The organism is Echinicola shivajiensis (assembly GCF_018642165.1).
GTDB classification, from domain to species: domain Bacteria; phylum Bacteroidota; class Bacteroidia; order Cytophagales; family Cyclobacteriaceae; genus Echinicola; species Echinicola shivajiensis.
On record NZ_JAHHZM010000002.1, the window covers coordinates 288,358 to 346,028 of the forward strand.

At 37.9% G+C, this 57,671-nt stretch carries 51 protein-coding genes (2 of these 51 only partly in view); 23 read left to right on the forward strand and 28 right to left on the reverse strand.

Features of this window, described 5'->3' with window-relative positions; all coding sequences use genetic code 11:
• The 4 genes from KMW37_RS05690 to ppk1 all read left to right on the forward strand — a co-directional run.
• Positions 1 to 698 carry the 3' portion of an NAD(P)/FAD-dependent oxidoreductase gene (locus KMW37_RS05690; protein WP_215223646.1) on the forward strand. It extends 883 nt beyond the left edge of the window, so the window shows 698 of its 1,581 coding nt (coding positions 884-1,581); the start codon falls outside the window, past its left edge; it ends in the stop codon at positions 696 to 698.
• The gene (locus tag KMW37_RS05695; RefSeq protein WP_215223647.1) at positions 691 to 1,062 is read left to right on the forward strand and encodes a CoA-binding protein; all 372 of its coding nucleotides are present in this window, start codon (positions 691 to 693) and stop codon (positions 1,060 to 1,062) included. Before KMW37_RS05690 ends, KMW37_RS05695 begins: the two co-directional genes overlap by 8 nt.
• A 137-nt stretch (positions 1,063 to 1,199) precedes the next feature.
• Complete coding sequence (gene gyrB, locus KMW37_RS05700; RefSeq protein WP_215223648.1) at positions 1,200 to 3,158, forward strand: DNA topoisomerase (ATP-hydrolyzing) subunit B; 1,959 nt, start codon at positions 1,200 to 1,202, stop codon at positions 3,156 to 3,158.
• Positions 3,159 to 3,275: 117 nt separating this feature from the next.
• Positions 3,276 to 5,399, forward strand: coding sequence for a polyphosphate kinase 1 (gene ppk1, locus KMW37_RS05705; RefSeq protein WP_215223883.1), 2,124 nt, complete (start codon positions 3,276 to 3,278; stop codon positions 5,397 to 5,399).
• A 58-nt stretch (positions 5,400 to 5,457) separates the two neighbouring features.
• Here the strand turns inward: ppk1 and KMW37_RS05710 are convergent, their stop codons facing one another.
• The 5 genes from KMW37_RS05710 to KMW37_RS05730 form a co-directional block, all read right to left on the reverse strand.
• On the reverse strand, positions 5,458 to 6,354 hold the full coding sequence (locus KMW37_RS05710) for a Ppx/GppA phosphatase family protein (protein ID WP_215223649.1): 897 nt from the start codon (positions 6,352 to 6,354) through the stop codon (positions 5,458 to 5,460).
• 105 nt (positions 6,355 to 6,459) lie between these two features.
• Positions 6,460 to 6,669: a hypothetical protein gene (locus KMW37_RS05715; protein ID WP_215223650.1), complete on the reverse strand. Its 210-nt coding sequence runs from the start codon at positions 6,667 to 6,669 to the stop codon at positions 6,460 to 6,462.
• A 109-nt stretch (positions 6,670 to 6,778) separates the two neighbouring features.
• On the reverse strand, positions 6,779 to 7,756 hold the full coding sequence (locus KMW37_RS05720) for a TerC/Alx family metal homeostasis membrane protein (RefSeq protein WP_215223651.1): 978 nt from the start codon (positions 7,754 to 7,756) through the stop codon (positions 6,779 to 6,781).
• 63 nt (positions 7,757 to 7,819) lie between these two features.
• The gene (locus KMW37_RS05725) at positions 7,820 to 9,601 is read right to left on the reverse strand and encodes an SLC13 family permease (RefSeq protein WP_215223652.1); all 1,782 of its coding nucleotides are present in this window, start codon (positions 9,599 to 9,601) and stop codon (positions 7,820 to 7,822) included.
• Positions 9,602 to 9,604: 3 nt separating this feature from the next.
• The gene (locus KMW37_RS05730) at positions 9,605 to 9,880 is read right to left on the reverse strand and encodes a DUF202 domain-containing protein (RefSeq protein ID WP_215223653.1); all 276 of its coding nucleotides are present in this window, start codon (positions 9,878 to 9,880) and stop codon (positions 9,605 to 9,607) included.
• Between the two features lie 48 nt (positions 9,881 to 9,928).
• Between KMW37_RS05730 and KMW37_RS05735 the strand changes: the two genes are divergently transcribed.
• Entirely contained in the window at positions 9,929 to 10,840 is a 912-nt protein-coding gene (locus KMW37_RS05735; RefSeq protein ID WP_215223654.1) for a DUF3078 domain-containing protein, read from the forward strand.
• Positions 10,841 to 11,232: 392 nt separating this feature from the next.
• Here the strand turns inward: KMW37_RS05735 and KMW37_RS05740 are convergent, their stop codons facing one another.
• From KMW37_RS05740 to KMW37_RS05785, 10 genes are all read right to left on the reverse strand, one after another.
• Positions 11,233 to 12,768 (reverse strand): DUF4301 family protein, encoded by a 1,536-nt coding sequence (locus KMW37_RS05740; RefSeq protein WP_246581355.1) that lies wholly within the window; start codon positions 12,766 to 12,768, stop codon positions 11,233 to 11,235.
• Between the two features lie 173 nt (positions 12,769 to 12,941).
• Positions 12,942 to 13,805 carry an alpha/beta hydrolase gene (locus tag KMW37_RS05745; RefSeq protein WP_215223655.1) on the reverse strand — a complete coding sequence of 288 codons (864 nt, stop codon included), beginning with the start codon at positions 13,803 to 13,805 and terminating at the stop codon, positions 12,942 to 12,944.
• An 81-nt stretch (positions 13,806 to 13,886) separates the two neighbouring features.
• Positions 13,887 to 14,639 (reverse strand): GH25 family lysozyme, encoded by a 753-nt coding sequence (locus KMW37_RS05750; protein ID WP_215223656.1) that lies wholly within the window; start codon positions 14,637 to 14,639, stop codon positions 13,887 to 13,889.
• A 7-nt stretch (positions 14,640 to 14,646) separates the two neighbouring features.
• Positions 14,647 to 15,534 (reverse strand): hypothetical protein, encoded by an 888-nt coding sequence (locus KMW37_RS05755; RefSeq protein WP_215223657.1) that lies wholly within the window; start codon positions 15,532 to 15,534, stop codon positions 14,647 to 14,649.
• A gap of 484 nt (positions 15,535 to 16,018) precedes the next feature.
• Complete coding sequence (locus KMW37_RS05760) at positions 16,019 to 16,951, reverse strand: polysaccharide deacetylase family protein (protein WP_215223658.1); 933 nt, start codon at positions 16,949 to 16,951, stop codon at positions 16,019 to 16,021.
• A gap of 57 nt (positions 16,952 to 17,008) precedes the next feature.
• Positions 17,009 to 17,878: a TlpA family protein disulfide reductase gene (locus tag KMW37_RS05765; RefSeq protein WP_215223659.1), complete on the reverse strand. Its 870-nt coding sequence runs from the start codon at positions 17,876 to 17,878 to the stop codon at positions 17,009 to 17,011.
• Between the two features lie 95 nt (positions 17,879 to 17,973).
• The gene (locus KMW37_RS05770; protein WP_215223660.1) at positions 17,974 to 18,852 is read right to left on the reverse strand and encodes a 5-oxoprolinase subunit C family protein; all 879 of its coding nucleotides are present in this window, start codon (positions 18,850 to 18,852) and stop codon (positions 17,974 to 17,976) included.
• Positions 18,839 to 19,552, reverse strand: a complete 714-nt coding sequence (locus tag KMW37_RS05775) for a 5-oxoprolinase subunit B family protein (RefSeq protein WP_215223661.1) — start codon at positions 19,550 to 19,552, stop codon at positions 18,839 to 18,841. The genes KMW37_RS05770 and KMW37_RS05775 overlap by 14 nt, the downstream gene beginning before the upstream one ends.
• 4 nt (positions 19,553 to 19,556) lie before the next feature.
• Positions 19,557 to 20,276, reverse strand: a complete 720-nt coding sequence (gene pxpA, locus KMW37_RS05780; protein ID WP_215223662.1) for a 5-oxoprolinase subunit PxpA — start codon at positions 20,274 to 20,276, stop codon at positions 19,557 to 19,559.
• Positions 20,267 to 21,490, reverse strand: coding sequence for an Nramp family divalent metal transporter (locus KMW37_RS05785; protein WP_215223663.1), 1,224 nt, complete (start codon positions 21,488 to 21,490; stop codon positions 20,267 to 20,269). The genes pxpA and KMW37_RS05785 overlap by 10 nt, the downstream gene beginning before the upstream one ends.
• A gap of 246 nt (positions 21,491 to 21,736) precedes the next feature.
• On the opposite strand from KMW37_RS05785, the gene KMW37_RS05790 reads away from it, so the two are divergent.
• The 6 genes from KMW37_RS05790 (at position 21,737) to KMW37_RS05815 (ending at position 27,958) form a co-directional block, all read left to right on the forward strand.
• Positions 21,737 to 22,984 carry a DNA recombination protein RmuC gene (locus tag KMW37_RS05790; RefSeq protein ID WP_215223664.1) on the forward strand — a complete coding sequence of 416 codons (1,248 nt, stop codon included), beginning with the start codon at positions 21,737 to 21,739 and terminating at the stop codon, positions 22,982 to 22,984.
• Positions 22,985 to 23,077: 93 nt separating this feature from the next.
• Complete coding sequence (locus tag KMW37_RS05795; RefSeq protein ID WP_215223665.1) at positions 23,078 to 23,656, forward strand: DUF4136 domain-containing protein; 579 nt, start codon at positions 23,078 to 23,080, stop codon at positions 23,654 to 23,656.
• 124 nt (positions 23,657 to 23,780) lie between these two features.
• Positions 23,781 to 24,119: a n-acetylglutamate synthase gene (locus tag KMW37_RS05800; RefSeq protein WP_215223666.1), complete on the forward strand. Its 339-nt coding sequence runs from the start codon at positions 23,781 to 23,783 to the stop codon at positions 24,117 to 24,119.
• A 150-nt stretch (positions 24,120 to 24,269) separates the two neighbouring features.
• A complete protein-coding gene (trkA, locus tag KMW37_RS05805) occupies positions 24,270 to 25,616 on the forward strand; it encodes a Trk system potassium transporter TrkA (RefSeq protein WP_215223667.1) in 1,347 nt (448 codons plus the stop codon).
• Positions 25,617 to 25,620: 4 nt separating this feature from the next.
• Positions 25,621 to 27,072 carry a TrkH family potassium uptake protein gene (locus KMW37_RS05810; RefSeq protein WP_215223668.1) on the forward strand — a complete coding sequence of 484 codons (1,452 nt, stop codon included), beginning with the start codon at positions 25,621 to 25,623 and terminating at the stop codon, positions 27,070 to 27,072.
• An 85-nt stretch (positions 27,073 to 27,157) separates the two neighbouring features.
• Positions 27,158 to 27,958, forward strand: a complete 801-nt coding sequence (locus KMW37_RS05815) for a PhzF family phenazine biosynthesis protein (RefSeq protein WP_215223669.1) — start codon at positions 27,158 to 27,160, stop codon at positions 27,956 to 27,958.
• Between the two features lie 96 nt (positions 27,959 to 28,054).
• Here the strand turns inward: KMW37_RS05815 and KMW37_RS05820 are convergent, their stop codons facing one another.
• The gene (locus KMW37_RS05820; protein WP_215223670.1) at positions 28,055 to 28,471 is read right to left on the reverse strand and encodes a c-type cytochrome; all 417 of its coding nucleotides are present in this window, start codon (positions 28,469 to 28,471) and stop codon (positions 28,055 to 28,057) included.
• Between the two features lie 6 nt (positions 28,472 to 28,477).
• Positions 28,478 to 29,644 carry a PQQ-dependent sugar dehydrogenase gene (locus KMW37_RS05825; RefSeq protein ID WP_215223671.1) on the reverse strand — a complete coding sequence of 389 codons (1,167 nt, stop codon included), beginning with the start codon at positions 29,642 to 29,644 and terminating at the stop codon, positions 28,478 to 28,480.
• A gap of 267 nt (positions 29,645 to 29,911) precedes the next feature.
• On the opposite strand from KMW37_RS05825, the gene KMW37_RS05830 reads away from it, so the two are divergent.
• Positions 29,912 to 30,385 carry a hypothetical protein gene (locus KMW37_RS05830; RefSeq protein ID WP_215223672.1) on the forward strand — a complete coding sequence of 158 codons (474 nt, stop codon included), beginning with the start codon at positions 29,912 to 29,914 and terminating at the stop codon, positions 30,383 to 30,385.
• Positions 30,386 to 30,479: 94 nt separating this feature from the next.
• On the opposite strand, the gene KMW37_RS05835 is transcribed toward KMW37_RS05830, so the two are convergent.
• From KMW37_RS05835 to KMW37_RS05845, 3 genes are all read right to left on the reverse strand, one after another.
• Positions 30,480 to 31,091, reverse strand: a complete 612-nt coding sequence (locus KMW37_RS05835; RefSeq protein ID WP_215223673.1) for a hypothetical protein — start codon at positions 31,089 to 31,091, stop codon at positions 30,480 to 30,482.
• Positions 31,092 to 31,111: 20 nt separating this feature from the next.
• Positions 31,112 to 33,424 carry a TonB-dependent receptor gene (locus tag KMW37_RS05840; RefSeq protein WP_215223674.1) on the reverse strand — a complete coding sequence of 771 codons (2,313 nt, stop codon included), beginning with the start codon at positions 33,422 to 33,424 and terminating at the stop codon, positions 31,112 to 31,114.
• Positions 33,425 to 33,608: 184 nt separating this feature from the next.
• A complete protein-coding gene (locus KMW37_RS05845; RefSeq protein ID WP_215223675.1) occupies positions 33,609 to 36,377 on the reverse strand; it encodes a TonB-dependent receptor in 2,769 nt (922 codons plus the stop codon).
• A 329-nt stretch (positions 36,378 to 36,706) separates the two neighbouring features.
• Here KMW37_RS05845 and KMW37_RS05850 point away from each other — a divergent pair, with 329 nt between their 5' ends.
• Positions 36,707 to 37,939: a S8 family peptidase gene (locus tag KMW37_RS05850; RefSeq protein WP_246581356.1), complete on the forward strand. Its 1,233-nt coding sequence runs from the start codon at positions 36,707 to 36,709 to the stop codon at positions 37,937 to 37,939.
• 55 nt (positions 37,940 to 37,994) lie between these two features.
• Here KMW37_RS05850 and KMW37_RS05855 read toward each other — a convergent pair whose 3' ends face one another.
• Positions 37,995 to 38,225 (reverse strand): DUF3820 family protein, encoded by a 231-nt coding sequence (locus KMW37_RS05855; RefSeq protein WP_215223676.1) that lies wholly within the window; start codon positions 38,223 to 38,225, stop codon positions 37,995 to 37,997.
• A gap of 100 nt (positions 38,226 to 38,325) precedes the next feature.
• On the opposite strand from KMW37_RS05855, the gene KMW37_RS05860 reads away from it, so the two are divergent.
• Together KMW37_RS05860 and gap are read left to right on the forward strand one after the other, a co-directional pair.
• On the forward strand, positions 38,326 to 39,732 hold the full coding sequence (locus KMW37_RS05860; RefSeq protein ID WP_215223677.1) for an alpha/beta hydrolase family protein: 1,407 nt from the start codon (positions 38,326 to 38,328) through the stop codon (positions 39,730 to 39,732).
• A 320-nt stretch (positions 39,733 to 40,052) separates the two neighbouring features.
• A complete protein-coding gene (gene gap / locus KMW37_RS05865) occupies positions 40,053 to 41,057 on the forward strand; it encodes a type I glyceraldehyde-3-phosphate dehydrogenase (RefSeq protein WP_186756731.1) in 1,005 nt (334 codons plus the stop codon).
• A 54-nt stretch (positions 41,058 to 41,111) separates the two neighbouring features.
• On the opposite strand, the gene KMW37_RS05870 is transcribed toward gap, so the two are convergent.
• The 3 genes from KMW37_RS05870 to KMW37_RS05880 all read right to left on the reverse strand — a co-directional run bounded on the left by KMW37_RS05870 (position 41,112) and on the right by KMW37_RS05880 (position 43,694).
• Complete coding sequence (locus KMW37_RS05870; protein WP_215223678.1) at positions 41,112 to 41,492, reverse strand: nuclear transport factor 2-like protein; 381 nt, start codon at positions 41,490 to 41,492, stop codon at positions 41,112 to 41,114.
• 34 nt (positions 41,493 to 41,526) lie between these two features.
• Positions 41,527 to 41,946, reverse strand: a complete 420-nt coding sequence (locus tag KMW37_RS05875; protein WP_215223679.1) for a hypothetical protein — start codon at positions 41,944 to 41,946, stop codon at positions 41,527 to 41,529.
• Positions 41,947 to 42,155: 209 nt separating this feature from the next.
• A complete protein-coding gene (locus tag KMW37_RS05880) occupies positions 42,156 to 43,694 on the reverse strand; it encodes a SulP family inorganic anion transporter (RefSeq protein ID WP_215223680.1) in 1,539 nt (512 codons plus the stop codon).
• Positions 43,695 to 44,261: 567 nt separating this feature from the next.
• Between KMW37_RS05880 and cfa the strand changes: the two genes are divergently transcribed.
• The gene (gene cfa / locus KMW37_RS05885) at positions 44,262 to 45,398 is read left to right on the forward strand and encodes a cyclopropane fatty acyl phospholipid synthase (protein WP_215223681.1); all 1,137 of its coding nucleotides are present in this window, start codon (positions 44,262 to 44,264) and stop codon (positions 45,396 to 45,398) included.
• A 132-nt stretch (positions 45,399 to 45,530) separates the two neighbouring features.
• Positions 45,531 to 45,734: a YwbE family protein gene (locus tag KMW37_RS05890; RefSeq protein ID WP_215223682.1), complete on the forward strand. Its 204-nt coding sequence runs from the start codon at positions 45,531 to 45,533 to the stop codon at positions 45,732 to 45,734.
• Between the two features lie 156 nt (positions 45,735 to 45,890).
• On the opposite strand, the gene KMW37_RS05895 is transcribed toward KMW37_RS05890, so the two are convergent.
• The 3 genes from KMW37_RS05895 to KMW37_RS05905 form a co-directional block, all read right to left on the reverse strand.
• Positions 45,891 to 46,325: a hypothetical protein gene (locus tag KMW37_RS05895; RefSeq protein WP_215223683.1), complete on the reverse strand. Its 435-nt coding sequence runs from the start codon at positions 46,323 to 46,325 to the stop codon at positions 45,891 to 45,893.
• Positions 46,326 to 46,475: 150 nt separating this feature from the next.
• The gene (locus KMW37_RS05900; protein ID WP_215223684.1) at positions 46,476 to 47,162 is read right to left on the reverse strand and encodes a LytR/AlgR family response regulator transcription factor; all 687 of its coding nucleotides are present in this window, start codon (positions 47,160 to 47,162) and stop codon (positions 46,476 to 46,478) included.
• Positions 47,162 to 48,589: a sensor histidine kinase gene (locus KMW37_RS05905; protein WP_215223685.1), complete on the reverse strand. Its 1,428-nt coding sequence runs from the start codon at positions 48,587 to 48,589 to the stop codon at positions 47,162 to 47,164. The genes KMW37_RS05900 and KMW37_RS05905 overlap by 1 nt, the downstream gene beginning before the upstream one ends.
• 508 nt (positions 48,590 to 49,097) lie before the next feature.
• Between KMW37_RS05905 and KMW37_RS05910 the strand changes: the two genes are divergently transcribed.
• Positions 49,098 to 50,135: a LacI family DNA-binding transcriptional regulator gene (locus tag KMW37_RS05910; RefSeq protein ID WP_215223686.1), complete on the forward strand. Its 1,038-nt coding sequence runs from the start codon at positions 49,098 to 49,100 to the stop codon at positions 50,133 to 50,135.
• Positions 50,136 to 50,527: 392 nt separating this feature from the next.
• On the opposite strand, the gene KMW37_RS05915 is transcribed toward KMW37_RS05910, so the two are convergent.
• Positions 50,528 to 51,505 (reverse strand): M23 family metallopeptidase, encoded by a 978-nt coding sequence (locus KMW37_RS05915; RefSeq protein WP_215223687.1) that lies wholly within the window; start codon positions 51,503 to 51,505, stop codon positions 50,528 to 50,530.
• Positions 51,506 to 51,639: 134 nt separating this feature from the next.
• Between KMW37_RS05915 and alaS the strand changes: the two genes are divergently transcribed.
• The 5 genes from alaS to KMW37_RS05940 all read left to right on the forward strand — a co-directional run.
• The gene (gene alaS / locus KMW37_RS05920) at positions 51,640 to 54,270 is read left to right on the forward strand and encodes an alanine--tRNA ligase (RefSeq protein ID WP_215223688.1); all 2,631 of its coding nucleotides are present in this window, start codon (positions 51,640 to 51,642) and stop codon (positions 54,268 to 54,270) included.
• 91 nt (positions 54,271 to 54,361) lie between these two features.
• Positions 54,362 to 55,825, forward strand: a complete 1,464-nt coding sequence (gene gatB / locus KMW37_RS05925) for an Asp-tRNA(Asn)/Glu-tRNA(Gln) amidotransferase subunit GatB (protein WP_215223886.1) — start codon at positions 54,362 to 54,364, stop codon at positions 55,823 to 55,825.
• Between the two features lie 4 nt (positions 55,826 to 55,829).
• Positions 55,830 to 56,948, forward strand: coding sequence for a TlpA disulfide reductase family protein (locus KMW37_RS05930; protein WP_215223689.1), 1,119 nt, complete (start codon positions 55,830 to 55,832; stop codon positions 56,946 to 56,948).
• 226 nt (positions 56,949 to 57,174) lie between these two features.
• Positions 57,175 to 57,639, forward strand: a complete 465-nt coding sequence (locus KMW37_RS05935) for a nucleoid-structuring protein H-NS (protein ID WP_215223690.1) — start codon at positions 57,175 to 57,177, stop codon at positions 57,637 to 57,639.
• 25 nt (positions 57,640 to 57,664) lie between these two features.
• Positions 57,665 to 57,671 carry the 5' portion of a hypothetical protein gene (locus tag KMW37_RS05940; protein WP_215223691.1) on the forward strand. 572 nt of this gene lie beyond the right edge of the window, so 7 of the gene's 579 nt are visible here — the first part of the coding sequence; it begins with the start codon at positions 57,665 to 57,667; its stop codon lies beyond the right edge, outside the window.

Here is a 57,671-nt window from a genome sequence, read left to right on the forward strand (position 1 = left end):
ATAGAGGGGCTTATTTGCCCGCTTCTTCCTATGCCCTGGTACAACAAACGATGTATGATGGAAAACAAAGGGGAGTCTTTTCCTTTTGCATGTGCCCTGGTGGGTTTATCGTCCCGGCAGCTACAGCTCCAGGGGAGCTTGTAGTCAATGGGATGAGCCCGAGTCGAAGAGATAGTAAATTTGCCAATTCGGGTATTGTGGCAGCTGTAGAGTTGGAAGATATTCCCCATTATCAGAAATACGGGGAGCTTGCAGCAATGATGTTTCAAGCTGATGTAGAAAAAGCGGCATGGGAGTCTGGAGGTAAGACCCAGGTAGCCCCAGCGCAGCGTTTGGTTGATTTTGTCAATGGTAGGTCAAGTATGGATTTATTGGAAACTTCCTATCAGCCCGGTCTAAAATCCGTAGATATGGGGAAAGAGGTATTACCTGATTTTGTCGCAGATAGACTCAGGAATGCATTCAAGGGATTTGGTAAGAAAATGAGAGGTTATCTTACAAATGATGCGCAAATTATCGGGGTGGAAAGCAGGACTTCTTCTCCTGTCAGGGTTCCCAGAGAAAAGGAAAGTTTCGAACATCCAATTATAGCAGGTTTATATCCTTGTGGTGAAGGCGCTGGTTATGCTGGTGGTATTGTTTCGGCGGCTATGGATGGAGAGCGTTGTGCAGAAAAACTATTAGAGAAGTATGGTTAAAAAGAAAACAGTTATTATCGGTGCAACAGATAAGCCCGGTCGATATGCGTATTTGGCTGCAAGGATGTTGAAAGAATATGGACAGCCCATTGTACCCATGAGCATTCATGGAGTGGAGGTCAATGGTGAAAAAATCATTGACCTAAATGGAAAGCCTAAAATTGAAGAGGTCGATACTGTTACAATGTATATTAATCCATCCCATCAGGGAGAATGGGCAGATTATATCATTTCTTTAGCGCCAAAAAGAGTGATATTTAATCCTGGTTCTGAAAATCAAGGCTTTAAACAACGTTTAAATGCTGCAGGAATTGAAACCGTTGAAGGTTGTACTTTGGTGATGTTGAGATCAAATCAATTCTAAATTTTTGCATTGGTTTTTAAGCTGCAATTTTTAGGTTTATATAGCTGTTATGTGCCAAAAATGTCGTATTATTAAAGGTTGAAAGTGAAATTGAAAATAGAGGAATTTTTCCTCTTTATTCTTTTATAAATCTTATTATGAGTAAAGAAGAAGCGTCGAATTTAGGGGAATATTCCGCAGGGAATATTCAGATTTTAGAAGGTTTAGAAGCAGTTAGGAAAAGACCAGCCATGTATATTGGTGATGTTGGGATCAAAGGTCTTCATCACTTGATATGGGAAGTTGTCGATAATTCAATAGATGAGGCTTTAGCTGGGCATTGTGATACCATCCATGTGACAGTGATGGAAGACAATTCCGTTATGGTGCAGGATAATGGTAGGGGTATTCCTACCGATATGCACGAAAAGGAAAAACGATCTGCCCTAGAAGTGGTTATGACAGTGCTCCATGCTGGTGGTAAATTTGACAAGGATACTTATAAAGTTTCTGGAGGTCTTCACGGTGTAGGTGTTTCCTGTGTGAATGCACTTTCTACCATGCTAAAAGCAACAGTTCACAGGAATGGGAAGATTTTTGAACAAGAATATTCCAGAGGCGTTCCCCAAGCAGATGTAAAGGAAATCGGAGAAACTGATAAAAGAGGTACTACTATACACTTTAAGCCCGATGGCGAAATATTTGCCATTCTGGAATATAAGTATGATACCATTGCCACCCGTTTAAGGGAAATGGCTTTCCTTAATGCCGGAATTAGGATCCACCTTAAGGATATGAGGGAATTGGATGAGGATGGAACCCCACGTTCTGATGAGTTTTATTCTGAAGGCGGCCTTGTGGAATTCGTAGAATATTTGGATGAAACCAGGGAAAAGGTAATTTCGGAACCAATTTATATTGAATCAGAAAAGAACGGTGTACCTGTACAGGTTGCCATGAGTTATAATTCTTCTTTCTCAGAAAATGTGGTTTCCTATGTGAATACCATTAACACTTACGAGGGAGGAACCCATGTTTCTGGTTTTAGAAGGGCATTGACCAGGACCTTGAAAAGCTACGCGGATAAGTCTGGTATGCTGGACAAAGTGAAAATAGATATCTCCGGGGATGATTTTAGGGAAGGCCTTACAGCGGTAATTTCTGTTAAGGTTGCAGAACCTCAGTTTGAGGGTCAGACCAAGACAAAATTGGGTAACTCAGAGGTGATCAGTGCAGTGGATAGTTCTGTATCAGAAGTATTGCAGTATTGGTTGGAAGAGCATCCGAAGGAAGCCAAGATTATTGTTGGAAAAGTAGTCCTTGCAGCTCAGGCCAGACACGCGGCTCGAAAAGCCCGTGAAATGGTACAGCGTAAAAATGTACTTGGAGGTGGAGGCTTACCAGGTAAATTAGCTGACTGTGCTAATACCAATCCAGAAATCTGTGAATTGTACCTTGTCGAAGGGGACTCTGCAGGAGGGTCTGCTAAGCAAGGTAGAGATAGGGATTTTCAAGCTATTTTACCGCTAAAAGGAAAGATCCTAAATGTGGAAAAAGCCCATGAGCATAAGATTTATGATAATGATGAGATCAAGAATATTCTTACTGCACTTGGAGTGAAATTCGGTACAGCGGAAGATGAGAAGGAACTTGATCTTACCAATTTGAGATATCACAAGATCGTGATCATGACGGATGCAGATATTGATGGGTCTCACATCCGTACTTTGATCTTAACCCTTTTCTTCAGATATATGAAGTCTCTTATCGAAAATGGTTATGTATACATTGCACTACCTCCTTTATATTTATTGAAAAAAGGGAAGGATGAGCGTTACTGCTGGACCGAGGAAGAAAGGGTAGCCTTGACTAAGGAAATGGCAGGTGATGGTAAAACGGAAAGTGTGGGTATCCAGCGTTATAAAGGTCTTGGTGAAATGAACCCAGATCAGTTGTGGACCACTACAATGGATCCGAGTACGCGTACAATGAAGCAGGTGACTATTGAATCCGCTGCTGAAGCTGACCACCTTTTCAGTATGTTGATGGGGGATGAAGTAGCTCCTAGGCGAGAGTTTATCGAAAGAAATGCTAAGTATGCAAAAATCGATACCTGATAAAACTTAAATTTAGGTTGAAAAAGGGGCGAGAAGCCCCTTTTTTACTTATCTTGAATTATCGTCGATAACCATTCTTTTTTAAATTATTTATATACAGAAGTTTGTAATATGGAGATGGATGTCATTCAGAAAGATAAATATATAAGTAAGATAGACAGCAGTGACCTGGTGAGCAGGGATTTGAGTTGGCTTAAATTCAATGATAGGGTTTTGGATCAATCCAAAAAGGAGTCCAGAACGATTTTTGAGAAGCTTAAGTTTATGGCCATTACTGCTTCGAATCTCGATGAGTTTTTTATGATTCGGGTCGGGTCATTGTACAATTACTTGGATTATGATAAGGAACGAATAGATTATTCTGGCCTGCGCGAAGAGCCTTTCAAAGAAAAGCTGATGATGGACTCACAGTCTTTTCACAGACGCCAGCATGAGCACTTTATCAATGAAATACTACCAAATACTGAAGCTTCTGGTTTTGTTCTGAGCAATGTTAAAAAACTCAGTAATGAAGAGCAGGACCTAATTAAAGAGTATTTTTTCAAGGCGGTCTATCCAATGCTTACTCCAATGGTGTTTGATGGTTATCATACCTTTCCCATATTAATGAACAAACTATTGATTTTTGGAGTAGTTACCATTAATCCAGGAGAGAAAAAGGATAATCGAAAGCTTTCATTTGTACAGATTCCATCCAATATTCCAAGGTTTTTTGAGATTGAACGTGGCGAAGGAGTGGCTTATATACCTATTGAGGAGGTTATTAGAGAGCACATTGTTTCCCTTTTCAGAAATGTAGTGATTGAATCCATTAATCTTTTCAGGATTACAAGAAACGGAGATTTTACTTTGGAAGAAACCGAGGACATGGATTCTAATTTTCTTGAAGAAGTTAAGCGTAAGCTTAATGAAAGAAAGACTGGTCGTGTAGTTCGGGTTGAAATAGAAGAGGGGCATAGCAAATGGATGATGAATTTGCTGAAAGACCGGTGGAAAATCCAAAATGACAGTATTTTCAAGGTCAAAAAGGAAAGTATGCTAGACTTTACCAGCTTCTGGCAGATTATTGGGAATAGGCGTTTTAAGGATAGAATGTGGCACCCACCGGGCCAAGTGCCTCCATTAAGTTATCCATTGGCTGGCAGATCAGATATATTCCAGACCCTGAAGCAAAAGGATGTATTATTGCATCATCCATATAATAATATTGAACCCATTTTTGATTTGCTTTATCAAGCTGCGGAAGATCCGAATGTAATGGCAATAAAAATGACCATTTATAGGTTGGCAAAGCATTCAAGGATTACTTCAGCCTTATTGAAAGCAGTTGAGAATGGGAAGCACGTTTCTGTTCTTTTCGAGGTCAAAGCACGTTTTGACGAAGAGAATAATATTCAAGAAGCTAAAAAACTACAAAAGGCCGGTTGCTTTGTGATTTATGGAGTGAGTAATTTTAAAACGCACACCAAGCTGTTGCTAATTGTGAAGAAGGATGAAAATAAAGTAACTCGGTATGTGCATTTAGGTTCAGGGAATTATAATGAGGATACTTCCAAGTTATATACTGATCTGGGACTACTTACTACCAATGAGATCTTGGCGAATGATGTTTCAGAATTCTTTAATGTAATAACGGGGCATTCTATGCCTAGTAGTTATAAAAATTTGATTACAGCCCCACAAGGAATGAGAAGCCAATTGATCAGCTTTATAGAAAATGAGGCTGAAAATGCCAAAAAGGGTTTACCTTGTGGGATTTTTATCAAGGTAAACAGCTTGGAGGACAGTGAGTCCATTTATGCTTTGTACAAGGCCTCCCAATGTGGGGTTCCTGTGAAGTTAATAGTAAGAGGGATTTGTTGTTTGCGTCCAGGACGTAAAGGACTGAGTGAGAATATCGAGGTTTATTCTATTGTAGGGGACTTTCTTGAACATTCCAGGATTTACCATTTTCATAATAATGGAGATACCAGAACTTATGCAGGTAGTGCTGATATGATGGTGAGGAGCTTTGAGAAAAGATTAGAATCCTTGTTTAGGGTTCAGGATCCGTTTTTGGAAAAGCAATTGATGAATATTATAGCCTATAACCTGAAGGATAATGTTAATGCTTATATCATGCAGGAGGATGGAACTTATAAAGCCAAAACACCAGGTGAAAACGAGGAGGTATTCAATATTCATGAAGAGTTTTTCAAATTGACTCCTGAGATAGTGGAAAATGTCAACTTACAGGAGTGAAAAATATTTCATGAAATCATAATAAAGGCTGTCATTTTTAGAATGGCAGCCTATTCTTTCATAATATTGAATCTGCTAACTTAGATTTGTTTTTTTCAAAGAGCACGTTCATAACACCATCTTTTAATCCAACATCAGGAACAATCATTTTACTCGAACCGGCTGCTTCCATTGCTTCCAAGTAAATACTTGAAGCAGGTATAATTACATCAGCACGGTCAGGGTTTAAGTTCAGATGATTTACCCTTTCTTCATAACTGAAGCCTTCTAAATAGGCCTTGATTTCTTTTATTTTATTGATGTCAAGGTATCTTTTGTTCTTCCTAGGATTGGAAAGTTCAAATATCTTATTGATGTTCCCTCCCGTACCTATACAAGTGATTTTGTGCTTTTTGTCTATGTTTTCAGCTATGAAATTCCGCATGGAATTCCAGACTTTAGGAGATCTGCCACTGTCTAGCGTCCTTACAGAACCTATTTTAAAGGATTTACTGGCGACTTTTTGTTTATTTTGGTAAATATTGAGCTCAGTGCTTCCTCCTCCAACATCGATATGAAGATAGGATTTGTGGTCAATGTAGTTCCATAAGGCAATATTGATCAGGTCAGCTTCTTTGTTTCCATCAATAATTTGAATTTTTAAACCCAAATCTTGCTTCACTTCTTCTGCGATATCCTTTCCATTTTCAGATTCGCGCATGGCAGAAGTAGCACAGACCATGTAATCATCCACTTCGTATAGATCAATAAGCAATTTGTATGCTTTCATCAGCTTGACAAATTTTCTGCGGTTTTGGTCGCTTATTCGTTTGTCATGGAATACATCTTTTCCCAATCTTAATGGAAATCTAACATATTCTAGTTTTTTGAAATTGATATTGTCTTGATAATGGGTAATGTGGGTAATCTGCAATCTGATGGCGTTTGACCCAATGTCTACTGCTGCTAGCTTCAAGGCTGATGTGGTTTATACTGTCTTTAGACCTAAATAAATTCCCTTTGAGAGGGTATTAATAGCTTAAAATTAAAATAAAAGAGGGGATTATTTTTCCCCTCAAATTTATTTTTTTTTGGATACCCCCAAAAGGATAAGTCCAGCAATGATAGAAGCCCCACCTGCGTAAGGGGGCCAGTTCACATTTTTTTCTTTTTCAGCACTAAGTTCAATTGGTCCAGCATCAATAACGGTTTCTTCCGTAGTAAAAGAAAAACCAGTCACGAAAAACATAGCTATCCCGGCTATGATTAAAATAATTCCTATGGTTTTCATATGTTTTTATGTTGTTTCAACAAATGTCTTTCAAAAAACCTACCAAAGATCATTTTTTAAACATAAAAGTTAATGGAGAGTAAAGTGGGGGAGTCAATTAAATCACTTATTATGCTCCTTGCAGCTTATATTTCCTTACAGATAAAATTAAACACAATGTTAAAATAGCCCCGACAATTCCCAGAGATATGGCCGAAGGGATATGATAGAATGATGAAATGATCATTTTTATTCCAATGAAAGCCAGTATAAATGCCAATCCATATTTTAAATAATCAAAAAGGTCAAACACCGAAGCCAATAAAAAATAAAGCGCTCTTAGACCCAAAATGGCAAAAATATTAGAAGTATAAAGAATAATTGGATCATTGGAGACTGCAAAGATTGCAGGAATAGAGTCTACAGCAAATAGCAAATCTGTTATTTCTATTACCGCTAAGACCACCAATAGTTGGGTAGCTAGCCTTTTTCCATTAATTTTTACAAAGAATTTGTCGTTATGAAAATGTGGGTCCACTGGAAATAATTTATAAATGACCTTGGTGCCAAGGGAATTGTTGAAATTTTCTTGGTCATTTTCATTTTCTGGAAGCAAGGATTTCCATCCAGCATAGATCAAGAAAAACCCAAAAAGCGTAAGAATAAGGTTGATTTTTATCGTTGTTCCCAACAATGCGAAGGAGGGAAGGTAACTTAATTCTATAAGTGTAATGCCAAAGAAAATAAAGATAGCCCTCATGATGATGGCACCAACTATTCCATAAAACAGAACTTTATGCTGGTATTTGTCAGGTACTTTAAAGAATTTAAATACCATGATAAATACAAATAAATTGTCCACGCTTAGGGCTTTTTCTATTAGAAAAGCGGTGTAATATTGAGCAGCTTTTTCAGTTCCTAAATCAAAATAGAGATACAGACCAAAAAGCAATCCCAAGCCTATCCAAACCACAGACCATAAAAGGGCTTCCTTGATGTTTATTTTTCGTGCATTTCTGTTAAAAACAAACAAGTCGATGGCCAACATGCTTAAAATAATCAAACTAAAACCAACTAGTGTATAGCCTTCTTCCTTGAAATAATCCATTCTAATTTTTTTAGAACTGCAAAAGTATAAAATACTCTTGTAGCTCAAAACTTTACAAGTGGGTTAAAAGGGAAAAAACATGGGGATGCATAAAGTGGCTATGATCCAATAGATAATATTTAGTGGGGTTCCAACTTTCAGGTAATCAATAAATTTATAATTACCGGGAGTGTAGATCATAGTGTTAGTTTGATACCCCATAGGGGTCATGAAGCTCAGTGATGCTCCAAAGGTAACCGCCATGAGAAAAGGTCTGTCGCTGACTTCTAAAGCTGAAGATATGGATAAGGCGATAGGGGCTAGAAGGGCTGCTGTGGCATTGTTGGACATGAAGTTGGTAATCATAAAGGTCAATGCAAAAACCACGCTTAAAATAATTCTGGGGCCATAATTGCCCAATTGGTCCACTAAAACTTTTGCCAATAATGTTGAAGCTCCTGTTTTTTCCAATGCAGTACCCATAGATAAAATCCCTGCAAGCATAAACAGCACTTTCCAGTCTATGGCCCTATATGCTTCATCTGTTGTAATGGATTTTAGAATGACCAATAATACTACTCCGACGATTGCAGCAATGGTTATGGGCAGAATGTTTAAACCTGCTATTGTAATGACAGAAATTACAATGAACAGTGTTTGTACTATCTTTTTCCAGTTAATTCTAGGTGTTGTATCCTCAGAAATGATCAATAAATTTTCTCCACCTTTTACTTGACCTACGACTTCCTCATCGCCGCGCACCAACAGAACATCTCCAGCTGAAATTTTTGTATGCTTAAGTTTTTTGTAGAGAATATCGTTTCTGTGCCTGATGGCGAGGACTGTAAGGCCAGGGAAGGTTGCCCTGAAGTTTACGGATTTTACGGTGTTGTTGATCAGGTTTGAGTTGGGAGGAACGACCATCTCATATAATTTGTGCCCTTGAAATTTAAAGTCCTCGTCTTTGAGTTTTAGATCAATTTTTAATTCTATTCCAGGTACATTTCTGATTTGGGTTAATGTTTCTTTATCGCAAGTTATCCTTATGGTGTCATTTAGACGGATAGAAGTATATTTATAGGCATTGATTTTATCACCATTATCACGGATTATTTGTACGGCTTCGACATTATAGTCATTAAAAAACTTTGCGGACCTTATGGACTTGCCAATGTCTTCGAATTTTTGGGTTACAAATATTTCAGTGATATAATCTCCCAAGTCAAAAGTTTCAGATAATTCTCTAGCGGGTTGTCTGCTTGGTACTAGCCACCGTCCTATGGTCATCATATAGGTGATTCCTACAAGTAAAAAAATAATTCCCATTCCACTCATCTCAAATATTCCGAAGGGTTTAACCCCGTTACTTTCAGCAATACCGCTTACTAGAATATTGGTACTTGTTCCCAAGAGAGTACATACTCCTCCCATTAAGGCGCCAAAAGATAGTGGCATTAAAAGTTTGGATGGGGATATATTGGTGTCTTTTGAGATTTTGAGCACAGTTGGCATCATTAAGGCCACGATTGCTGTGTCATTGATGAAGGCAGAAAGAGTCCCTGAAACGACCATAAGCGTCAGAAGGAACATGAATTCATTTTTTCTGCTCATTCGCAGAAAAAGTATGTTAATGGAATTTAGCGAACCTGTTTTGAAAACCGCTGCACTGATTACGAACATCGCCCCAACAGTAATAGTGGCTGGATTGCTAAAACCTGCCACCCCCTCCTCAAAACTCAAAATCCCTGTAACCATAAAGCTGATCATCACCATGATAGAGACAGTGTCTATTGAGAACTTTTCCGTGAGAAAAAGTATCATGGCAAGGCCTATTATTATGAGTACAAGTAAGATTTCTAATGTCATAATTTACATTTTAGCATAATGGCCTTTTTTGATTTTTCTTTTAATGGAGAAGAAGTTGGTGAATCCCATTATTAAGAAGATTAAGCTGATACCAAATGATAAATATCCAAATTCTTTGATATTGGCCAGGCCTTCAACTTTTACCAGTGCAGTACCACTAACCAAAAAATATAGACTTGTTCTAATATACGAAAGAAGTGTCCTATCATTAGCCATTTTGGTCCTTTGTCTTGCCAAATAATCTCTTACAATTAATTCATTTTCAGATTCTTTTTCCATAGTTTTGTTAAGTTCAGGTAGTTCAATTTCATAATAAATCCAAAAAAAATGCTTTTTTCTACGAAGAAATTTTTTCTAACCTTCACATTCCTTGGTATTTGTCTTGCGACCTACGCTCAAACAGCACTTAATGAGGCTGAAAAAGTGGTCAGTGATACTTCCTATTGGGTGAAGGAATTTTCAGCTGGATTAAATTTTAATCAAGGTGCATTTAGCAGTAACTGGAAATCCGGAGGTGTAAATTCTATTTCATTTGGGAGTATCTTGGCTGGAAAGGCGAATTACGCCAAAGAAAAGTGGACATGGGATAACCAAATGGAGTTGTTATATGGGATTGTGAAAAATGAAGGGGAGCAGTCTAAAAAATCCAATGATCGTATATTTCTAGATTCTAAGGTAGGGTACAAACTGTCGGAAAAATGGGGTACTTATTTTTCTGCCAATTTCCTTTCTCAGTTTACCAAAGGTTATGAATTTGGTGATGATGATGAGAGAACTTTGATATCTGACTTCATGGCACCTGGCTATTTGACGACATCCTTGGGTTTCGAGTATAAGCCAAATGATGAATTTAATCTTCGTATTGGCCCTTTTTCGCCTAGGTGGACGTTTGTGACCAATTTAGATATTGCCGATAATGTGGAAGATAACTATGGAGTGCCTATTGGCGATAAGGTAAGGACAGAATGGTTGGCTATGCAGATATTCGCTGAGTGGGATAAGGATATCGCTGAAAACTTCAATATTAAGGCTAGGTACCAAATGTACGCGAACTACGAAACCTTAGAATTTAAAACAATAGATCATAGATTGGATGTGGCTTTAACAGCTAAGATTACTGAGTTAATTAATGTAACCTTTACTAGTATTAATTTATATGATATTGATCAAGATTCAGGAATTCAGTATAGTCAAGGCTTGGCATTGGGTCTCTTATATAAGGTAAGCAACAAAAAATAACTTATAACATACCTTTTTTATAAAATATTTTGAATATAGGTGAAATTTACTATTTTTGTTTAACTGTGGTAGTTAAATAATAGTTGGTTTAGTTTTCAAAATAAAGAGCAGAGAAAATTTCTCTGCTTTTTTATTTTAAATTAAACTATATAATGTTCTGATTATAAGTTATTTGTGTTTTGATTGTTGTCAATAAGACGCCTGTTTTATGATAATGAATAAAGGGGATTTAACTAGGTTTCTGTTAAGTCTGTTGACCGTTTATCAAAAAAGATTATTAATTCTGAGAAAAAGGATTATTTCTTCAATGTAGGATTTGGTTGGTAATAAAAAAATGTAAAAATCTCTTATGGTTTAATATAAGAGATTTTTACTGTTGAGTGGTTTTAAATCTACTGGTGTTGTTCTCTCAACAGATCATTTATGGTTTTGACTGGATTGAAAGTGGATAAAGGAACTTCTACAAACAAGGTGTTCCAGTCCGCCATAGCACCATTCCATAAGCCAGGAAGTTCCTGAGCTTTGAGGTCCTTACCATTTTTTGACTTAGCCGTTATAAAACCAGTTTCAGGATCCCTATGTTTTAGAAGATCGAATTTTTCGCCTTTGTAATTTCTTACTGCACAGACCAGATCTGTAGGGTTGAAATGGGTGGAATTCTTTAGAATTGAAGCCTGTTCTGGATTGTTCAGGTCAAGTTGGGCAGTTTCACCTATTTGAAGGGAAATTGCTCCATCTTTGTCTTTTACCCAGAAAGGACCGCCACCTGGCTCACCAGTATTTTCCACCATCCCACAAACTCTAATAGGTCTGTTAAGTTTTGATTTCACATAACTGAATTTCTCTTTATTTTCCCAACCATTAAATTCGGAAGGGAATTTTAATCCTAATTTGTTCTGTAATAATTCAACCGAAGAGTTTAAGATATCGGAATTGGACTCATTGTCTATTTTGATAAGTAAATCAAAAACCTCGTATTGTAGATCCAAAAGGATACTTGCCAATGCTATTTTATAGGATTTAGTAGTGTCCTTGAGGTGGTCTGGCACCACATTATCAATGTTTTTGATAAATATTAAATCTGCATCAATCTCATTTAGATTTTCCAATAACGCTCCATGGCCAGCAGGTCGAAATAATATTTCCCCATTTTCCTCCATAAAAGGTGTGTTGTCAGGATTAACAGCAATGGTATCTGTGGATTTTTTTTGCTGGGAAAAACTTACTTCAAAGTTTACTTTATAGCGATCTCCAAGCAATCCTTGAAGGAAGTTCACCTTGTCTTCGAAACTATCTTGATGTTCTGGAGATACTGTAAAATGCAATCTTACAGTATTTCCCTTACCTAATCCATATTGCAAGCCCTCTATAAAATGTTCATAGACAGGTGTTCTGCTTCCATCTTCATATCGGTGAAATTTCAGTAATCCCTTTGGTAAACTTCCATATGCCAAACCTTTTTCACTCAATAGGTAATCAATGATGGTTGCGTGCTCTCCCTTTTCTATTAGATCTTCGATATTATATCCTTCCTGTGATAAGGTTTCTGATAGGTCTTTATAAAATGCAAACGTTTTCAAATTTGAAACAAATTTTTCAACGAATGGATTATTAGCCAAAGATTGATCATCAGCTTCAAGAAAGGCAAATAAATCTTTGAACATTCTAGTGGCGGCACCACTGGCAGGCACAAATTTCACTAACTCTTTTTCTGAAACCTTATTGGGGTAGGACTCAAGGTAGTTGTTAATTTCATCATTACTTAGGGTGATGATGCCATTGCCGATACTTGCAGCTTCTACAATTGGTAAATAGGGAAATCCCTTTTTGAAGTTTTGGATTTGCAATTCAACTTTTTCCAAATCCATTCCTTGTTGGATTATTTTCTCCTTAATTCCAGCTTCATTCATTTCGGTTTCATTAAGCATAAAAAACAATTTATGGGTGTGGTTAATATTTAATTCTCTGGTTAAATCTTTACTTAAAATAGTCGAATTTGAACGAGTTTAAAGTGTATAGGGCTTTAATAAAAAGCATAAAGCCAATTGTTTAATTAAAATCTGTAATCTTGATATAAAAAATATCTTAATGCGGTTTACGACTATTGGTGAAAAGATTTAGAAACGAATTCTAATACTGAAGGTAAGGACTCTCTCCAATATGTCCAAGTATGTCCGCCATTTCTAATCCTGAATTCATGTGGAATTTCTTTTTTTCTCATGGCTATATGTACTAAACTATTTCCTTCATAAAGGAAGTCATCATCTCCACAATCTATATACCACTTTATGGATTGAAGGGTTTTGGTATCCATATTTTCTATTAGTGAAAGGGCATTGTGTTGCTCGAAGTAATTTTTAAGCTGAGTATCGGTATAGTCCTCATAATTTTCCATTCTTGAAATCATCTGATTAAGAGAGAGTGGACCTACATAGGCACTTAAAGGAGCTGCTGCAGCAAAGAAATCGGGATGATGCAAAGCATACATAAAACTTCCTCCGCCCCCCATGGATAGACCAGCAACAGCCCTATATCTCTTTTCCTTCTTAATTCGATATTCCTTTTCCACATAAGGGATCAATTCTTCAAAAATAAAATCTTCATAATTCCAGTCTCCATCAATTTGATTGAAATAACCTCTTCTACCTGTGTTGGCATCTGGCATTATTATAATCATAGGCGTAGCCTTTCCTGCTTTTATGGCTTTGTCAGTTATATGCAGGACCTCACCAAATTGTATCCAACCCGTCTGATCATCTCCAGCACCATGAAGAAGATAGAGCACAGGATAACTCCTTTCGGAACTTTCATAATCAGGAGGGAGGTAAATGGCGTACTTCCTTTCCCCTTGTAAAATTTTACTCTCCATGCTTAAATTATCAAATACTTTTCCTGATTGTGCCAAAACACTTTGTGCTGTGCATATTAAGAGTAAGTTGAGAAGAATGGTTTTGAATACAGACATATTACAAACGTTCGTTTCTGATTAATGGAATTTATTTCTAGTAGATTTTTTTGCTAGGATTTTCAATTGGGCTTGACGCTACTAGTCTTTAACAACAGTACTGAAGCTTTTGTCAGGATTAAATAGATCATGGTCTACATTTCCTTTTGCGCCATTGATGGTTTTTTTATCGGATCTCTGCCATATTAACCAGCCTTTTTCTTCCCAGGTTTGAGGTATTTTGGGTTTGGTAACCCCATACTCTGCAATCCATAGATCGTATTTTGCAAATTCCGGATGTTTAAGGTATTGATTTCCGAAAGGGTTATTGGTGTATATGATTGGTTGGATATTGAGTTTTTCTTCGACGATTTTTAACCAAGTAAGAACGTCTGATTGAAATTTGGATTCATCTAATGGTGATTTTATTCCTCCCTCTTCCAAATCCAATACGGGAGGTAGATCTGAATTCGTATAATCCAAAGTCTCAAGAAAGTTCTGGGCTTGTTTTTCAGGGGAGTCTGATGAAATATAAAAATGGTACGCCCCGTGTAGTAGACCTATCTGATGTGCAGCTTTTTGATTTTCATAGTAATCGGGATCTTTGAAAGAATCTCCCTGTGTCGCCTTATCATAGGCGAAATAAACCTTGTCCGCTTTTATTTGTTCCCAGTTTATATCTCCTTGAAAATGGGATACATCTATGCCCAGAATGATCTCAGGTGGCTGAGGTTTTTCAGTTGACTGAGCTTGAACAGCTAAGCTAGTACTTTCCTGACTGTTCTTGTCCTGTGACTTTTGACAGGAATAAAGGCAAATTGATGCCAGTAAGCAAAGGAATTGGAATGATCTCATGGGTAGTTTAAGTGTTTGCTTTGATAAGGTCTTTGACTTTATTTTCTCCTTTTTGTATTAATAAGCTTGGAGGATCGTAACTGAAAAGTTTTTTTAGGATCAATGCGAAAATGTACCAATACAAAAGCGGGAGGAAAACAAATATAATGATGATATTTACTAACATGTTCATGGCCAGTTGTACGGCATGTTGGCTTGCAAATCTTAAAATATCCACTAAATCTGTACCTACTTTGGAAACTTCGTTTTCAATGTTGTCAGTGGTTTTGATGGCTTTATCCTCTACTTTGTCCAAGAAGGTTAATTTTCCATTATGTTTTTCTTCCTGATTACTTTCAAGGCTATCCAGTTTGAGTTGTTGAACGGACTTCTTTTGATCTATTGAATCTTTGGTGGCTGCCAAGTGGGATTTTAACTCAGCGCCCAAATCCATATTAGTTTGTGAAACTATACCAGCACTCAAACTGGAATAAATATTCAAACCTGGTGAAATCATTATCAAGAGGATTAAAATACGGAAAGCGTACAACCGAATGGGTTGCCAAAACATGGTTGCAAATGCTGCTACCGTTACCCATTTGAAAACGACCCAATGGCTGATTTTTAATAAACTATATTGAAGAAGGACCAATAGATTGGCCACCTCCAGATAGCTAAGGAGTTTCTGGAAGTCGTCCTCGAAGGTATATGACCAGTTTTTAATAAAAGGAATACTTTCAGCCAGAGGAAGTATGATGGCTTCAATTTGAGAAATAATTGCGGCACTGGTCAGAAGTTCTTTGGAAGATTCAGACTGAAAAGTTTCCGCTGTATTATATAATAAATTAGAAAATGAGGCGATAATCAGTAAGCTAAGGCCTACATAGATGTAGTTTCGTTGGTGGTTAGATGTCATGATGAGAAAAAATAAAATTCAAGTACAATGTACAATAAATAATTTTGGATTTCAATTATAATGATTTAGAATCATCTGTAGTGATGAGTCGGGTAATAACCAATAAAAACAATAAAGTCCGTGTTGCGCACGGACTTTAGTCAAAAATTTGTGATCGGAAAAACGCAATTTATTTCAAACAGTTAGAAGAGATTCTTTAGGTGATTAAGAATCACTAATTACATTATTTGATGCTTTTTCTTTCGATTGTTATTAAATGTCTTTTATTCATTGTTTTACATATTGAAGTTAAGAAATATTATGCTTATTTATAAGGTCAATTTTGAAGAATGGGAAGTACGGTATGGTTTTGTATATGAATGATCAGAAAAGGTTAATCAGTAACCAATAATTGTATAAGAAAATGGCAACTTTTTGCCAGTCTTTCATTTTAAGCCAAATAACTCTTCGTATTTAAACTTTTTTGAATGGTTTTCTAGGCCATTTATTGGTTTAAGGCCTTGATGAAATCAGGAGTAACGGGGTCTTCTTTGAAGAAATCCCCTTTTTTCCCCATACTGATGGCCCACCTGTCTAACCATGAAATTCCCCAGTCCCCAAATTTGGTGACATTTGTCTCATAAGCAGGGTCTTTCAAGGCTTCTTCTTGAGAAATAAATTGGTATCCCAGACCTTTTATCCTTTTAATCAATTTTACCATATAGTCGGCATTCAATAGGCTGGCATGACAAAGCAAAATTTGATTAATATTTCTATTGAATAATCCTTGGGCGGATTTTTCAAAATAGAGCACTTTCCTTTCCATATAATCAAGATATGCCTTTCCTATCTTTTTCATTAAATTTGTATCTCCTTTTTTATAGGCCCTTGAATAAGCATAAGCAAACAGATAATCATCATTATCTACTGTAACAGGTGCAGGTATATAGTTATGATTGATTAGGAATTTACTTAATTGGTCATTTAGTTCTTTGGTATCTCCACTACGCAAATAGGGATGCCTGAAAAACTTCAGCTCTTGATTATATTTTGGAAGGAGCTTTTTTAGAATTTGTTCTCCTTTAATGATGTCAGCAGTAAAAGTATCATAGCCTACTTGATGATAATTGGAGTGGGAATAGGTATGATTGCCGAGTTCTAGCCCTTTGGATAACCAATATTCCAAAAGCTGTAGCTTGGCAGAATCCAGTCTGCCTTCTTTGTAGAGTTTGCTTTCGTTAACATACCCTATAGCAGGAATATTTTGTTCACTGAATGCGTTAACCAATGATTGTGTAATTTGATTATGAAATTCTATATCATTTATCCCATAGGTGACGGTAGGAAGGTCATCCACCGTAATGCAAATTTTCCTTTCTTGTGCATTAGCGTGAATGGTCATTAAAAGAGCTATTAAGGAAGAAACTATGAATTTCATAATAAATAGATTGTTTTAGCTTCATGGCCTATATTTATACCTAGGCGCAAAGTAGGGTTAGTTACTGAGTTTTTGAATTACTTCTTCCACGCCCTCTATTTTGCCCATATAGGACACATTTCCTTCTTGATCCAATACTACAATAGTAGGATATACATAAATATCGAAATCATCCATGACTTTTTGAGTTCCTCTAAGAACAGGAAAAGTATAGTCTTTTTCTTCAATGGATTGAAATAACTGGTTGGGTTTGTCCTTTGGCATTGGTCTGTTGACTGCATAGACTTCAACCTGTGGATTGTCCTGATATTTTTCGTGCAGTTTTTGAAGATCAGGAAACTTTACCCAACAAGGGCCACAGCTGATAAACCAAAAGTCAAGTACGACTATTTTACCCCTGAAATCTTCATTTTGAAGGGTGTTATCATTAATGTCTTGTACTTCAAATGGAATATATATATGGTCATCGACTTTACCAGAAATATTGCCAAATTCTATCAAATGAACCCAAGAAGTATAGAAATTTAAATTCAGGAAAAATGGAAATAGAAATAACAGACTAGTATAGAGGTGTCTTTTTTGAATTCCATGGTCAGAATAAATGGCTCCTGCCAGAACTCCTAATAAGAAAGAGATATAGGAGGGAAGCACTTTAGTGGCAAAACGGGTACTAGGGGAGCTCATGAAAATGAAAAGTACCACAGCAAATACAGCAAGGAACATGATCAATTTTGTGGGAAGAAATCTTTTGCCTTTGCTGTAATAAAAATGAGTAGTGATAAGTAAAAGGATAAAGCCGAGTAATGCGCCAAATCCCCAAAGGCTATAATCCTTTGAAAGGTCTAGAATAAAGTCACATATGAAGTAAGTGGTGAAAAGGATGGCAATACTTAATAATATGCCGTAAACTGTTTTTTTTATTTTCATTATGTACTTGATTCAGTTATTTAATGAGCAAAGTAAATCTAAGGAAGCTTTAGGAAATTTTTTGAACGAATATTGTAAAATACGGAAGCATTTATTCATTGGTTGTCTGATTTGATCAGCTTAAAGCGAATTTTGTCTCCTTGTTTTTTTTGGGCCATGATGTTAATGCCTGCTTGGTTAAGCTGGAGAATTCTGGGGTAACCACCAGTAACCTGTGCGTCACGCATCAGAATCATTATTTTACCACCAGGGCTTAATTGTACAGTGCCTGGATATACTGGAGCTGTGAGTATTTCATTTAATTGGTTTTCCAATTTTTCTTCGATTTGGATTCCCATTCTATTCATCATTGGAGAAAGATGAAACTCCCTGTCGAAAAGCTGTTCATAAATTTCCGGCTGAAGTTGATCTGATTCTGGACCGGCATAGACTTCAATGTCCTGGTTTTCCATCAAAGTATTATCGACTGCAACCTTTGCATTAAAACGGGGGAATTCTTTCTGTTGATCTTGAAATGGTAAAATGTCGCCCGCTTCAAGAAGATGATTGTCTGTAATACCTTTATACCAGCTTCTACTCTGAAGTATAAATTGAGTTTGGAATCCACCCTTAATCCCAAGATACATTCTGCATCCTTTACTAAATGGACCAATTTTTAAGTGATCTCCAACACTAATATGAATTATGGTATTGATTTCGAATGTTTTCTGGTTTAAGGTTATTTTAGCCTTGGCACCGGTTAGGACGATTTGGGTGTTTCCATTAAAAATAAATTCACCTCCCATCATGGCCATTTCCAGACATGCACTGTTTTCATCATTCTTCAATAGATGATTGGCCAATTCAAATGATTGCCTGTCCATGGCCCCCGCAGATGGAATTCCCCAATACCCTTGTCCAAACCTCCCCAAATCTTGAATGCTACTGTAGAAACCGGGTTTGATGACTTCTAAATGGGCTTCAGATGGTTTCATATTCTAAGGAGTAATTTTGATTGAGTATGGATCTTGAGATAGTTTCAAACTCTTGTTTATTAATACTTTGAAATTTTATTTCATCACCTGGTTGGGCGGAAACGGGAGGGCGTTGCTTTAGATCAAACAGCTCCACAGGAGTTAATCCAATTATATTCCATCCGCCAGGACTATCCATTGGATAAATTCCCGTTTGCTTTCCGCCAATAGCAACGGATCCCTTTTGGATCTTTGGGTCTGGTTGGTCTTTTCTTGCAGCAAAAAGCCTTTCAGAAAGCCCTCCTAAATACATAAAGCCTGGCATGAAACCAAAAAAGTGTAAGAGATAGGAAGGATTTTGGTGCTGTTCAATGATTTCATTGATGCCCAGCTTGGTAATTTCAGCCACTCTGGATAAGTCTTTGCCTTGATAAAGCACAGGGATTTTCCAACGTTTTCTATGGAGGATTGAATGGGTTACTTTTTCGGAATACAGTTCTTCAATTTGGCTGATCACCCCATCCAAGTAATATGCTTCTTTAAAATGTAAACTTAAGCAATGATATCCTAAATTGACATCCCATAATTCTTCGTACCAAATTGAAATGATCTTTTTTTTGAGGGCCATCATTTGTAGCAGAATGTCCTTACTGATTTCCGCCGGCCAGCAAATTTCCAGAATGTTTTGGGATATGTGTTTATATGATAAATTATAAGTCATTTAGCTAATCTTTGGATCTTACCAATTTATTAATGGCTTTTGCCAAATTCAATGCGCTTTGATTATCACCGTGTATACAAACTGTGTCTGCCTTGATAGGTAATAAGTTTCCAGAAATGGTTCTTACTTTTCCTTCATCAATCATCAACCCAAGATGTTTCATCACTTCTGCTTCATCCGTTAATACGGCATTGTTTTTTTTTCGGTTTACCAGCTTCAAGTTATCTTCATAATTCCGGTCCGCAAAGATTTCATGCCAGACAGGAATTCCTTCTTTTTTTGCTAGCTCAGCAATCACTGAGCCGTCCGGTACGAAGAGTAAAGTGCCAGGATAATGTTGTTTCATTATTTGGACCAATAAGCTTGCTATTGAAACATTGAAGGCCGATTCATTGTAGAGTGCTCCGTGGGCCTTAATATGATGAAGGCGGGCATTGTGTGCCGTTAGTAATCTATTGAAGAAACTTAGTTGTCTAACCAAACTCGCTTCTAATGCTTCCATGGAGATGTCCATAACTTCACGACCAAAATTGGCAGGGTCAGGATAGGAGGGATGGGCACCAATATTTACTTGATGTTTTATGGCATATTTAATGGTTGCTAGCATACTTTTTTCATCTCCCGCATGTCCTCCACAAGCGATATTGCAACTACTGATAAATTGCATGATAGCAGCATCAGCACCTGAACCTTCTCCTAAATCACTATTGATGTCTATCCCCATAGTTGCCACTTTTCTAAAACACTCATGATACTTTTAATTCCTAAAATCCAAGTAATGATCCAAATCCCAAAACCTAAGATATTCCAAATCACCCCATTTTTGTACTTGTTCATTAACTTACGACTATTGGCTGCCCACAATATAAAGGTACTTAAAACAGGCAATAATATGCCATTGGTCAATTGCGCGACAGTGATCAATTCCACTGGCCTTATGCCCAAAGAAGCAAAAAACACGCCCAAAAGAATAATAAGGCTAAAGGTCCATCTCATGGGTTTGGAACTAAGTTCATTGTTTAGTCCAAAACATCCACAGATTACCAATGCTCCCGCCAATGGTGCTGTAATGGAAGAAGTTATGCCAGCTGCGAACAGACCTATTCCCAAAAAGTAGGGCGCTGTTTTGCCCAATAGAGGTTCAAGACTTCTGGCCATATCCAAAACCGAATTGACCCTTTCGGCACTTCCTAAGGAACCCGTAATCAAAATGGCAATTGAAACAAGCCCTCCTAGGCAAACTGCCATTACGGTATCAATTTGAGCATATTTTAAATCTTTACTTCCTGTCCATTTTTTGGTGACCAGTGCCGCATGCAAGAACAGGTTATAAGGTACTACTGTAGTTCCTATCAGGGCTCCAATAGTGATGATATTTTCGCTATTGATTCTTGGAACTAAGCCTGAAATAAGCAGTTTTAACTGTGGTGCGCTCATGATGGCTGTGACTAAAAACACTGAACTCATCATCAGAACGATGACCAACATAAAAGCTTCCACCTTTTTGTAGCTTCCACTCATTAATAAGGCCCAAGCCAAAAATCCTACAATTATTGGATAAGGGTTGAAAGAGGTGAAGAGTGGGAGCCTTTCAAAAACTTCCAAGCCCAATACTGCTCCACCGATATTTCCGGCTTCATAGGCTGCGTTGCCTAAAACAATGGCCAAAATAATCAAGATTAAAGCAGGTACCTTTACCCAGATTTGCTTTAATTCTATCCTTAATATTTCAGGAAGTCCTTTTTGGTTGATTAAACCAATCCTTGCGGACATTTCTTGAAGCAGAACAGTGGCAATTATGGACAATACCAATGCCCAGATCAATTCATAACCGAAATTTACTCCGGCAAGTGTACAAACGGTCACAGTTCCCGGTCCTATAAAAGCAGCCATCACCAAAGTGCCCGGCCCCATGAATTTTTGTATTCTCTTTCTCAAGAAGTGGATTCTTTGTTTAAAAAAAGTGAAAATCTAAAATAATTGATTCAAACTGGAAAATTAAAACTTGTCGACTTATTTCTTTATACCAAGCTTATTCACCATTTCTACGAAAAACAAATGAGTATTATTCAAATATGATAATGTTATTCAAGGATATGACACAAAATGTCTCGTTCTGCATCCCAGAATTTAGGCTAATCAAAAGTATAGCTTTAATTTGCCTGTAAAAATTAATAGGAAGAGATGGAAATGATATTTTTGAGCCTTTTGGCTTTGAACGTTTTGATAACTTTAGTTTTGCTCTTTAGACAACTAAGCCAAGTCAGAGAGAAGAAGTCATTGGAGGATAAGTTAGCTTCCTTAAAAATGGACTTAGAGCGACAAATGTCTGAAAACCGCCAAGAGATTGGTCAGAATATCAATCAACAGTTTAAGCATGTCTTTGATACTTTGAGGGAAAACTCCAAGGACCAAAATGAAACACTACGAGATTTTGGGAAGCTTTTTAGAGAAAACGTTCGTGAGTTTAATGAGCTGCAGAGAGAGAAATTTAGCGAATTGGAAAGGAGGCAGGAGAAGATGTTATTATCTACGGAGGCCAGATTGGAAAAAATGAGAGAGACAGTGGATGAAAAATTACAAAAAACCTTGGAAACTAGGTTGGGGCAGTCATTTGAGATAGTCAGCAAACAGCTTCAAGCCGTTCAAAAAGGATTGGGAGAAATGCAAAACTTGGCAACCGGGGTAGGTGACCTCAAAAGGGTTTTGACCAATGTAAAGAGCAGGGGAGTCCTTGGAGAATACCAGTTGCTGAGCATATTGGAAAACATCTTAGCGCCAGATCAATATGTGAGTAATGCTGTGATGAAAAAAGGGGCAGCAGAAAGAGTGGAGTTTGCCGTTAAATTGCCCGGAAGCAGTAGTGATGAACCGGTTTTTCTTCCTATTGATGCTAAATTCCCCCAAGAAGCTTATCATAGATTGCTTGAGGCTTATGATATAGGCGATAAGGGCCTGGTGGATGCTTGCAAGCTAGAGCTGATGCGTGCAGTGAAAAAGTCAGCCCAAGACATTAGTCTAAAATATATCAACCCTCCTTATACCACTGATTTTGCTGTGATGTTTTTGCCTATGGAAAGTCTATATGCAGAGGTGATCAGGGATGGAGTTTTATCACAACAATTGCAGAAGGAATATAAAGTGGTTGTCACAGGGCCTACTACCTTGGCAGCCATGTTGAATAGTTTGCAAATGGGCTTTAAAACTTTGGCTATTCAAAAGCGAAGCAGTGAGGTTTGGAAGGTGTTAGGTGCGGTAAAAACAGAGTTTGGGAAGTTTGGCAATTTGATAGAGAAAGCCCAGAAAAAGTTGAATGAGGCCAATCATGAATTGGACACTTTGGTGGGAACAAGAACAAGGGTGATACAGAGAAAGTTAAGAGATGTGGAGGGATTGCCTGAATCCGAAAATGGCCAATTTTTGGATAAATAATGCATCAATAAAAATCAGGAAATCTTTATTTATGCTCGTTAAATACACAACTTTAGGCTACTTCTATCGTTTTTTAGTTAAAAGAAGTTTAGTATGAAATTGAGAATTGGAATAAGTATTATCTTCTTAGGAGTTTTAATGTCAGCATGTAATCCTGTTAAGGTTTACTTGGAAAAAAACGAGGTAAAGGAAGGCAAATCCTATAAGACCTTTACCATAATTAACCAGTATGAAGGTAAAGATGCTTGGAACTCACCTACTTTGGACAAAAACTTAATTGATGATCTTGTCAAAGGAATGGAGGATAGGGGCTTTACTCAAGACAGCGAACATCCTGATTTGATCTTAAGATACAATACGCTGTTAAGTGACCGGGAAAAGGAAGTCCGCAGCAATAGCTACGATGGATTGTATCCTTATGGAATGTATTCACCAATGTACCGGTACCCATATAGAATGGGTTATCCCTATTGGCCTAGCCAAACAGAAATTGAAAAGTATAATTTGGGTGAAGTATTGATAGATTTTATTGACCCCAAAGCTGATGAAATCATTCTTAGAATCAGTGCAGTAGGTGAGGTTAATAATATCAAACAGAAGTCTAAGAATATTGGCGTTTCAGTGGATAAAATTCTATACGAGTTTTCAAAATACATGTCCAGTGATAGTTGATAAAAACTGGATGAGCACAAAAAAGTCACTTGGTAATTTTCAAGTGACTTTTTTAATTTTATCCTAAATATATCAGACAGGATCATCTTAGATTCTTAATAGTTTTTCTAAACCAAAAGCAGCCATGTTTAATTACAATAATAAGACCTTTAGGTCTATCAGCAACAGTGATAATGGGGAAGTCTCCTCAGAAACTATTTTTCATTATTATCAAGAGGGGGAGATCCTTACAGCCCAATATTCAGGAGGTGAAATTGTCAAGGGACATTTGATCGGTAAAGTGGATCAAAATGGGATGATCAACATGAGATACCATCACATTAATCAGGAAGGAGAATTAATGACTGGGAAGTGTATTTCTACACCTGAAAGATTAGAAAACGGGAAAATAAGGCTTAATGAATCGTGGGAGTGGACTTCAGGAGATCTCTCAAAGGGGAAATCTATGATTGAAGAGGAGTAATTGCTAATTGAGATTCAGTGTATTCTTTTCTATTAAATTTGGGATTAGCCAGTATAAGTAGGGCTATTTAAGGTATAAAGGCAGGTTTTCCAACTAAAAATTAATTTACAATTTTGTCTTTGCAGCTTAAAACACCTTATCTTTACGCCCATGGCCATGAATATTGTGATTGCTGGAGCTGGTGATATGGGATTCCATCTTGCCGAGTCTTTGAGCTATGAAAATAAAGACATTACTTTAATTGACACCGATAAGGATATTCTGGAGAATGTTGCCTCCAGGCTAGATGTACTGACGGTAATGGGTGATTCTGCTTCTATTGATGTTTTGCAAAATGCAAATGTTAAAGAGGCTCATATGGTTATGGCTGTAACTACCTCTGAAAAAACCAATATAGTTACAGCTATGTTGGCAAAGCAGCTTGGGGCAAAAAGGGTAATTGCAAGGGTTCGAAACCACGATTATCTTTTGGAGGAGAATATAGCGTATTTTCATAATCTAGGTATTGATAATATTATTTCTCCAACCATGCTTTGTAGCGGTGAAATTCACCGAATGATCAAGAACTCTACTTTTTCTGATATTTTTGATTTCGAGGAAGGGAAACTGAACGTGGTTGGGATCATTTTGAACCAATATTCTGCACTGGTCAATAAAAAGCTTTCCGAGACCCGGGCAATGCCGATTTTTGAGGATATCAGGATTATCGCTATTGTGCGTGATCAAATGACAATTATCCCAAAAGGAACTACAGTATTGAGGAATAATGACCATGTCTATTTTATCTCCAATAAAAAAGCCAATGAGTCCATTGTCCAGTTAATGGATCAACGGGAAATCAATATAAAAAATGTAATGATTATTGGTGGGGATGACCTAGCTTTTACCTCGGCATTGAAGTTAGAACCAGAATATAGGGTGACCCTGATCCACAAGGATAAAGAGCGCTGCAAATGGTTGTCTGAACGGTTGGATACTTCCTTGGTCATCCATGGAGATTACAAGAATATAGAATTACTTATTGAAGAGGGGCTAGAGGAGATGCAAGCATTTTTGGCACTTACTGAAAGTTCCGAGACCAATATTATTACCAGTTTGAGTGCCAAAAACCACGGGGTTTACAAGACTATTGCCCATGTGGATACCCGAGAATATATCCATATTTCACATAGTATAGGAGTAGATTCCCTTATCAATAAAAAATTGGTGGCCGCCAATCAGATTACAAGGTATCTTAGAAAAGGTAAGGTGGAGGCGATTTCCGGGATTTATGGGGTAGATGCCGAATTTATCCAGTATGTGATTTCAAAAAATAATAGATTAACTAAAAAGCAACTCCGAGAATTACATTTTCCTGAAACGGCCATTGTAGCAGGTGTAATCAGAGGAGAGGAAGTTTTTATACCAGATGGAGATTTTCAACTTCAAATAAATGATAAAGCCATTGTTTTAGCATTACCATCTGCCAAATCCAGTCTGGAAAAATTATTTAACTGATACAATGATCCATTATAAGGCTATTGGAAAAATCATGGGAGGCTTATTGATGCTGCTGGGCTTATTGATGCTCCCGGGTATTGGTTTTAGTTATTATTTTCAAAGCGGGGATCAAATGCCGCTGATTTATTCAGCCTTTGTTTCTATGGCCATGGGGGCCATTTTATTTTTTTCCTTTTCTAAACAGGATCAGAATATCCGAAAGCGCGAAGGGTATTTGATAGTTGGGCTAAGTTGGGTCTTTATGTCATTGTTTGGTATGCTTCCCTTTCTGGTAAGTGGGACGATTCCCAATATTCCTGATGCTATTTTTGAAACCGTTTCCGGATTGACTACCACTGGTGCTTCCATTTTGAATGATATTGAAGCCCTTCCAAAAGGAATATTGTTTTGGCGAAGTATGACCCAATGGATAGGTGGCTTGGGAATAATTGTATTAACGGTGGCCATATTCCCACTTTTGGGAATTGGCGGGATCGAATTGTTTGTTGCAGAGTCTCCAGGTCCAACTTCAGATAAGTTGCATCCGAGGATTCGGGAGACAGCCAAAAGGCTATGGTATGTTTATGTTGGGCTTACTGTGCTTTGTACATTATTGTATTATATAGGTGGAATGACCTTTTACGATGCCATAAATCATGCATTGACTACTTTGGCTACCGGTGGATTTTCTACAAAAAATGCCAGTATGGCCTTTTATGAATCTCCCTTTATACAATATGTGGCGATTATTTTTATGTTGCTTGCTGGTACCAACTTTACGGTTATTTACTTTGGTTTGATAGGTAAGTTTGACAAGGTTTGGAAAAGTGATGAATTTAAAGCTTATGTTTTGGTAGTAGTTTTAATTATTGGGGCTTTAACAATCCCTGTTTATATGTTTTCTGGGGAAGGTCCAGAGAAAGCATTTAGAGATACCGCCTTTCAGGTTTCCTCATTGCTGACCACTACAGGTTATGTTACAGCTGATTATACTAGTTACGGCCATGGACTGACCATTTTATTCTTTTTGATTTTGTTCATTGGAGGTTGCGCGGGGTCTACAGCGGGGGGAATTAAGTTTATTCGACATTTGACCTTCTTTAAAAATACCCTTTTGGAATTTAAACGAATTGTGCACCCAAGGGCTGTAGTACCCTTAAAAATCAATGGAGATCGTGTTACAGGGAAGATTATAACACATATTATGAACTTCCTGCTGATATACCTTATGGTTTTTGTTATTGGAAGCGTGGTACTTTCAGTTTTGGGTTATGATATGCTGACTAGTTTTGGGGCCATTGCAACCTGTTTGGGAAATGTGGGACCGGCAATAGGAAATGTAGGACCTTTAAATAATTTTGCTTTTTTTGACCCTGTAGCTAAATTGTTTTTGTCTTTTATTATGCTTTTGGGAAGGTTGGAGCTTTACACCATTTTGATTTTGTTTACTCCTTATTTTTGGAGAACTAATTAGGTTAGATATTCATTCTCAAATAGGGAATATATTGTTGTTTTCCACCAGCTAAATATGTTTTTATAATTAGATCGAGCAGAAAATTATGGATATTCAATATCAAATTATCTCAGTTTTTACAGACCAAAATAAGGGCTTTCAGGGCAATCCATCAGCAGTCATTCTCTTATATCAAAATCTTTCGGATGCCGAATTAAAAGAAATAGCAATTAAGTTGGATCAACCTGCTACCACTTTTCTTTGGAAAATTCCAGGCACAGAAGAGTATAAAATAAGATGGTTTGCTCCAAGTGATGAGATCGGGCTATGTGGACATGGTACCGCTGCTGCAACTGCATTCTTAAGTCAAAAGCTTGGAGTAAATGGTCCTTTCAGAATGCATTATGCAGAAGGAATTGTAGAAGGCCAGGTTAATGCTGATCAAACCATCAGTATTAGTATTAATGCAATCATTGTTCAAGAGAAAGTGGAAAAGGTGCCGGAAGAAATATTAAATGGCTTGGGAGCACCTATATTGGGGATGTACAGGACTGCCAATAAATATATTATTCTGACAGATTCTGAAAAGAGTGTTCAGCAAATGAAACCTGACTTCGAACAATTAAAGAAGTGTGATATTTTTGGTTATGCTGTTACGGCCCAAGGAGAAGGGGAAGATTTTGTGAGCAGGACTATTATCCCTCATACCAAAATATTGGAAGATAGTGCAACTGGTTCCTCTCATGCCATGTTGGTCCCGTTTTGGGCAGAGCGTTTAGGAAAAGAACATTTCAAGGCAGCTCAGTTCAGTCCAAGAGGAGGGACTTTCGTTTGTGAGTTGAAGGCCAGCATAGTGAAACTATGTGGTGAATATGTGTTGGAGGAAAAAGGCACAATCAATATTTAGAAGGGTAATTAAATGGATTTGGAAGGAATTAAAAAAAGGGCAAATAATATTTGCCCTTTTTGGGTTTTATAACTTTGGTGATTAGCTGCTGACTTTTTATTTCTTTTCAATGGATTTAACTTCTTTTTCAGAAACCATCTTTTTTGTCTTATTCCCCCAATTGTTCAGGATATAATTCATTACATCAGCAACTTCGTCATCATATAAACCTAGATTGCTCATGGTATTATTATATGATTTTTTGTTTACTGTAATTTCTCCACTCATTCCGAACTTTACTGCTCGAATACTTTGCTCGCGATTTTTTAAAAGAAAATCAGAATTGGCCAAAGGAGGGAAGGTACCCGCTACTCCTTTGCCATCTGCCATATGACAGGTAATGCAATAATCCTTATAAACTTCTTGGCCTCTTTTAATACTGGCTTTGAGAGCATCATCTTGATCACTGAAGGTAAATGCTGTCCAACCCAGATAAGCACCTACCAAACTGGTGATAATAGTAGTTTTAATCATAAAAGCTTATTTGTTGGGAATAATTTTAACAATGCCTTTTCCTCCGATTGCGGCATAGATGTAATTGTCTGGGCCCGTTTTTACATTTCTTAATCTACCCAATCCATCTAAAAGCTTCGTTCTGCTGACCACCTTCTTGCCGTCCATTTGAAGTAATTCAAGGTATTGGAATTTTAAGGAGCCTACCAAAATGCTTCCAGCCCAATCGGGGTAGGTTTCTTCTGGTACAATGGCAAAACCTGATGGGGCAATAGATGGAACCCAATAGTAAATAGGTTGTTCCATTCCTTCTTTACTGGTATCTTCAGTAAGCATAGAATCGTCATAGTTGATACCATAACTTACCAGCGGCCAGCCAAAGTTGCCTCCTTTTTTTACAATATTGATTTCATCGCCACCTTGAGGGCCGTGCTCATTGACCCAAATCTCCTTATATTTTGGGTGGAAAAGCATTCCCTGTGGGTTTCTATGTCCATAGGAATAAATAGCTTTTTTAGCATCGTCCTCATTTACGAAAGGATTGTCTTTTGGAATGCTACCATCGTCATTCAGACGGTAAATTTTACCATTATCCCTGGTAATATCTTGCGGGTTGTTGTCCCTGTCTCCTCTATCTCCGGCAGAGAAATAAAGGTGGCCCTCATTATCAAAAGTAAGTCTAGAACCAAAATGTTGTCCTTTTTTGGTGTTTGGACCAGCTTTATAGATCATTTCATGATCAGAAAGTTCACTGCCGTTGAATTTTGCTCTTACTACTGCAGTATTGGCACCTTCTCCTTCTCCTTCAGATGAAGCAATGGTAAAATACACCCAGTTGTTGTTTTCAAAATCAGGGTGGAGGGCAAGGTCCAACAATCCTCCCTGTCCTCTTGAAGATACCTCAGGAGCGTTTTTTACTTCTGTTTTTTTGCCGTCCTTTACAAGGAAGAGTGTTCCGGCCTTTTCTGAGACCAAAATGCTGCCATCTGGTAAGAAGTCCATTCCCCATGGATCATCAAATCCTTCTACTATTGTTTCTACCGTGTAATTTTTTGGATCTTCAGCTACAGCAGGTGTGTTTACGCTTATCCCGGGTCGGTTATCTTTTTCCTGTGCGCAGGCGCTTGCGGCTATTAAACTAAAAGAGAATAATGTTAAAGCGCATTTTAAATGCATGCTGGTTTTTAATTTCATAATAAATAGGCTTATTATTATAATAGGTTTTATGAATTGATTTCATTCCCGAAAGAAATTGTAAAAATGTAGTTTTACAATTCCTTAATGGTTTTAGCAATTTGGAACTAAATATAAGCAATAACCTAGTGAATTGGATAATTCAATAGGCCAAGATTCCAAATTACTTCAATGGTATACAATAATTATTAGTTTTTAGTATTAATCAAATATCCATATTGTATATTTAATATGGACTTAATATTATCCGATCGGAAAATTAACAATATGAATAGAGTAAATAACAGAGTTGTTTTCGCGATGATGCTGTCCCTATTAGCATTTTTTGCAAGTTGTAGTCAGTTAACGGAATCCATATATACTGATAATGTATTGGAGTATAAGTTAAATACCATTAGTACTGCGTATGGGTATACAGGCAGGGCAATATTTAAAGAGTATTCAGATGGAAGTGGACTGCAACTGACCCTTATCTTGGAGGGGGAAGCAGACAATAAGGCTTACTTTTTTCCTGCTCACCTGCACAAAGGGAGTTATCAGGATGTGGAAGCTTCTATGTTAGAAAAATTGAATCCAGTGGATATTAGACCGTTAAGAAGTGTAACCATTTTAAAGGGGTATACTTATGAAGATATAAAAGAGCTTGATGGACATATAAAGGTTCATTTGGCGGAGGATGGTCCTGATTATAACACTATTTTGGTAGCTGGAAATGTAGGGGTCAATGCCGTGCAGGAATGATACTAAATTTCCTCAAAGAGATAAATAGGAACAAAAATGAAAAGGGGCAGGGATAATTTACCCGTGCCCCTTTTATAAGCTTAATCCTTTCCAATTAAAAAGTCACATCAAATGTAAGGTCAAGGTCTGATTCTCCTCCAGCCTGAGCGTAATTTTCCCAATGCGGATTTTCAGCACCTGCATAAGCTTTGTCCAAGCCATGTCTAAGGACAAGTCTTATTTTTCCAGAATTGCTGATTAAGTTGTTATCTATCTTTACAATCCCCTCTAACCCAATTGGGTGGCCATCAACGTCTGAATCATCATAGGTGTATTCCATAAAGGAACTCGCTCCCACAAAAGCAGATCCCAAAAAATAAAACTGGTGCTCATCGGATTCTTCCTCAATTTCTTCAGTGATATCTTCCTCTGCAATGCCGTTATATGCGGTTACTTCCAACCGATAGCTTTTGCCACTTTCCAATCCGTTTATAATATCAATTTCCAATTCTCCGCCTAATGAAAGGCCTTCTCCTGATGACGCAACATAATCCATTGCAGTGCCTATGCTGTTTCCTGATTCATCCACCTCTGTGAAGCTAAGGGTAACATCAGTAATCACTTCCTGATCAAGTTCAGGAACAGGATCGTCCTTCCCGCATGAAACTAACGAAAATGTAAGTCCCAGTAGTAAAAGAAGAGTCAATAAGTTTGATGTAGTTTTCATAGATATTGGTTTAGTTTTCGTTAAAATTGATATTTAAGTCTAAGGGATATGTTTCTTCCCATTTGATGGCTGTAATATCTGAACCTGTCCATATAATCTTTATATTCCGTATTGAGGATATTATCCACAGATAAGTTGGCTTTAAGGCTATTTTGTCCCTTTGAAAAGAGTACAGTACTTATACTTATATTCCATAGATTATATCCTGATGGTGCTGGTGCCAAATCAAAGTCAGGTTCCCTTTTTTGGCGAAAAACGGAAAGATTACTCAGGCTAACCTTATTATCGCTTAAGGTTCCAATGCTGGGTAGATCATAACTTATTCCAGTTTCAACTCTATCAGCAGGAATGAATGGCAGGTAGTTTTGATCAATCAAGTTCTTTGCCCTGACCATGGCACCTTTTAGAAACCATGATATCCCATTGTCATGTTGGTAAACCGAACTTAAATCCATTCCCCAAAGGCCAGCATCGGTTTGGAGGTATTCATAAATATTAAAGGTTCCGCGAAGAGATATGTATTTTTCTCCTGTAGGATTGAGATAAATATAGTTGTTGATTTTATGGTAATATCCAGTCCATTCAACATCCCAATTTCCTTTGTTAAAGTTTAGGGTATTGACCCACTTGATGGCCTGTTCACTTACAAAGTCCGGATTCCCAATCTCCACAGCAGCAGCTCCATGGTGAAGGCCTTCACTAAATTGCTCATTGATATTGGGAGGCCTCCACGCTGATCCAATATTGGAGCTTAGTAACCAGTTACTATTAAAACTATAGGCAGCTCCAACTGAAGCTGTAAAGTTCTTAAAAGTATAATCCCTCTCTTCAAGCTCTCCATCCTTATATCTGGCAGCATCTACGTACCTGAAGTCGTATCGTGCACCAGCTTCCAATTCCAAGTTGCCATTCGTGTATTTTTCAATGGCAAAGGCTCCTAAATTGATCAAATCATAATTTGGAATTAGGGGAGTGACCCCTGTGCCAGGAATATTATTGTTGGCTTGTTGGAGCAAATTGATGCCTACTGACCCATTCCAATATTTAGTACTTGGGTGTTCATAGGAAAGATTGAGTGTATTGGTAAACAATTCGAGATCCAAAGCTGCTCTGTCATTAAGAGCCCCACGCCTTTTATCAAATTCCTGTCTGTTATTTTGTTGGAAAGCGTATTCTAAGTTAAGTACGGCTTCGTTTTTTAAATGATAGTGACCTTTTGCTTTGAAAAGTTGGTGAACAACTTCCTGTCTAGGATTTACAATTTCATAGCTAAATTCAGGGTTACTGAATGGCCGTCCATTTTCAATCAGCTCATCCAAGTCTGATGAGTTGCCAGTGTGGGAGTCACTGAGAATGCCAATTGTGGTGGAAAACCTACTATAAAACAGGTCCATTCCTATGTTTTTTGAATTATAACCCAACGCACCGGAAAAATTAAGTTCGCGGATGCCCGTGTTGTCCTGAAAATAATTGGGGGATTTAATATTTCCTCCAGCTCGACTTGAGGCCTGAACCCTATAGCCAAGCCCTTGCCATTTTTTGCTGCCTCCCTCTAAGCTGATGGCAGCAGCTCCTGATCTTCCGTTAGTAGCACCTACGAGATTGGCTGTGCCTCTAAAGCCTGCTTTAACGGGTAACTTGGGAGGGGTCACCAAGATCACTCCACCCATTGCCTCAGGCCCAAACCTTACTGATTCGGCACCTTTTACTACTGAAATATCCTCAGCCATGAAAGGGTCTATTTCCGGTGCGTGCTCACCGCCCCATTGTTGGCCTTCCTGTCTGATCCCATTATTTAAGATCATGATTCTATTACTGTGCATTCCATGAATGACAGGTTTGGCAATATTGGCACCTGTGGAATAAGTTGTAACTCCAGATAATGATTTAATGGTTTCTCCTAAATTTCCCCCCCTGTTTTCATCAAGCAATTCTTTACCTAGACTGCTTACAGAGTTCATGGTGTTGACGGCATCTTTGTGTCCAATTATTTCAACTCCATCGATGGTGTATTCTTTTTGGTTTAATCGAATGGTCAAATTGACATTTTCGTGAACATTGAGGGGAAGAATTTGGGATTGATATCCCATGGATTCTACTTTAAGTTCGAAATGGCCTTCGCAAAGGTTATTAATCCGAAAATTTCCGTTTTGGTCTGTCACCGCCCCAATATTGAGGTCTTGAACCCATATATAGGTATTGATCACAGCTTCATTGCTTTCATGATCCAAAACTTTTCCCCTAAGGATATAGGAGCAATCCTTCTGGGCTAAAAGCTTAATGCTTAAAAGCAAAAAGGTGAGTAAAAATACACTTAGTTTTAACTTGTTCATTATTGACAACAAAGATAATGCAATATTGTTGCTTTTATAATGTTTTTGCAACTTTGTTTCATTAATAAGCGAGGATTTTATATTCAACAATTTACTGACAGGCAATAAGGATGGTTTTTGGGTAAAAAAAAAGTACAGCCCAATTAAGCTGTACTTTTTGCGTATATAGTTACTGAAATTTGGATCAATCATATTGCGGTCTGTTTCCGCCAAATGCTCTTAAATTATATGTTAAGGTAAGCATAAAGAATTGCTTAAGCACGTCTGTTCTTACGTTTTCTATATAAACATCGGTAATATTTCTTTCAATACTAGTGTTTTGATTCAATAAATCGAAAACAGTCATTTTTAATTCCAAGTTTTCAGAAGGAGGGAATCTATATCCTAAATCTGCATTCATCAACCAAATAGATTGGTCAAATTCTTCACCAAGCCCGGCATAAAGCTGGTTGTTAATGTTGGTGCTGATGAAAAAACCTCTCCAGAAGTTCCAGTACAGGTCTAAGCGGGTGCTCTGGGAATAGTAATTAGAGTTTCGGTCAGATTGAAGCGTGCTTCTAACAACATTATAATTGGCGCTGGTGCCAAGGTTAAAGTCCAGTTTTTCTCCTACATTACTGGTGATGGACAAACCTTGTCCCATTCCTAAGTTATGATTTGTATTAAGTTGGTCATTAATAAGCCCAGGCTGATTGGAATAACTGAATCTTGTGTCTAAGTTCAAGTTACTTTTTATAAAGCCAAGAGGGAAGCCAAAAGAAAAGCTCGTACTTGCATCGTAAGCATTGTTAAGGTTAACAGGTCTTCTCAATTGACCGCCTTGCCGCAACAATACATCATTATTTATCAGAGTGTCTTTGGTGGCAATATAGGTGCTGGTTCCCATATAGTTTTTTCTCACCCTACCTGAAAAGTACATGAAAAATGACTTGGAATTTTCAAGGTTGATTTTTCTTACCCTTGTGAAAATTCGATGTTCATATTCCTGTTCCAGATTAGGGTTGCCCATAGAAATGGAAAGAGGGTTGCTATTATTGATTACATCCTGCAGTTGATTTACAGAGGGAGCATCAGTGTCTGTTCTATACCCAAATCTAATATTGGTTTCCTTATTGGGTTCGTATGTGATATAGACCCTTGGGATAAAGTTTTTGAAGGTCCTCTGGGTATTTTCGAAACCTGGGAAAAGACGGTCACTGTTAAGGTTGGCTATTTGGTAAACGAAGGAAGAGTAAATTCTTAATTCCTCACCAGCATATTGATATCCCAGGTTCATTTCGTGGTGACGATAACCATTATCAAATTTGTTACTAAGGGTGCTGTCCTTCTCAAAATTGAGCGATTCCATTTCCCTTACACTCACATCTCTATCGCTCAGCCCATTGTCATTTCTTAATTCATATTCCAGCCTTAACTGGGAGTTTTCCCCGATAGGTTCTGTATAAACTATCTCACCCTCAAATCTATTGGAATTTGAAGTATTATTGGTTCTCTGAATCAGGCTGTCCAAGTTTTCTGTTTGATAATTCCTATTGGCAGAGATCAATAAGGATTCCCCACTGTTTTTTCTGTACCGGGATTCGATGGTGGTAGAAATGGTCCTGCCAGGTTTGTTAAATTTATAGCGATAAGTTAAATCGTTGTCTATTCTTAAGGCATCGCTGTTGGAGGAAGTCAAGTTGGCTGTTTCACTGATAGGAGTGGACTGGTTATATAGGTTTCTGGCCAAGAGGCTATTGATAGCGTCAGATTTTTGATAAGAAAATCTTGGTCTCCAGATAATCGCATGTTTGTCGGAAATGTCATATTCCAACTTAAGCGTCATTCTGTGGGTTTGACTATTGTTTTGGTCTAGTCTTTTTTCATCATAGAACTGTAGACTGTCACTAGGAAGAATATATTCTCTACTTGAGGTTCTATTCAGGATGTTTCTACTATCATTGAAGAAATAATTTCCGGAAATTTTGGCTTTGCCATTATCAAATTTATCTGTGAAATTAGTTCCAATCGCATTGGTTTTGGTAATTCCGGGCAATGAGTTAACAGTTAGGTCATCACTGTCCCGTCTTCCCCATCCACGGTTGTTTCCGGCTCCAAATGCACCTGTTAGGTCATCAGCTGAAAAGTTTTGTTGATTGATATTATTGCTTAGGCCAAGAACTGAAACTCTCTTGGCACCCTCAAAGAAATGTATGGCACCTCCTGCTAAGTAGTTATCATCAGTTCCATAACCGGCAAAGAGCTGACCGAATTTCCCTCCCCTTTTTTCTTTTTTAGTGATAATATTAATGGTTTTGATAGTTTCTCCATCATCAAAACCAGTAAGTTTTGCTTGGTCACTTTTTTGGTCCAAAAACTCAATCTTGTCAATTACCTCAACAGGAAGGTTTTGCATGGCCATAGCCGGATCATCTCCAAAGAATGGTTCACCATCTACCAGTACACGACCAACAATCTCTCCTTGAACTTCTATGGTCCCACCTCTCATGTTTACTCCGGGCATTTTACGGATCAGTTCTCCAGCACTGGCTTGTGGACGCGTCTTATAGGCATTGGCATTAAAGGAAACAGTATCTCCTTTGACTTCACCGGTCATGATTTGTCCTTTCACCTCAACCTCCTGAAGTTGAGTGGCATCCTGACCCAAGGCGATGGTTCCAAGGTTATTGTTTTGGAGATTGGTATAAGTTTTTCTCAGTGTTTCAAAACCTATGAAGCTTATCTCAAGAATGAAAGGTAATGTGGTTGGTTTGGCTATCTGAAAGTTACCATTTTCATCAGAATAGGTGTTTCCGATGGTTTCATTTTCAGTGTTCTTAACAAATATATAGGCTCCGGGTAGGGTTTCTTCACTTTGTTGGTCAATAATTTGACCTTTGAGAACTTCTTGTGCCCACAGATTTTCTTGAAAGGTTAAACTTATTAATAAAAAAAGTAAATAAAATTTCTTCATGTTTCTGATATTCAATTGATTGTGGATAGTGGGGGATTGGTTTTTATAATATTACACTACAAAATTAGGCAAAGGTTTTCTCTACACTTATGTTATTGTATGAGTGGAAACAAATTCAGTTAAGCGGGGAATTTTATGGTTAAGGACACTACCGTTTGACAAATAAAATTTTTGGTAAATTCACTAATTATGATAATTGCTAAATCGGTTGATTAATAATTTTTGTTCTAAAGGGCTTTTAGAATAACACAGACAGAGTTGATTTTCCTGTGTTTTTGGTTAAATTGATCTGTATTGTTTTGTTAATTAATTGTTTAAATAGCTAGAAGATGAGAAAGCAGTTGTTAAAAGTTATGGTAAGGCCTCTTGTGGTTTTATCAATGGGATTGTGTGCCGTTCTTACTTCATGTCAAGATGTGGAGGAAGCAAAGGTATCCACTCTGGTAGATCAAGCTGCAGATATCAATGGGACTGTTATTCCAGGTAAGTATATTGTAGTTTTGAACGATCAAAAAATCAACTTCAGACGGAAAGGGGGTTATGAAGATATGCAAGCTTCTTTGCGCAAGGAGGTGTCTTCTATGCTTGCAGATTTCCGAGTGGCGCCTGAAAATGTTGAAAGGGTTTTCAGCGCTGCGTTGGAGGGGTTTGCTGTAGATTTAACTGATCAGCAGTTTAAACTTCTTAGTCGCGATAGTCGTGTTAAATTTATTGAGCCAGACAGGGTAATCGCATTGGCTCCGCCTCCAGGAAAAGGTCCTGGAAATGGCGGAGGTGGTGAAGAACCTTCAGGAGAGATGGTTCCCTATGGAATTTCGAGAGTTGGTGGTCCTGTAGATTATACGGGCGATAATGTGGCTTTCGTAATCGATACAGGTATTGACCTGGACCATCCTGATTTGAATGTGGATGCCTCGAAGGGCTTTAATGCCTTTAATACAGGGAAAGATAGCAAATCATTGGATGATGGAAATGGGCATGGCTCTCATGTGGCAGGAACGATTGCAGCGATCAATAATAATATTGGTGTCATAGGGGTTGCTGCTGGAGCTACAGTGGTTCCTGTAAAAGTATTGGATTCAAGAGGTTCAGGTTCTTATTCAGGGGTCATTGCTGGGGTGGATTTTGTAAAGGCCAATGGAAAAAACGGTGATGTGGCCAATATGAGTTTGGGTGGGCCAGTTTCCAATGCATTGGACCAGGCTGTAAAAGATGCAGCCGACTCAGGGATTAAATTCAGCCTAGCTGCAGGTAATGATGATGAAGATGCCAATGGACATTCCCCTGCAAGAGCAAATGGCCCAAATATTTACACCGTCTCAGCCATGGACAAGAACGATAACTTCGCCTATTTTTCCAATTTCTCCAATCCACCAGTGGATTACTGTGCACCGGGCGTGTCAATAGAGTCTACGTGGAAAAATGGAGGGTATAATACGATAAGTGGTACTTCCATGGCAGCTCCCCATGTAGCGGGTATCTTATTACTGGGAAATATCCAAAGCAGTGGAACGGTCAATGGTGATCCTGATGATGACCCTGATCCAATTGCGTCTCACTAAGGTGATAATTAAATGAAAAAATATTAGCCTCCCGATTAATTTTGGGAGGCCTTTTTTATATCTCTCCCAATTGGATTTTCTTTTTCAACTCTACCAATAAATATTCTAAACCATTTATGCGAATTTCATACATAGTATTTAGCCACATGCCTAATTTCCCTTCAGGAAATCCTTTTCTATACATCCAAACCAAATAATGCTCAGGAATATCACAAATAAGCCTTCCCTTATACTTTCCAAAAGGCATTTTTTTTGTTATTAAGTCAAGCAGGATTTCTTTTTGCATAGACGAAGATATCTGAAAAACGTATTAACTTTAAATTCCTAGGAATACAATTTGTTATTTAATTCATAACTATCTGTCAAGTAGTAGCTAAATCAAGTCCATGAATCTTCGTCTGAATAAGTATTTTCTTGTCTTTTCAATCAGTTTTTTAGCTCTTTTATCCGTGCAGGCACAGGAACTGCAAGGAAGCTGGAAAGGAGAGCTCAGTATAATGGCCAGAAAACTCCCGATAGTGTTTCATTTTGAGCAGGAGGCTGGCGAATGGAAAGGAAGTATGGACAGCCCTTCTCAGGGTGCAAAGGGCCTTGCTGCAGACAAGGTATTGCATGCAGCTACGATGGTTTCTGTGGAGTTGGAAAAATTTAAAATCACCTATGAGGGGGTATTGATGAATGATACCATCAAAGGTACCTTTACTCAATCTGGAGTAGAAATTCCTTTGGATCTGATCAGAATGGCGGAGGAAGAATTGTTGGGCGCCCCAAAGCCGCAGGAACCCATAGAACCCTTTGAATATGATGTTATTGAAACCAGTTTTCAAAATTTGAAAGCAGGTATAAAGTTAAAAGGTACCATTACGAAGCCCAAAGGGATGGGGCCCTTTCCTGCCGTTGTTTTGGTCAGTGGTTCTGGAGAGCAAAATAGAAATGGAGAAATATTTGGCCATAAGCCATTTTTGGTCATTGCGGATTATTTGACTAAGAATGGAATCGCAGTCTTGAGGTATGATGAAAGGGGAGTAGGCGAGTCGGAGGGGGATTTTGCTGAAGCCAATAGTTTCGATTTTGAGAAAGATGCTGAGGTAGCCCTGAATCATTTGAAGAAATTTCCTTTTGTCAATCAATTAAAGAGTGGTGTAATCGGGCATAGTGAAGGAGGGATGATTGCCTGGATAATGGCGGCAGAGACCAAGGGAATGGGCTTTGCGGTTTCTTTAGCTGGTCCGACTGTTCCTATTTCTGAACTGATGATGCAACAAAGTCAGGATGTACTAGAGTCCTATGGGGCTTCAGAGGATTTGATTGAAGAACAAAGAAAAATTAATGAGGTGCTTTATAAAGTGTTTGAGGAAACAGAAGACTTTAATGATTTAAAAGGGAATTTGACCGTGGCTTTGAGGACTCACTTACAGGAGGTGAATAAGCTGGATTCCCTGAGTCAAGAGCAGATCCAGGAATTGGAAGATGCCTATAGTCAGATGATTTCACCGTGGTATTTCAATTTTATGAAATTTGACCCCCAGCCTTATATTGGTCAGACAAAGATTCCCGTATTGGCAATATTTGCAGAAAAGGATATACAGGTAAATGGGGGGATCAATTATCAATCTTTGGAAGAAATTAAAAAGAATGAAGGTATGGACAATATCAGCATAAAGCTATATCCTGGACTAAATCACCTGTTCCAAACTGCCGAAACAGGAGCTATAGATGAATATGCCCAAATCGAGGAGACCTTTAATGAAGAAGTATTGGCGGATATAGTGGCTTGGATTAACGAATTGTAAGGATGTATGGATAATTGTTGATTTTCATGTAGAAATCCATTTTTTATGAAAAGTTTGAGGGTTTGGTAAAGATTTCTTGCAAGAATTTCAATTTTGATCAAAAAAAGATGAAAAACTTTAGCCAAAAGGCAGATTAATGAAGCCTTAATTTCCTTCCTAAATATTAATTCAATAAATTTGGCATAGTTAAAAACAGCCGTCCAAAGCTAAAGTACTGCAGGAAGCATTTGGCATTTTTGCAAACCATATGTGTGGAATTTGGATGCTGTAATCATAAGTCGAAAATAACAACATAATTTTACCTATTAACCTTACTAAAAATGACAAAGATTAAAGTAGGAATTAACGGATTCGGAAGAATTGGTAGACTGGTTTTCCGCGCTGCCCAAGAGAGAGATGATATTCAGATTGTGGGTATCAATGACCTAGTTGACGTAGATTACATGGCTTACATGTTGAAGTATGACTCTACTCACGGGATCTTCAAGGGAGACGTAGAAGTTAAGGATGGCCAGTTGGTTGTAAACGGTAATGCAATCCGTGTAACTGCTGAAAGAAATCCTGCTGACCTTAAGTGGTCTGATGTTGGTGCTGAATACGTAGTAGAATCTACTGGTCTTTTCTTGACTAAGGATTCAGCTAAAGGTCACATCGAAGCTGGTGCTAAGAAAGTGATCATGTCTGCTCCTTCTAAGGATGACACTCCTATGTTCGTAATGGGTGTAAACGAATCTTCTTACACTTCAGATATGCAGTTCGTTTCTAACGCTTCTTGTACTACCAACTGTCTTGCTCCATTGGCTAAAGTGGTGAATGACAACTGGGGTATCGAAGAAGGTTTGATGACTACTGTACACGCAACTACTGCTACTCAGAAAACTGTTGACGGTCCTTCTGTGAAAGACTGGAGAGGTGGACGTGGTGCTGGTCAAAACATCATCCCTTCATCTACTGGTGCTGCTAAAGCGGTAGGAAAAGTAATTCCTGAATTGAATGGTAAATTGACTGGTATGGCGTTTAGAGTTCCAACTCCTGACGTTTCTGTAGTTGACCTTACTGTTAAATTGAAAAAAGGAGCTACTTACGAAGAGATCTGTGCTAAAATGAAAGAAGCTGCAGATGGCGAATTGAAAGGTATCTTGGGTTACACTGAAGATGCAGTTGTTTCTAACGACTTCATCGGTGACGCTAGAACTTCTATCTTCGATGCAGGTGCTGGTATTCAGTTGAGCGACAAGTTCGTGAAATTGGTGTCTTGGTATGATAATGAGTGGGGTTACTCTAACAAAGTTGTTGACCTAGTAGCTTATATCGCTAGCAAATAAGAGGTTATTCAACCTTGAACATATAAAAGCCAGCTTGATTGATTTCGAGCTGGCTTATTTTATTTCTATTATATAAGAAGTGATAGACTTAATCATATTGCCTTTCGCACTGCTAAACTGATAAAAATCGGAAAATGCATATTGCTTTCCATTCTGCATTTTCATTGTCCCGTTCACAGCTCCTTCTTTTCCATGAGACAATATTTGATGTAGGGCTAATTCAGCAACTTTGTTTGTTTTCATATTTGGGAGTTCACCCTCAAAATTTTCCTTTCCGGTAATTTTTTTGTCCCCTATAATATTCCAGATGATTTCGTCCGATATGCCTTCTATGATAAAATCCATATTTCCCTCTGCAAAGGCTATATTGAAAGATTTTAAAAACTCCATTTTTGGGGAGTTTCCACAATTAGGACTTGAAATTATTTTCGCCATTCAACAATATTTTTTTAAAAAACTTATAGAAAATCTACATCCACCCAAGTTCACGCATTGCCCAAGAAGAATTCCAAATTTTGGTCATACTTTCTACCTTACCTTCACCATTCATTTTTAGGGCATAAACATACTCTGAATTTGTAGTTTTGTTGGTAGGAGCTATAGGTCCTCCATCTCCGGAATGTTTTCCAGTAAAGGTGGAAAAGAATAAAGCGGTGCTATTTGATTCATCATAAGCTGAAGCGTGCAAATTATAGGTAGAACCGGGCATGGTAATATTGCTTAAATGTTCCACCCAATTTACATAATCTTGTACTTTTGTTATATCGTTTAGGGCTTCACTTTGGGCATTAAATTTTGCATTTTCAGCAACATAACTTTTACATGCTTCCCATCCTTTGGCAGATTCACAGTTGTGAAAGAATGTTTTTGCATTTTCGAAGGCCTTCATAGTATTTGGGTTTAAAATGTTAATAGATCAGTACTTAAATTTAGTCATATTTTTATAATTCAAGAAGTGATTCTGTATTTGTAATAAGTTGGATTATAGTGTTTTATTTATATAAAGTAAATAGGTGTAGTTGTTTGAAATTCTGTGTTGACAAAAAAAAGCAGCGATCTTAAAAACCGCTGCTTAGTATTTTATTGCGCTATAATGGATCAGTCCATTACGATTTTATAACTAGGATCATCGTCTGCATAATTGACGTTGATGATTTTTTCTGCTTTTTCCAATAAGGTTTTGGAGCTTGTGCTCAAATGACGGATATAGACAGTCTTTCCTACTTTATTGTACCTTTCAGTTACCTTGTGAACTGCATCTATACCAGAGTGATCCACAATGCGGCTTTCAGCAAAATCGATAATGATTTCGTCAGGATCATTGGTAGGGTCAAATTTTTCACCAAATGTAAGTGCAGAGGCAAAGAATAATGGTCCATAGATTTCATAGTGCTTTACACCGTTTTTATCAATGGTTTTTCTGGCACGGATCATCTTGGAGTTTTCCCAAGCAAATACTAAGGCAGAAATGATCACACCAACCAATACCGCCAAGGCCAAATTGTGCAAGAAGATGGTCACCAAGGTCACTACAATCATCACCAAAACATCGGTAAAAGGTACTTTTTTGAAGATTTTAAGGGATGCCCATTCGAAAGTTCCTATGGCCACCATAAACATCAGTCCTACTAGGGCGGCCATAGGGATCATTTCTATATAGGATGAGAAGAAAAGGATAAATGTCAGTAAACCGCAGGCTGCTACAATTCCTGAAATCCTGTTTCTACCACCAGCATTGACATTAATCAAGCTTTGGCCGATCATGGCACATCCACCCATTCCACCAAAGAAACCGGTAGTCACATTGGCCACGCCTTGCGCGATACATTCTTTATTTCCATTACCACGAGTTTCAGTAATCTCATCTACCAAGGTCAAGGTCAATAAGCTTTCAATCAGTCCTACCCCCGCCATAATAGCAGAATAGGGAAGAACTACCATCAGAGTTTCCCAGTTTAGAGGCACCATTGGTAAATGAAATTCTGGAAGCCCACCTGAGATGGAGGCCATGTCTCCAACGGTCTTGGTGTCAACACCACCCAAAATTACAATACCGGAAATGACCAATATGGCAGCTAGGGCAGAAGGGATAACCTTTGTAACTTTTGGAAGGAATTTGATGATCACCATAGTAAGGATAACCAGACCGAGCATGATATACATAGGAGGACCTGAAATCCATTCTTTGACACCTGGAGCAGTCTGGATTTTGAATTGCTCAAATTGAGCTGTGAAAATGATTACGGCCAAACCATTTACAAATCCATACATTACAGGATGTGGGACCAAACGGATCAGTTTTCCAAGTTTCAATACGCCTACCAAAATCTGGATAATGCCCATCAGTATAACCGCTGCAAAGAGATATTCTACACCATGACTCACCACCAAGGCCACCACGACAACAGCAATAGCGCCAGTGGCACCTGAAATCATCCCTGGCCTTCCTCCAAGCATTGCAGTGATCAACCCAATAAAAAAGGCTGTATATAATCCAATCAAAGGAGATACTTGAGCGATAAGAGAGAAAGCTACGGCTTCAGGTACTAATGCCAGAGCAACAGTTAAGCCTGAAAGTACTTCATCCTTTAGTGTTGATTGCTTAGGACGAAAAAGGTTAAAGAACATTTGTGTCATGTCTTTTTGGTTTAATTGGTATGGTAAGATTGTATGTTTAGAATGTTTGGGCCACTGTTATTTTCCGAAACATTGGTTAAATATCGGGTGGGTTAAAAAAGCCACCGCAGATCAGGGTGGGGTAGGGATAGGTTTTATTGTGGCAATGGTTGTCATAAGTGGTACAAAGGTAATTGTTTTTTTTAAAAACAGAATAAAATTTCATTAAAGGGCAGCGAACTATCGCTTGGTGAAATTATTGTGAAGGTTAAAGCGTTGCATATGAGTTTGTTGTGTTGCTGTTTTGTTAATAAAACGGTGTGTTTTTTATTGTTTGTACTGTGTTTTATTATGGTGATTGAATAATTTAAAATAAAATTAGTGTTTCGTTAAATGGCAGGTTTAAATGGTGAGTGTCACCCAACTATTTGCATATTATAGGAATTGAAAAGAACTAAAAAAGCTTTAATTCTTGGCAGTATTTTAATAAATTATATATGGGAAATCCCTTTTTTCTCAGGATGAATTCTACTAATTCTTTGTTTTATCAGAGCAATTTAAGGTTTGTGTAATTAAAAAGACACCGCCATGGACGCTTATCAAAATACGATTAAAGAACTTTTAGCCCATGCAGGCATTTGTGTTGATGGGACTGCTCCCTATGATATTCATGTGATGGACCAACGGTTTTATAAAAGGGTGCTCAGTAAAGGTTCCCTAGGATTGGGAGAGTCCTATATGGATGGTTGGTGGGAATGTGAGGCTTTGGATGAATTTTTCAATAAACTTCTAAGGGCCAAATTGCATCAAAGAATTAAAGGTGATTTCAGGATGATTTGGCAAGTCTTTAAGGCCAAATTGTTTAATCTCCAAAATATTAGGCGGTCCAAAGAGATTGTGGTTCAGCATTATAATATAGGTAATACGCTATATCAGAATATGTTGGACAAGCATATGATGTATAGTTGTGGATATTGGGATGAGGCAAGGGATTTGGATGATGCGCAGGAGAAAAAGCTTGAGCTGATCTGCCAGAAGTTAAAGTTGGAAGCTGGAATGCGAGTACTAGATATAGGCTGTGGATGGGGTGGATTTGCGGCCTATGCTGCTCGGCATTATCAAGTAAGCGTGGTAGGACTGACCCTTTCTGAAAACCAAGCAATATTGGCCCGCGAACACTGCAGGGGATTGGACGTAGATATCCGCTTGCAGGATTACCGTGAAATCCACGAAACATTTGATCGAATACTGTCCATCGGAATGATGGAACATGTAGGTGTCAAAAATCATCAACGCTATATGGAAGTGGTTCATGATAATTTGAAAGACGACGGAATTAGCCTTCTACATACCATAGGGAAATACACATCTTTTGAGTCCACAGATCCATGGATTGATAAATATATTTTTCCCAATAGCCTAATCCCTTCTGCGGCTCAACTCACGAGAGCCATGGAAGGATATTTTCAAATAGAGGATTGGCACAGCTTTGGAACCTATTATGATTATACGCTTATGGCTTGGCTTGACAGGTTTAGAGCAGCATGGAAAAGCTTAAAAGGGAATTATGACCAAAGGTTTTATAGAATGTGGCAGTATTACCTCACCTGTTGTGCGGGTTCATTCCGGTCCCGAGAGAATCACTTATGGCAGATAGTCATGGTTAAGGATACTTTTAATTCAGAATATAGGGCTGTAAGGAATTTATGGCAAGGGCAATATTAGAATTATTATGGAGGTTATGTAAGTATTAGGCATTTGAGATAGTTGAATTCAATTAATTTCCTTTAATTCGTCTCATCGAAACTTTATTTTGAGGAGATCGAATGTGAATTAGTTAAAGATTAAAATGCTATCATGCTTGACGGTAGAAATAGAAAAGATATTAAAATAGGGGATTTTGTGGAAATTGTTCAAAAACACCATCAAAGGACTGGTGAACTTACTGATGGGCTTGTAAAGCGTATATTGACCAAGTCTCCAAATCATCCGCATGGAATAAAGGTTCAGTTGGATACCGGTGAAGTAGGAAGAGTGAAAAATATCATTGAGGAGGATTAATCGGTTTCCTCAGGGGCGAACAAATTTGATTAGGGACAAACACCTTTAATGAATAATTAGATGTTATAATCAATTTGAACTAAGCTCATGTGAGATACCGAATATTAAGAGTTTACTAAAAATAAAAAAAAGGAGCTACAAAGCTCCTTTTAATATTTACGCCAACCAAGCACTCCAAGGAATTCTTGAAAGGATCAAGAGTAGGGCAATACCATAGAACATATAAAGACTTCTATACCTTGCTTTGCTATTGTTCAATTTCTTAGCTCTGCTATAACCTACTGTAATCAAAATGATAGCAATGATATTGATCAAAGGGTGTTCAAGGGCATAAAGTCTGCTGACAGCATCTCCCATAGCGTTCCCACTTGATAAATTAGAAAAGCCTAGAGGGCTGATGAAATAGATGGCTATTCCAGCGATCAATTGAATATGAGCGGGGATCAATCCAATCAAACCAAATTTACGGCTTTTATCAGTAAATTCTCTATTGCCCAATGCGCCAATTAAGGCATAAATAAAAACAATGGCCAGACCCGCAAGGACTAAGTAAGCCATTCCGGAATGAAGGTGTTGAATTCCTGTTTGCATGTTATTTTTTAGTGTTTTTTTTCCGCCCCAAATTAACGCAAAACTTAGGAGATTTTAATGTTTTTGCAATAGTTTAATCGACTAGGAAGATTTATTTGTTGGATTCGGAATAACCAAAAACACCTGCTTTTTTAAGAACTTGAAAATAGCTTAGTTTAAATTATCCATTGAAAGGTTATCGGCATAATTGGTCCCTATCGGAACAGTAAACTTGTCTACTGTGACCTGATGTCTTTCAATTTTGTCAATTTTAGACTTATGCACTATGAAAGACCGATGTATGCGACAGAAATTTTGTGGCAGGAGTTTTTCAGCTTCCTTAAAGGTCATTCGGGTCATGATTTTGTTTTCATGTGTTTGAAAGGTGACGTAATTGCCTGCTGCTTCCAAAAATAGAATGTCCTTAATTTGTATTTTGACCTGTTCAAAGCCTGTTTTTAGAAAAAGGTAAGGGATTTCCTCACTTTTACTTTGGTTCTTCAGCATCCATAGTTCATTTGCCTTGGTACAGGCTTTGGTAAATCTGGCCAATGAAAATGGTTTCAATAAGTAATCAATAGCGTCCAATTCAAAGCTTTTGACCGCATGCTCAGAATAAGCCGTGGTGAAAATGACCATGGGCTTATTAGCTGGAAGAGTAGCAAACTCCATCCCAGAAATGTCTGGCATTTTTATGTCCAGAAAAATAAGTTCTACGGGATGGTTTTGCAGATAATCCAAGGCTTCGAAGGCGTTGGTAAATAATTTTTCAAGTTGGATAAAATTTACCTTGGAAGCATGGCTTTTTATTACTTCCAAGGCTAAGGGTTCGTCATCTATGGCTATAGCTTTTAGCATTAACTTTTTGTCAGTTGTATGGATAAATGTACAAAATATTCTAAATCATTTTCCCGGATAACCAGCTCATGTCTGTTAGGGTAGAGTAGTTTTAACCTTTGTTTCACATTTTGTAGTCCAATTCCGGAAGGTCTGTGCTCAGGATCATCGCCACTTTTTCGATGTATGCTATTATTGATGTCCAAATGAAGAGAACCCTCTAGGCATCTTAAGCTTATTTTAATCCAAGACCTTTTTTGAAGACTAATACCATGTTTGAAGGCATTTTCTATAAAAGGTATTAATAGCATTGGGGAGATGCTTCCTTTACAGTGATCCTCATTTCTGCTAAAGAGTATTTCAATGTTTTCCTGTTCCTGGATTCTTAGTTCCTGAAGGTCCACATAATTGATCAGATAATCAATTTCCCTGTCCAAAGGAATGGTGTCCTGCGTGTTTTCATGTAACATGAATCGCATCATATCTCCCAGTTTTTGTACACTTTCAGCTGTTTTTTCAGCGTCTTCCTGTAAAGAGATCCCATAAATTGTATTTAGGGCATTAAATAGAAAATGTGGATTGATCTGGTTTCTGAGTTGCTTGAGATCAGTCGTCTTTTCTTCAAGTTGAATATTTAAATTATCCAGGGTTTCAATATAATTTTGGTATTTCCTGAATATGGCGTTGGAAATGGGGTTGATGACCAACATCAGGACGATTATGGATACAATTCCAACAATCAATACTTCTTCCTCTTCAGTAATCCCGGTAAGCGTAATAAAAACCAAAGCAATTAATGCCGGCAATAGCCAGTAATAGAACTTGGCCAATTTTAAACTCCCTAATTCTCTATTTCTATGGATCAAGAAATAATTGTATAGAAGAATCAGCAAGATCGCAGGTATAATAAACAAATAGATAATGGTGATAAAGAAGTGGATATATTGATGGAATTTGAAGAGGAATATGCAAAGGAAAATATACGCTGTGGTTAGTCTTAAGATATTGTAGGTGAGGTAGTTAGGTTTTGAACTGTTTAGAGTAAGGTTTTTTAGGAAACTTACTACAATAAAATAGCCGGCATAAAGGGCTATTCCGGAAAAATAAAATGGAATAATAATATCGTTGCCAAAATTAGCGCCAACATAAAAGGCACCAATTAGAAACCATGATGCAAAAAACAGCAATGCCCCAAAAAGGATTAGTTTCCATAATTTATGCTCCCTTTTATACATTGGGATGACTTTCATATGCATAATATAGAATGCCACAAACATAATAGCAGGCATAAATACAAAAGCCATATATCTTGCCATTTCCTTATGTTCATGATTAAGGGAGCTTATTCCTACTTTAGCACCTAGAATATTGCTCAGGATAATCAGGAAAAAGGCTATGGCTACCAGCCATAATTCAATGGGTCTAAATTTTAAAGGTTTTTCTCTCATAGTATTTGCATGTAAAATATAAGGGCAATGATAAGTGCTCCTTTAAAATCCCACAAAAAAATGTGATCAACCCCTTTATAAATGGGATAAAAAAAGGTGACCATTTGGTCACCTAATAGGGGTTTGATAGGTATGATTATAATTTCTTGAGTTCAGTTCCACTAATGTAGTCTAAAATATAGCTAAGCTGCAAGCCCAAAATTCCCGCAATCGGTTGTGCAACCAATTTCGTGATTATTATTTAAATGAATTCTAAATTAATTTGATGGAGTTTTGCTTGAATGCTTGGGAATGTGTATGTTAAAACAAGATTTGTCCTGCCTGTCAAACTAAAGGAAATCACCCAAAATATCCAGATTAACGATTCAATTTTATATGATTTGGGAGTCTTTTTTGGTACCAGAAATGAATAAGCTCTATTGAGAATATTTCGTTGTAGTGGCCATAAAGCCAAGTAGGATGAATAATCGCTATAAATTTTTAGATTTGTTAAAATTAAAGCAAATTCATGTCGGAAAAGCATCAATTAACACTTAAGGATATTGCCCGGGAATTAGGACTGGCAGTTTCTACTGTATCTAGGGCATTAAAATCTCACCCTGATATCAGCAAGGAGACCATTAAGCTGGTAAAAGATTATGCTGATAAGCATCACTATGTCCCCAATTTATTGGCTGTTAATTTTCGTAAGAGCAAGACTTTTAATATTGGCTTGATCATTCCTGAGCTGGTGCACCAGTTTTTTTCTACCATTATTAGTGGTGTGATAAAGGAGGCCAATGAATATGGGTATAATGTGATGATTTGCCAATCGAATGAGCATGTAGATGATGAGAAAAAAGTGGCCAAGGCCTTGCTGAATAGTAGGGTAGATGGAGTGATTATTTCTTTGTCCAATGAAACTGATGAAGTCAGCCATTTGGAGGATTTCGTTGCCGCAGATATTCCAGTGATTCAAGTGGATAAGATCAGTGACCAGTTTGACACCCCAAAGGTGATCGTTAATGATTATGCCGGTGCCTATCAGGCAGTCAGTCATTTGATGGATTTGGGTTATCAAAGGATCGCCCATATTAGAGGGAGATTGATCGTTCAACATTCCAATGAACGATATAGGGGGTATGCGGAAGCACTTGAGAATTATGGAAAAGAAGTCAATGAGGAATATGTTAAGGTTTGTGATTTATTAACAGAAGAGGAGGGATATCATTTTGCACAGGAACTATTGAGTCTTCCTGAGCCTCCTGATGCTTTTTTCTGTGTCACGGATTTAGTGGCATTAGGTGTGATGAAGTATTTGCGTGAAAAAAACATTAAAGTTCCTGATGAAGTTGGTATCATAGGTTTCAGTAATTGGAAATTGGGAGAAATAGTTAGCCCAACGCTTTGCACGGTTGATCAGCCTGGCTATGAAATAGGAGAAAAGGCGATGCAGTTATTACTGGATAAGATAAATAATGGCATGGAAAGTCCAAATGAAAGAGTAGTGCTAAATGCTGATCTAATCGTCAGAGAATCAGTTAAAAATGTAAAGTCAACGGTTTGAAATGTCATTGATTAATTATTGATAACTTTTACTTAATATTTCCTTAATTTGCGAGCTGAAAATTGGCTCTAGTCCTGAAAGAAATGTAACTTGATGAAAAGTTAAATGGACATGGAGATAGCCTTTACCCTGATAACTCTGACCTTATTGTTTGGACTGAGCTTATTGTCAATTTATCCAGAAAAGTATTTTAGGAAGTTAAGCTACAAATACTCGCATCAACATTGGCCCGACTATAAAAAGTTACGATTATCCGAGCCTTTCTTTTTTTGTTTTTTAGGGGGGTATATCATTGCTTTTGTAGCGGTTTATTTAATTTACTAAGAAAAAATCCCCATGAATTAAATATGTTTAACTCTATAGGGATTTTTTATGTCTTTTCTATTCCGAATCTATGATAGCGATTGGTTTTCTCTGGAGGCCAGTTCAAGTATTTTATCAAACTCTGAAGGCTCCAAGTCTTTGAAGAAATAGTTAACAGGATTGATTTTTCGATTGTCCTTAATTACTTCATAATGCACATGTGGAGCGGTAGAAGTCCCTGTATTTCCTACTTTGCCAATTTCATCACCTCTTTTGACAGTTTGGCCCTTTCTCACGGAGAATTCATTCATATGACCATACCGTGTTTTGAACCCGAAACCATGGTCAATAACAATGGATTTTCCATAACCCCCAAATTCAGTTTTGACTTCGACAATTTTTCCATCTCCTGTGGCATAAATGGGGGTTCCTTTTGGAGCAGAGAAATCAATGCCTGGATGCATTTTCCTTACTTTTAGAATAGGGTGCAATCTCATGCCAAAACCAGAGGCCAGTCTGTTGAGATCTTCATTGTGTATAGGCTGAATGGCCGGGATGGAAGCCCAATATTCTTCTTTGTTCAGTGCTGTTTCCGCTAACTCATCATATGAAAGTGACTGCACATACATTTGCTTTTTAAGCTTACCTACTTTTTCCAGCACATCTATGATCAGCTGCTCTTGACGTAAGCCTTTTTCTTTGAGTTCTGCATATCGGTCACTTCCTCCATAGCCAGCTTCTCTAATGGATCTTGGGATGGGTTCTGATTCAAAGATCACACGATATAAATTATCATCTCTTTCCTTCAAATCTCCCATCATACCGTTTAGGCGGTTGATTTCAGTATTCATCATTTGATAATAAAGCTTTAACTCTTCATTTTCTTTTTTAAGCAAAAGCTCCTTGGGACTGTCGAAATAATAACTGAATACTAATAAGATCCCTACTGCAGTAATGGAGGAAAGGGAAAGGAAACCTAATACGCCCAAAAGCACATCCCATTTGCTTTTTGTGTATCGTTCGTATTTACAGGTTTTTGGATCGTAGTAATATTTTATCCTACTCATTATTAAATCAATGGTAATTCTTCTATTTTTGTACCCCTATAGTTGGGTACGGGTGACTATTTTAAAAACGCTCAATTCGCCAATATAGATATATCAATTGTATTATCCGAATATTAATAAGCATAACTCATTACATGGACGCTAAAAGAATAAGAAGTACTTTTATAGAGTATTTCCAATCCAAGCAACACCAATTCGTGCCTTCTTCACCGATCGTTGTTAAAAACGATCCAACACTGATGTTTACCAATGCCGGTATGAATCAGTTCAAGGACTATTTCCTTGGTAATGAGGTGCCTGCCTATACTAGGGCTACTAACAGTCAGAAGTGTTTGAGAGTTTCAGGGAAACACAATGATTTGGAAGAAGTGGGTGTAGACACCTATCACCACACCATGTTTGAAATGCTTGGTAATTGGTCCTTTGGAGACTATTTTAAGAAAGAAGCCATAGCTTGGTCTTGGGATCTGTTGACAGAGGTATATAAACTTCCTAAAGACAGATTGTATGTGACCGTGTTTGAAGGAGACGCTGGGGATAAATTGGAAAAAGACATGGAAGCCTTCGGAATGTGGGAGGAACATGTTGAGAAGGAAAGAATTCTCTTTGGAGATAAAAAAGATAATTTCTGGGAAATGGGTGATATTGGACCTTGTGGACCATGTTCCGAAATCCATATTGACCTAAGACCAGAAGAAGAAATCGAGCAGGTTCCAGGAAAGGACTTGGTCAATATGGACCATCCCCAGGTAATTGAAATTTGGAACCTGGTATTTATCCAGTTCAATAGACAAGCCAATGGCAGTTTGAGTGAATTGCCTGCCAAGCATATAGATACAGGAATGGGTTTTGAAAGATTGGTGAGGGCCATTCAAAACAAGACCTCCAATTATGATACCGATGTATTTACTCCGTTCATTGAGGCGGTGGAGAAGAAGTCTGGCAAGAAATACGGCGAGGATGAAAAGATCGATATTGCCATCCGAGTAATTGTAGATCACATCAGGGCTATTTCCTTTACTGTTGCAGATGGTCAGTTGCCTTCCAATAATAAGGCCGGTTATGTGATCAGAAGGATCTTGAGAAGAGCCGTAAGGTACGGTTATACCTTCCTAGGTTTCAGTGAGCCATTCTTATATGAATTGCTTCCTCTGCTATCCGAACATTTTGGAGAAATGTTCCCGGAGATTGCTTCCCAGCAGGAATTTATTGCCAAGGTGATATTTGAGGAGGAGCAATCCTTTTTGCGCACCTTGGACAATGGGTTGAAAAGACTGGAACATATCAAAGCTGATATGGACAGCAAGGGTGAAAATGTAATCCCTGGTCAAGTAGCTTTCGAACTTTATGATACTTTTGGCTTTCCACTTGACTTGACTTCTTTGATTGCGAGAGAAAACGGCATTTCTGTGGATGAAAAAGGTTTTGAGCAGGAAATGAACAAGCAGAAGGAAAGATCCCGTGCTGCTGCAGAACATGAAACCGGAGATTGGATATTAGTAGGTGAAGAAGGTGGGGTACAATTTGTCGGCTATGACAATTTGGAGAGTACCACCCAGATCATCAAATATAGAGAGATTAAAGAAAAGAAATCCACCAAATACCAATTGGTATTGGAAGAAACCCCTTTTTATGCTGAAAGTGGTGGACAGGTAGGTGATACAGGTGTTCTGGTAAATGATAATGAAAGCATCAAGGTGCTTGACACCAAAAAGGAGAATGACCTTATTGTGCATTTTGTGGAAAAACTTCCACAGGACCCTTCTGCCAGTTTTACCTGCAAGGTGAATAAGAGCAAAAGGGAGTTGACCATGAATAACCATACAGCTACCCATTTGTTGCATGCTGCATTGAGAGAAGTACTAGGTGATCATGTGCAACAAAAAGGGTCTTTGGTCAATGAAAACCTATTGAGATTTGACTTTTCGCACTTTAGCAAACTGACCGATGAAGAGATTGCAAAGGTGGAGCATATTGTCAATCAGAAGATTAGAGAGAATATTCCGTTAAGTGAGCAAAGAAATGTCCCAATTGAGGAAGCCAAGAAGATGGGAGCGACAGCTCTTTTCGGAGAAAAATATGGGGATTTTGTGCGTGTAATTACCTTTGGTCCTGAATATTCCGTAGAACTTTGTGGAGGTACCCACGTATCATCAACGGGTAAAATAGGTTTGTTCAAGATTGTATCAGAGGGGTCCATTTCGTCTGGCGTGAGGAGAATTGAAGCTATATCAGCAAAAGCTGCAGAAGACTTTGTTAATGAACAGTTGTCATTGGTAAAGGAATTGCAGGACATGCTGAAAAACCCTAAAGACCTGAAGAAATCCATTCAAACATTGATTCAGGAAAGAAGTGAACTTAAGAAAGAAGTAGAAGCTTTGCATCTTAAGCAAGCTGCTGGATTGAAAGATGAACTGATCAATGCCCAAGTAAACAAGGATGGCATCAATCAGATCATTACCAAGGTTTCTTTGCCATCGGCAGATGCCTTGAAGAAATTAGCCTTTGAGTTGAAAAACGAGGTTGAAAATGTGCTTGCTGTGATTGCCGCAGATATCAATGGCAAGCCTCAGGTAGCAGTGGTCATTGCAGATTCTCTAGTTGCTGAAAAGGGACTTCATGCAGGAAATACAGTAAGGGAATTGGCGAAGGAAATCCAAGGTGGCGGAGGCGGCCAACCGTTTTTCGCGACAGCAGGAGGTAAGAATATTGCTGGCTTGGATCAGGTAGTGGTCAAAGCAAAAGAAATGTTTTCTTCCATATAATTAGTTTTCTCGGGTTTATGATTTGGTTTTGGGTGAAAACTCTACCATTTTTGGAAATCTGAAGCGTTTCATGAAAAATATTTTAACAAAAATGCCATCTAAGGAAATAAAAGATAAATATGAATTAGTCGTTGGGCTTGAGGTTCACGTTCAATTGCTTACCAAAAGCAAAATGTATGCGTCTGATTCAACAGAGTTTGGAAACCTTCCAAATACAAATATTTCAGTAATTACATTAGGTCATCCAGGTACCTTGCCAAAGGTAAACAAGCGTGCAGTTGAATTTGCTATGAAGTTGGGATTGGCCTGTAACAGTGAGATTACCAGAACCAATATTTTTGCCAGGAAAAACTACTTTTATCCGGATTTGCCAAAAGGCTATCAGTTGACACAGGATAAGAACCCTGTATGTGTGGGAGGTTTTGTGCCAGTTACTTTGGAGAAAAAGGGGGAGAAAAGGAATGTAGAGCTTACCAGGATCCATATGGAAGAGGATGCTGGTAAATCCATGCACCTTGCTGGTGAAGTAGATACTTTGGTAGATTATAACCGTGCTGGAGTTCCCCTTTTGGAAATTGTAACAGAACCATGTATAGAATCATCCGAAGAGGCTTACCAGTTTATGGCTGAAATCAGAAAATTGGTACGTTATTTGGAAATCTGTGACGGTAATATGGAAGAAGGCTCCATGCGTTGTGATGCCAATATCTCTACAAGACTGAAGGGTGCTAAAGAACTCGGAAAAAAAGTGGAGGTGAAGAATATGAACTCTTTCCGAAACGTAGCCAGAGCTATTGAACATGAGTTTGATCGCCAGATCGATATGCTGGAAAATAATGAGGAAATTATTTCCGAAACCAGAACATTTGATGCGACGACTGGTTTAACTTCCAGTATGCGTACCAAAGAAGATCTGAATGATTACAGGTATTTCCCTGAGCCTGATTTGAGTCCTGTGGTGATCTCCGAAGAATGGTTGGAAAGCATCAAAGTGGGAATGCCTTCTTTGCCTAGGGAATTGCACAAGCGATTTGTGGAAGAATTTGGGCTTCCAGAATATGATGCCAATGTTTTGACTGATTCCAAGGAAATCGCACTTTACTTTGAGGAATTGTGTACGGAAACAAATAACTATAAGGCAGCATCAAACTGGATGATGGGGCCGGTTAAGTCTTATCTGAACGAGCTTACCCTGCATATTTCAGATTTTCCTGTGAGTCCAAAACAATTGGCAAGTCTTATTGCGTTAATTGATGAAGGTAAGGTAAACTTTTCAGTGGCCTCCCAAAAAATCTACCCTGAAATGTTAAAGAATGCTTTGCAAACTCCATTGGAAATTGCACAGAAGTTGAATTTGATACAAGAGAGTGATGAAGGCTCATTGAAGCCAATTGTAGAAAGCGTTTTGGCCGAGAATGAGGCTAAGGTGGCTGAATATAGATCTGGTAAGAAAGGTCTTCTTGGAATGTTTATGGGACAAGTAATGAAAAAGTCTAAGGGCAAGGCAGATCCTAAGGTGGCCAATAAAATATTATCCGAACTATTAGATAACTAATTATATGAGGAAGTACAATTATTATATTGCTTTATTATTTATAGTATTAATCAGCTCATGTTCCAATGAGGTGAAAGAAACCGTCTTTGATGGTGAAGTAATAGTTAGTGGTCAGTTCGAAAATCACCCAGAAGGTGATTTGATATTGTCTAGATATACAGATAATAGCGTTGAAGTAGTAGATACCCTTGCCATTAAGGATAATGGTAAGTTTGAGTATAAATTGAGCTTGGATGGACCGCATTTCTACGAATTGGATATGTTTGGCGAGAAGCAAGTAAAGCTGGCTTTGTATAATGAAGATGTCAAAATTGATTATGACTTTAACAAAGAAGAAAGCTTTACTATTAGTGGATCATTTGATACCCAGCAAGTAGTTAAGGTAGATCAGCTTTCTGAGGAATATCAAGAGCAGATCAATCAATTAAATTCTGAATATTACGAAGCATTGTCTGCTAAGGATGAAGCAGCAATAAAAGCTATTCAGGAAAAAGCGATGAAATTGGAATCAGATCATGCCCAAAAAGTAAAAAGCACTATAGATAGCATGGAGGGGAGTTTTGCGGCCCTGGCAGCTGTTGGTATGTTGAATCCGAGAAATGATTTTCCTTATATTGATAGTTTGGTTAGCCAGCTGGATATGAAATATCCTGATACCAAAATGATTTTGGGCTTAAAGCGGGAGTTGGATGAGATGAGGGCATTATCTATCGGTCAGCCTGCACCAGAAATTTCTTTACCTAATCCTGAAGGAGAAATGGTTAATTTATCCGATTTTAAGGGTAAATATGTGTTGATCGATTTTTGGGCTGCTTGGTGCAAGCCATGTAGAGAAGAAAACCCAAATGTGGTAAGATTGTACAATGAGTACAATGATAAAGGATTTGAGGTGCTGGGAGTGTCATTGGATAGAAGTAAGGATGCTTGGGTAGACGCTATAAAGGCGGATAAGCTAAGTTGGACACATGTTTCCGACTTAAAATATTTTAATTCTGAGGCTGCGGCTACTTACAATATTAATGCGATTCCTGCGACTTATATGGTTGATCCTGAAGGGAAAATCATCGCTAAGGATCTTAGAGGCCCTAGTTTGGAAAATAAATTAAAGGAAATATTTGAATAATGGAATGCTTTTTGTTCAAGGTGCAAGAGCTTAAAAGAATAAAAATGTATATCCTTTAAATCGATGTTCTGGAAAAACCTAATGACTGAAATTTTGTTTAAAAGCCATTTTTTTAAGTCAGCAATGGTAAGTGAAAGGCGTTGATTTTCGATACATAACCTACTGCTATTATCGAGGATATTCATCTTACTTAAATTACCAACTTAAAATAATAATCTATTCTAACATGAAAAAAAGAAGTCTAAAATCACCTATTAGCAGGCTTATGACTTTGGCACTGTTTGGGCTATTGGCAATGGGCGCTTGTAAAAGTAAGAAAAAGGTAGTTGAGGCAGCTCCGGCTCCAGCTCCAGTTGAAGAGCCAGCGCCAGCACCAGCTCCAGCACAACCATCAGCAGAAGAAGTAGCAGTAGGTAAGCTTGAAAATTATTTTTCAGCTATTGCGAATGCAGGTAGTGTACAAAGTGCGAATAGCTCAATCCAAGAAGCTTTGAGTATGTTCTCTAATCAAAATACCCCTGTTTTGATTGTTATCCACGAAGAAAATGGAATCAAAGATTACGATGAGCCAACCACCATCGTGAAGTATTTGAATTATTTGAAGGATACTAAGAAGAATTTGAATTTCATCAGTGACGTGAGACTTGACGGTAGTGGCAGAATCACTGAACTAGAACTTCGTAGAAGATAATTAACATTTAGAAAAGAAACTAATCATGAAAA

Coding starts and splice junctions, on each gene's coding strand:
- KMW37_RS05695 (WP_215223647.1), top strand. CDS start 691: ATGGTTAAAAAGAAAACAGTTATTATCGGTGCAACAGATAAGCCCGGT.
- gyrB (WP_215223648.1), top strand. CDS start 1,200: ATGAGTAAAGAAGAAGCGTCGAATTTAGGGGAATATTCCGCAGGGAAT.
- ppk1 (WP_215223883.1), top strand. CDS start 3,276: ATGGATGTCATTCAGAAAGATAAATATATAAGTAAGATAGACAGCAGT.
- KMW37_RS05715 (WP_215223650.1), bottom strand. CDS start 6,669: ATGAAAACCATAGGAATTATTTTAATCATAGCCGGGATAGCTATGTTT.
- KMW37_RS05720 (WP_215223651.1), bottom strand. CDS start 7,756: ATGGATTATTTCAAGGAAGAAGGCTATACACTAGTTGGTTTTAGTTTG.
- KMW37_RS05725 (WP_215223652.1), bottom strand. CDS start 9,601: ATGACATTAGAAATCTTACTTGTACTCATAATAATAGGCCTTGCCATG.
- KMW37_RS05730 (WP_215223653.1), bottom strand. CDS start 9,880: ATGGAAAAAGAATCTGAAAATGAATTAATTGTAAGAGATTATTTGGCA.
- KMW37_RS05735 (WP_215223654.1), top strand. CDS start 9,929: ATGCTTTTTTCTACGAAGAAATTTTTTCTAACCTTCACATTCCTTGGT.
- KMW37_RS05740 (WP_246581355.1), bottom strand. CDS start 12,768: ATGCTTAATGAAACCGAAATGAATGAAGCTGGAATTAAGGAGAAAATA.
- KMW37_RS05745 (WP_215223655.1), bottom strand. CDS start 13,805: ATGTCTGTATTCAAAACCATTCTTCTCAACTTACTCTTAATATGCACA.
- KMW37_RS05750 (WP_215223656.1), bottom strand. CDS start 14,639: ATGAGATCATTCCAATTCCTTTGCTTACTGGCATCAATTTGCCTTTAT.
- KMW37_RS05755 (WP_215223657.1), bottom strand. CDS start 15,534: ATGACATCTAACCACCAACGAAACTACATCTATGTAGGCCTTAGCTTA.
- KMW37_RS05760 (WP_215223658.1), bottom strand. CDS start 16,951: ATGAAATTCATAGTTTCTTCCTTAATAGCTCTTTTAATGACCATTCAC.
- KMW37_RS05765 (WP_215223659.1), bottom strand. CDS start 17,878: ATGAAAATAAAAAAAACAGTTTACGGCATATTATTAAGTATTGCCATC.
- KMW37_RS05770 (WP_215223660.1), bottom strand. CDS start 18,852: ATGAAACCATCTGAAGCCCATTTAGAAGTCATCAAACCCGGTTTCTAC.
- KMW37_RS05775 (WP_215223661.1), bottom strand. CDS start 19,552: ATGACTTATAATTTATCATATAAACACATATCCCAAAACATTCTGGAA.
- pxpA (WP_215223662.1), bottom strand. CDS start 20,276: ATGGGGATAGACATCAATAGTGATTTAGGAGAAGGTTCAGGTGCTGAT.
- KMW37_RS05790 (WP_215223664.1), top strand. CDS start 21,737: ATGGAAATGATATTTTTGAGCCTTTTGGCTTTGAACGTTTTGATAACT.
- KMW37_RS05795 (WP_215223665.1), top strand. CDS start 23,078: ATGAAATTGAGAATTGGAATAAGTATTATCTTCTTAGGAGTTTTAATG.
- KMW37_RS05800 (WP_215223666.1), top strand. CDS start 23,781: ATGTTTAATTACAATAATAAGACCTTTAGGTCTATCAGCAACAGTGAT.
- trkA (WP_215223667.1), top strand. CDS start 24,270: ATGGCCATGAATATTGTGATTGCTGGAGCTGGTGATATGGGATTCCAT.
- KMW37_RS05810 (WP_215223668.1), top strand. CDS start 25,621: ATGATCCATTATAAGGCTATTGGAAAAATCATGGGAGGCTTATTGATG.
- KMW37_RS05815 (WP_215223669.1), top strand. CDS start 27,158: ATGGATATTCAATATCAAATTATCTCAGTTTTTACAGACCAAAATAAG.
- KMW37_RS05820 (WP_215223670.1), bottom strand. CDS start 28,471: ATGATTAAAACTACTATTATCACCAGTTTGGTAGGTGCTTATCTGGGT.
- KMW37_RS05825 (WP_215223671.1), bottom strand. CDS start 29,644: ATGAAATTAAAAACCAGCATGCATTTAAAATGCGCTTTAACATTATTC.
- KMW37_RS05830 (WP_215223672.1), top strand. CDS start 29,912: ATGAATAGAGTAAATAACAGAGTTGTTTTCGCGATGATGCTGTCCCTA.
- KMW37_RS05835 (WP_215223673.1), bottom strand. CDS start 31,091: ATGAAAACTACATCAAACTTATTGACTCTTCTTTTACTACTGGGACTT.
- KMW37_RS05840 (WP_215223674.1), bottom strand. CDS start 33,424: ATGAACAAGTTAAAACTAAGTGTATTTTTACTCACCTTTTTGCTTTTA.
- KMW37_RS05845 (WP_215223675.1), bottom strand. CDS start 36,377: ATGAAGAAATTTTATTTACTTTTTTTATTAATAAGTTTAACCTTTCAA.
- KMW37_RS05850 (WP_246581356.1), top strand. CDS start 36,707: ATGAGAAAGCAGTTGTTAAAAGTTATGGTAAGGCCTCTTGTGGTTTTA.
- KMW37_RS05855 (WP_215223676.1), bottom strand. CDS start 38,225: ATGCAAAAAGAAATCCTGCTTGACTTAATAACAAAAAAAATGCCTTTT.
- KMW37_RS05860 (WP_215223677.1), top strand. CDS start 38,326: ATGAATCTTCGTCTGAATAAGTATTTTCTTGTCTTTTCAATCAGTTTT.
- gap (WP_186756731.1), top strand. CDS start 40,053: ATGACAAAGATTAAAGTAGGAATTAACGGATTCGGAAGAATTGGTAGA.
- KMW37_RS05870 (WP_215223678.1), bottom strand. CDS start 41,492: ATGGCGAAAATAATTTCAAGTCCTAATTGTGGAAACTCCCCAAAAATG.
- KMW37_RS05875 (WP_215223679.1), bottom strand. CDS start 41,946: ATGAAGGCCTTCGAAAATGCAAAAACATTCTTTCACAACTGTGAATCT.
- KMW37_RS05880 (WP_215223680.1), bottom strand. CDS start 43,694: ATGACACAAATGTTCTTTAACCTTTTTCGTCCTAAGCAATCAACACTA.
- cfa (WP_215223681.1), top strand. CDS start 44,262: ATGGACGCTTATCAAAATACGATTAAAGAACTTTTAGCCCATGCAGGC.
- KMW37_RS05890 (WP_215223682.1), top strand. CDS start 45,531: ATGCTTGACGGTAGAAATAGAAAAGATATTAAAATAGGGGATTTTGTG.
- KMW37_RS05895 (WP_215223683.1), bottom strand. CDS start 46,325: ATGCAAACAGGAATTCAACACCTTCATTCCGGAATGGCTTACTTAGTC.
- KMW37_RS05900 (WP_215223684.1), bottom strand. CDS start 47,162: ATGCTAAAAGCTATAGCCATAGATGACGAACCCTTAGCCTTGGAAGTA.
- KMW37_RS05905 (WP_215223685.1), bottom strand. CDS start 48,589: ATGAGAGAAAAACCTTTAAAATTTAGACCCATTGAATTATGGCTGGTA.
- KMW37_RS05910 (WP_215223686.1), top strand. CDS start 49,098: ATGTCGGAAAAGCATCAATTAACACTTAAGGATATTGCCCGGGAATTA.
- KMW37_RS05915 (WP_215223687.1), bottom strand. CDS start 51,505: ATGAGTAGGATAAAATATTACTACGATCCAAAAACCTGTAAATACGAA.
- alaS (WP_215223688.1), top strand. CDS start 51,640: ATGGACGCTAAAAGAATAAGAAGTACTTTTATAGAGTATTTCCAATCC.
- gatB (WP_215223886.1), top strand. CDS start 54,362: ATGCCATCTAAGGAAATAAAAGATAAATATGAATTAGTCGTTGGGCTT.
- KMW37_RS05930 (WP_215223689.1), top strand. CDS start 55,830: ATGAGGAAGTACAATTATTATATTGCTTTATTATTTATAGTATTAATC.
- KMW37_RS05935 (WP_215223690.1), top strand. CDS start 57,175: ATGAAAAAAAGAAGTCTAAAATCACCTATTAGCAGGCTTATGACTTTG.